Genomic DNA, 57,671 nt, shown 5'->3' on the forward strand with positions numbered 1-57,671 from the left:
ACTGATGAGACCAAGTTGTTTTTTAAATTTGCAATTTAACCATTGCCTTTTAAGCTTGCCGAATTGTTTTAAATTTGCTTATTGACTTCAATAAGCTTTCTCTCTTTTGAGGAGTCATCATGTCGCAGCGATCCCGAGTGCTGCCAGGTTTTGGTCTATCTCTAGGCTTCACCCTAGCGTATTTATCATTAATCGTGCTTATACCACTCTCTGCCGTATTCATAAAATCTTTAGGCGTGGGCTGGGATGGTTTATGGGAAATTTTAAGTTCTGAACGAATTATTAAATCCTTACAACTGAGTTTTTCCACCGCCCTTGTCGCAGCGTTGATCAATGTGGTCTTCGGCTTGTTATTGGCTTGGTGTTTAGTGCGTTATTCTTTTCCAGGTAAGCGTATTGTAGATGCTTTGGTCGATTTACCTTTTGCACTGCCGACAGCAGTTGCTGGTATTGCACTCACCTCACTCTACGCATCAACGGGGTGGATTGGTCAACTCCTAGAACCTTTAGGAATCAAAATTGCTTATACCTCTTTAGGTATTACCTTGGCGTTGATTTTTATTGGTATTCCATTTGTGGTACGCACTGTGCAACCGGTTTTAAGTGATCTTGAAACTGAGCTAGAAGAAGCCGCTTCTGCATTAGGTGCAAACCGTTTTCAGATCGTGACAAAAATTATTTTACCGATCTTATTCCCTGCCTTACTCACTGGTTTTGCTTTGGCATTTGCGCGTGGTGTAGGTGAATATGGTTCAGTGATCTTCATCGCAGGGAACATTCCTTACGAAACTGAAATCGCACCGTTGATGATTATTACCCGTCTTGAAGAATATGATTATGCAGGTGCAACAACCATCGCCGTGGTGATGTTGATTATCTCTTTCGCATTCCTCTTTGTCATTAACTTGATTCAAGCATGGGCAAGTCGCCGTACAGGGAGAACTGCACGATGAGCTTAAATACCAATAGCAATGAGTTAGCAATTAAATTGCAATCTCGTGATGCGACACGTGAACCGACTTGGGTACGTTACATCTTATTAATTATTGCCTTACTTTTCTTTTTAGGCTGTTTAATATTACCGTTAATCTTGATTTTTGTTGAAGCATTTAAACAAGGTTTTCAAGTTTATGTTGCCTCTCTGGTTGATCCATATACCTTATCAGCAGTCAAACTCACTTTACTGACAGCTGCGATTGCCGTGCCATTGAATGTCATCTTTGGTGTAACTGCGGCTTGGTGTGTGGCGAAGTTTAATTTCCGTGGTAAAGCGATTTTAACCACCATTATTGACTCACCATTTTCAGTCTCTCCTGTTGTTGCGGGTTTAATGTTGGTGTTGATTTTCGGTTCACAAGGTTGGATCGGCTCATGGCTGATTGAACATGATATTAAAATTTTATATGCAACGCCTGCGATCGTCCTTGCCACCGTCTTTATCACAGTGCCTTTTGTTGCACGTGAACTGATTCCGTTGATGGAAGCGCAAGGCTCTGAAGAAGAAGAAGCGGCAATTGTATTGGGTGCTTCAGGTTGGCAAACCTTTTGGAAAATTACTATTCCAAATATCAAATGGGGTTTGATCTATGGCGTGATTCTATGTAATGCACGTGCCATGGGTGAGTTCGGTGCAGTATCTGTGGTTTCAGGTCACATTCGTGGTGAAACCAATACTTTACCGCTGCATATTGAAATTTTATATAACGAACCAAATTCGATTAGTGCTGCTTTTGCTGTATCGACCTTGTTAGCGTTCTTAGCAATCATTACCCTTATTCTAAAAACATGGGTTGAGTATCGCCAAGAAAAACAAGATCGTGAAAGCAAAGAGTCAACCGTTTCTTAAGGAATTGCACAATGAGTATTCAAGTAAAAAATATTGAAAAAAACTTCGGTGCATTCCATGCACTCAAAAACATCTCTTTAGATTTTCCAGATGGTCAGTTGGTTGCCCTACTCGGTCCATCGGGCTGTGGCAAAACCACTTTACTCCGTATTATTGCAGGTCTGGAGTCTGCGGATAGTGGCAAAATTATCCTTGAAGGGACAGATGCAACCAAAGTGCATGTTCGTGAACGTCAAGTCGGTTTTGTATTCCAACACTATGCATTATTTCGCCACATGACTGTCTATGACAATGTTGCGTTTGGTCTACGTGTTCGCCCTAAAGCGACTCGCCCGAATGAGAATGAAATCAAAAAACGTGTCACACGTTTATTGGATTTAGTCCAACTTGGCTTTTTAGCAGATCGTTATCCTGCACAATTGTCGGGTGGTCAACGTCAACGTATTGCTTTGGCACGTGCTTTAGCGGTTGAACCTCGTGTATTGTTACTGGATGAACCTTTTGGTGCTTTGGATGCTAAAGTCCGTAAAGAACTGCGTCGTTGGTTACGTACACTACATGATGAATTACATATCACTTCAATTTTCGTAACCCATGACCAAGAAGAAGCCTTAGAAGTTGCCGATCAAATCGTCGTGATGAATAAAGGTGATATTGAACAAATTGGTTCACCACGTGAAGTTTATGAAAAGCCTGCAACACCGTTTGTTTTTGACTTCTTAGGTCAAGCCAATCGTTTTGAAGGTGAAAATCATCAAGGCATTATTCAAATCGGTGATGATCGTATCCAACTACCATCTGCACGTAATACTGCCGACGGTAAAGTCATTGCATTCGCGCGTCCAAATGAGTTAAAAATTCATGCGCAACCGACTGAGAATGCAATCCAAGCCACCTTCTTACGTGAATTGTGGATTGCTGGTAAGGTGATGGCAGAATTACAAGATCGTCAAGGGAACTTGATTGAAATTGCACTCAATCCAGAAGATGCAAAGTTACATCAATACAGACCAAATCAAACAGTTTGGGTAAGTGCTTCGACACTTCACCTATTTGAAAATCAAGTCGCATAATGGGCGACTGGGTGAGTCGTAACAGACTCATCCACAATTGAGGTATCGAAACAATGAACTTTCAACAATTACGAATTATCCGAGAAACAGTTCGTCAAAATTATAATTTAACTGAAGCTTCAGCAGCACTTTACACATCACAATCAGGTGTGAGTAAACACATTAAAGATCTTGAGGATGAACTCGGCGTACAATTATTTGTTCGCAAAGGTAAACGTCTTTTAGGTTTAACTGAACCTGGGCAAGCCCTACTCAGTATCGTTGAACGTATGTTAATCGATGCCGATAATATCAAACGCCTTGCTGATGATTTTAATAAAGTCGATGAAGGGACGCTGACCATTGCAACGACTCATACGCAAGCGCGTTATGTTCTACCACCAATTGTGAATTTGTTTAAAAAAGCGTTCCCAAAAGTACATTTGATTTTACAACAAGCCAGCCCTGTTGAAATTTCTGAAATGCTTCTACTCGGTCTTGCTGATATCGGTATTGCAACTGAATCATTGACCACAGAAGAAAACTTGGGCAGCGTGTCATTCTATAACTGGAAACATAGCATCATTACCCCGCAAGATCATCCTTTAACCAAGCTTGATCCTAAAGATATTACCTTAGAAAAATTAGCAGAATATCCGATTATCACCTATCACGGCGGTTTTACAGGCCGTTCTAAAATTGACAAAGCATTTGAAGATGCCAATTTAGATGTTGATATTGTCATGTCAGCTCTCGATGCCGATGTCATCAAAACCTATGTCGAGTTAGGCATGGGGGTTGGTATTGTCAATGATGTGGCGTATGACAATGAACGTGATCATCGTTTAAAACAAATTGATACTGATATTTTTGGTTTAAATACCACTTGGATTGCAGTGCGTAAAGGTCACTTACTTCGAGGTTATGGTTACGAGTTTATTTCTCTCTGCTCACCGGATGCGGACATCAAAGCATTGAAAAAAATAGCGTATCCGGACGATTAATTCAGAAAGCACTAACAAAAGATGGAGAGTTTAAACTCTCCTTTTTTATTGCTCTTTTTTTAATTCACGAATTTCAAATCATTAAAATATTAACAAACACTTTTTAGAATTTCTAAAATCATTGATTTTTATATTATTTTTACTTTCATGAAGATTTATAGTATAAAATTTAACCTTATTTTTTATTTATACATTATAAATAATTCGGGGTAGCAATGAACACAATCACATGGGGGCTTGCCTTAGGCACTTTTGTTCCTATTTTAAGTAGTGCTGCTGGAATAGAAACGTCTAATCAATCTATTCAATCATTTTTAGAGTCTGATCATTATGTCGAACTGTCCTATGCACAAATGCATGCCAATGTATCAGGTCAGCTTCCACAAACTGAAGCTTTAAAACAACAAGGCGTTGAGAATTTCTCCACTGGAAATTTAATCAATGATCAGTATTTTTTCAATGTCGCTGCAAAGCTACAACTTACTCCGCAGTTTTCCTTTGGTCTAATTTATGATCACCCCTATGGTATGGATATGGATTATCAATACCAACCACAATTACAAACTGGTGCACCGCTTTTAGAGTCTGGAAAATTAGATTTTTCGAGTGAAAACATTTCATTGTTATTCGGTTATCAACCCTCATCGCAATGGAATATCTATGCAGGTACTGCATATCAACAATTTCAGGGTGAACTTGAAGTGATGGGTGAAAACTATTCTACATTGAGTGGTTATCATGCAAAAATTAAAAAAAGTGCGGGACAAGGTTGGCTTGCGGGACTCAGTTATCAAATTCCTGAATATGCGTTTAAAACTGCGCTCACCTATCGTTCTAAAATCGAACATAAGGCAAGTATTACAGAAGACCTTTATGGTCAAAATTTAGAATTTGTTCCTTTTGCCAAAACAACAATCAATACACCACAATCGGTGAATTTAGATTTTCAAACAGGCTTAAGTCAACACAATTATCTCTACAGCACATTGCGATGGGTCAATTGGAAAGATTTTAAAATTCAACCCACTCAATTTGGTACAGTCATCGACTATTACGTTTCACTTTATCCTACGACAGCAAAGCCATTTAATTTAGTTGAATATAAAAGTGACCAATGGTCAGCAAAGCTTGGACTTGCACATAAGTTTAGCGAACACTGGATCGGTGCGGCTGAAATGCTATGGGATTCAGGCACTGACAATCCCGCAGGAACACTTAATCCATCTAATGGATATTATGGTTTAGGAATTGGAGCGGTATATAAACCAGATGAAAATTATTATCTCGCCTATGGGATCAATTATATTTACTTCAATAAAGCTGATCTCGACTCACTGAACCCCTTCAATTCAGTCACGCAAAATTCAACTTTATCTGGAGTTAATAACAATTACGCTTTTGTGCATGGAATTAAGTTTGGTTATCACTTTTGATTTATGTTTTAAAGGTATTATCAATATTCATTACGCATAAAAAAACGAGCCGAAGCTCGTTTTTGGATTCTAAAAAGAATCTAGATGCAATTACCAGTTAAAGCTTACACCAACTTTACCAACTGGCAACCATTCATATTTATCATCATTACGGATTTTGTTTTCTTCAGCTGCTAAATCACGATCAAAATCTGCACCATTTACATTAACAAAATTACCTTTTGATTGTAAATTCACATCAGGATTTCCAGTGTAGTACGCACCAACTTCACCAAATACACCAATATTTTTTGTGATTTTAGGTGCAAAACCAAACCCTACATATGGAGCTATATCATTTTTATAGTCCATTTTACCTGATACTTCACCATTAAAGTTATAGTTATTACCATTTACCTTAATTGTGCCATCACTAGAACGTTTTTTAAGGTCATATTCACTATCAACATAACCTACACCAGCAGCTACATATAGACCTTGTGCCCATACATTTTGGCTCGCACCCCATGGACGAATTTCAGCATTTAAATATGCTAATTTATTATCCATATCTGCATCATATTTAGTACCGTTGATTGATACATCATCAGTCCAAGAAATGTCGCCGCCATTATAACCAAGAGCCAAACCTACATAAGGATTTGCTGTCCAAAGTAAAGCACCACCATAACCAGTTGTACCTACTTCAACACGAGCACCTGTAGGAAGTAATTGATTTGCATTAAAAACATTACCTTGGTTTACAACAGCTTCATCAGCCATTGCAACGCCTGATGCCAATAATGCAGTTGCAACTGTTAGTACTTTTAACACTTTCATTTCTATCTCCTCAAATTAAACATGAGTTTGTTCTTTAATCGTTAATGTGTTTCGACTCAAACGCATAATATGTGATTTGATTGACGTAATTAAGGTGAAAATTGATTACTTTTTGTTAACTTTTGATACAATTTAACTTTAATATTTGTTTATAAACACTTTCTTTTTTAAGAAATAGTTGAGCTAAACAACTTTTTAAAGCAATTTTTAAATTTCATCGTGAGTTTTTTAAATTGAAGTTCGATTTTATATCTAAACCCAGTGCGATTTGGTGTAGAATCTTTAAAATTTTTTTGGAAAGAAGAACATGACTCAGCTTTCAACGATCATTGAAGAAGCGTTTGAAAATCGTGCTAACTTTACTGCTGCAGACTGTCCTGCTGAAGTACGCCAAGCTGTTGAACAAGCGATTGCTGGCTTAGATAACGGTAGCTTACGTGTCGCTGAAAAAATTGATGGTAAATGGATTGTTCATCAATGGTTGAAAAAAGCGGTTCTTTTATCATTTAAGCTCAATGATAATAAACCAATTGAATCATGTGATCTTCAATTCTATGACAAAGTAGATACTAAATTTACAGGTTGGACTGAAGCACAATTTAAAGCTGCTGGCGTACGTGTTGTACCGCCTGCTGTTGCACGTAAAGGCTCTTTCCAAGCAAAAAATGTGGTGTTGATGCCTTCTTATGTCAATATCGGTGCTTATGTTGATGAAGGCACAATGGTGGATACTTGGGCAACTGTAGGTTCATGTGCTCAAATCGGTAAAAATGTACATCTATCAGGTGGTGTTGGTATTGGTGGTGTTCTTGAACCACTTCAAGCAAACCCAACCATTATTGAAGATAACTGCTTCATTGGTGCACGTTCTGAAATCGTTGAAGGTGTAATCGTTGAAGAAGGTTCTGTGATTTCAATGGGTGTTTTCATTGGTCAATCGACTAAGATTTTTGACCGTGAAACTGGCGAAATCCACTATGGTCGCGTACCTGCGGGTTCTGTAGTCGTATCTGGTAGCCTTCCATCTAAAGATGGTACTTGCAACCTTTATGCTGCAATCATCGTAAAAAAAGTCGATGCTAAAACACGCGCTAAAACAAGCCTTAACGAATTACTTCGTGAAGACTAATTGATAATCACGAAATATCAATCGTTTTGCGGAACCTAATGTTCCTCGGAGTTTGAATCGCTCCTCATCTCTACGGTCAAATTTGATCGTAGAGATTTTTCATTTTGTAAGCTGTGGTAAATCTCATGAATGCTCTTCGTTCTTCAACTATTCCTGTTTCTGATCCGTCTGCGGGGTTACGTATTACGGAGATCTTTTATTCGTTACAAGGTGAAGCCAATGCCGCGGGTTTACCGACTGTTTTTATTCGTTTAACTGGTTGCCCTTTGCGTTGTACCTATTGTGATACAACCTATTCGTTTGAAGGTGGCGAACGTCAGTCACTTGACCAAATTATTCAAACCACATTAGATTTTAAAACACCATATATCTGTGTCACTGGTGGTGAGCCACTTGCTCAACCCAATGCTTTGCCTTTAATGCAACGTCTTGCAGATCTCGGTTGTGAAGTATCTTTAGAAACCAGTGGTGCCTTAGATGTATCTAAAGTTGACCCACGGGTTTCAAAAGTTTTAGATTTAAAAACACCTACTTCAGGTGAAGCTGCTCGAAATTTGATGAGTAATCTAGAACATCTTACTCAGCATGATCAGATTAAATTTGTGATCTGTAATCGAGAAGATTATGAATGGTCAAAGCAGCAAGTTGAACAGTTTTTGTTAAATGAAAAAGTCAGCACTGTGTGGTTCTCTCCTGCTTTTGCTGTTGAAAAAGGTGCTGTTCGTTTACCACAACTCGCACGTGATTTAGCTCAATGGATTTTAGAAGACCATCTCCCTGTTCGTTTCCAATTGCAATTACATAAATTGCTTTGGAATGACGAAACTGGTCGTTAATCCTTCGTCTTACTTATTTACCTTTTGTTATTTGTTTTAATTGATATTTTGGAGAATTGGATATGCGCCCTCGTGCCATAGTCTTACTATCTGGTGGTTTAGACTCAACAACTTGCTTAGCTTGGGCTCAAGCCAATTATGAATGCATCGCTTTAAGTTTTATGTATGGTCAGCGTTCAACCACTGAACTAGATGCTGCACGTGCTTTAGCGCAACGCGCGGGTGTAGAACATCGGGTCATCAATATTGATTTAGGCAATTTAGGTGGTTCAGCACTTACAGACCATAACATTGATATCCCTGATCATGAAACTGATGGTATTCCTGTAACTTATGTTCCAGCACGTAACACGATTTTCTTGTCTTATGCACTGGCAGCAGCAGAAGTTTTTGATGCACAAGCCATTGTGATTGGTATCAATGCTGTTGATTATTCAGGATATCCTGACTGTCGACCTGAATTTATTGACGCCTTTGCCAATATGGCGCGTTTGGCAACCAAAGTTGGTGTAGAAGGAAAACCTCTTAAATTTGAAACACCTCTGTTACATTTATCCAAAGCGAATATAATACGCTTAGGCATCGAACATGGCGTAGACTATAGTCAAACGGTTTCATGCTACCAAGCAGATGACCAAGGACGCGCTTGTGGTAAATGCGATAGCTGCCGACTTCGTAAACAAGGTTTTATGGATGCAGGTGTTGCAGATCCAACTCGCTATATACCGCAATAACAAGGTACATTTTATGAAAAACTTAAAATCAGGTCTTATTCTTTCAACTTTATTTTCAGCTTCGGCTTTAATGGGAACAGCTGCTTTTGCTGCTGAAGCAAATCCGCTTCAACAAGCTTATAAAAGCACCAATGTAAAATCAGCGCTTGTGAATGTATGTAAAACTGAAACAGCGAAAGGTGGAAAACTGACTTCTGCTGAAGTCAGCAAATTCTGTGGTTGCCAAATTGATGCTCAAGGTAAAGTGACTGAAGCTCAAAAATGGGAAATCCAAAGCGCTGTAAACCAAAAGAAAAACCCATCAAGTTTAGCTTTTGTACAGCAACAAAATAAAGAACTTAAAGCATGTTTCGGTCCTCAGTTAACCAGCAAGTTAGAAACTTTAACTGAAGCTGCGATCAAAGCTGCTCAAGCGAAAAAATAATACTGATTCAATCAAGCCTGCTTAATGCAGGCTTTTTTTCGCATTTGATTTATACACCAGCTTTAACAAAAGCATTACAAGCCTGCCCATGCAAAATTCAACTCACTCTTCCATTCAACCACGTAAATTCGTCGCATCTTATAGCGGTGGCAAAGACAGTAGCCTTGCCTTGTACTATGCAATGCAGCAAGGTCAAGCCGTTGCCTTAATCGTTACCTTAGATGAACATGGTATTCGCTCACGCTCACATGCGATGCCACTTGATATTATTGATGCACAAGCAGCAGCACTGGGACTGCCTATTCTCAAAACCACAACCACATGGGAAAGCTATGAATCTCAGTTTCTCAACGTCTTGGCAGAAGCTAAAGGCTATGGTGCTGAAGTTTTAGTTACAGGTGATATAGACTTAATCGGTCATGCAGAGTGGAATCAATCAGTTTCGGCACAACAACAACTTGAACTGTGGATGCCTTTGTGGCAAAAGCCACGTCTTGAAGTGGTCAATGAACTGATTCAACTGAAATTTATTTGTATTGTCGTGACAGTCAATCTTGACCTTGGAATGACCACGGAAGATTTAGGTCGTGTGATTGATCATGACTATGTCAATGAATTACTTGCACGTGGTATAGATCCATGTGGAGAATCTGGTGAGTTTCATACCACCGTAATTGATGCACCGATATTTAAAAATCCGCTTTCAGTGCATAAAGGTGCTATTCTTTATCATCAAAATTATGCCTTTTTAACGCTTGAATTAGAAGCTTCGTAAATTTAAGGAATGACAATGACTGAACAAATCCAACTGCCGAATCAAAGTTTTCCGACCACTACAGGTGAAATCAATCTAACTGAACTGAGTACAGAATGGTTAGTTTTATATTTTTATCCAAAAGACAATACGCCTGGTTGTACCACACAAGCTGTTGGTTTCTCATGTATTAAAGATCAATTTGACGCATTGAATGCTACCATCATTGGGGTATCTCGTGACTCAGTCAAAGCACATCAAAACTTTACGGAAAAGCAAGCTTTAACCATCAATTTGATTAGTGATAAAGAAGAAGTACTCTGCAAACATTTTGACGTGATTAAAGAAAAAAATATGTATGGTAAAAAAGTGATGGGGATTGAACGCTCAACCTTTATTTTCCATAAAGGTCAATTGGTTAAAGAATACCGTAAGGTTAAAGCTGCGGGGCATGCGGAACAAGTTTTAGAAGACTTAAAAGCATTACAAGCGGATTAATATTATTAATGGAAAGCCCCTTTCCTTGCGCCATATATGGCTCAGGGATGAGGCGCTTGCTCCGCAAGAGGATGAGGGAAATTTTAAATCACCAATGAAATCGCAATTCCCCACATCACCACTCCAATGATAAAATCTAATATTTTCCATGCTTTAGGATTTTGAAAAATAGGCAATAATAATCGCGCACCATAACCCAACGTAAAAAAGAATAGCCAAGATGCTGTGATTGCACCCATTGCAAAATACATTGCTGTCGTCTCAAACTTTGTCGAAATTGAACCAATCAACACCACGGTATCCAGATACACATGTGGATTCAGCCAAGTTAATGCCAAACAAATCAAAATCATTTTGAATAAATTTGATTCACTATTTTCACTCGGTAATAAACTGCTTGATGTTTTAAAGGCTTGAATAAAATGTTGCGCGCCGTAAAAAAATAGAAACGTCGCACCAAAATACTTCGCCCAATTTACAATTTCAGGATGACTTTGTACTACATGTGAAAAACCCAGTACGCCCAATAAGATCAAAATCGAATCTGAAGCTGCACAAATCACACACAGCCAAAAAACATATTGCTTTTTTAAGCCTTGCTTGAGGATAAATGCATTTTGCGCCCCAATCGCAATAATCAGACTGAATCCTACAGCCATCCCCTGTATATAACTCTGCAACATTTAACACTACACTTTTAACATTTCTATCAATCACGCTATTATCTTCACTTATGCTATAAAGTGAGTATTTCTAAATAAATATAATCATTACTGAGTTTTTCTTAGCTTTAATAACTATGCTATTTTTAGTCAGAGATCTTTAATTCTTCGATAAATTAATGATCTTTAGCAATTAATATATCCACCTTTGCAATAGAGTCGATTGGAAGATGTTACAAAGTAAACATAGTGAAGCTTTCTTGGCTGTCGCAGAAACAGGAAGTTTTGAACAGGCTGCACAGCGTCTAAACATCACAGCGTCTGCAGTGACATTACGCTTACAGAGCTTGGAAAAAAGTCTAGGGCATCTACTTATTGTTAGAGAACGCCCCTGCAAACCGACACAGGTTGGACAGTCACTGTTGCATTATTTACAACACAGCAAATTGCTTGAGCAGAACTTTTTGCAAAATTTGACAGGGCAAACAGCTTCTTCTTTTTATCAGGTCAATATCGCAACCAATGCTGATTCTTTAGCAACATGGCTATTGCCTGTTTTAAAATCGTGTCTGGTTGAAAATCAGATTGTGGTACATTTTCAGGTCGATGATCAGTCACAGACGCATCATTTACTTGAAGCCGGATTAGTCAATGCGTGTGTGACCACAGAAGCCCAAGCCATGAAAGGTTGCAGTGCAGCGTATATTGGCACTATGCATTATCATTTTGTCGCGACCTCTGCGTTTTGTCAGCAATGGTTTAAAAATGGTGTCAATCGTGAATCAATTCGGCTCGCACCTGCCCTTATTTTCAATCCCAAAGATGGTATGCATACTGATTATATACAAAAGAATTTTGGTTTAAATGTCGCACAATATCCACATCACTTTATTCCCTCATCACATGGTTTTGTCGATGCGATTGCTATGGGCTTAGGTTATGGCTGGTTACCTTATTATCAAGCCAAAGATTTTTTTACTAATGGTACTTTGATCGAAGTTTCTCCAGCACTTCAAATTGATTTACCACTCTATTGGCATCATTGGAAACAACAATCCAAGCAACTTGATCAAATTACCCAAGTGCTAAAAACAACGGCACAAAGTGTTTTGCAATAAGGATGTATAGGGGCAATAATGTATTAGAGTAGCAACATTCAGATTTATAAATCACATGCAACACAATGCTCTATTGTGCTTTCCATTGTCCATTCACTTGAATATTCACTTTTTCTCCGACACCACCCACAGCTTTTTTCATCCCAAAATCACTACGGTTAATCGTCGTAGATGAATTAAAATCCAAAAGTTTCGGATTACTCGTATTCGGTTTAATCGTCGCATCAAATATGACTGATTTAGTCACATTACGTAGCGTTAAATTGCCAATAATTTGATACTTATTGTTTGAAAGTGCTTTAAAACTTGTACTTTTAAAAGATACTGAAGGATACTTAGCCGCATAAAATAAATCCTCACCAAAGATCATATTCTTCAAGGAAGATTTATTGATGCTTAGGCTATTTACATCCATTACAAATTCAGTCGATGCTTTTTGTGGTGCTTTTACATCAAAGTTAAGTGAAGATTGCACACGCTTAAACTGCCCTTTGACAATGCTTATTCCCATTGAATCTATATTGAACCCAACCCGACTCGATGGCGTTAAAGTCCAGTTTGTGGCAAATGCGCTTGTACTCAATACAGCAGTCGAAAAAATAACAGCTTTGGCAATCTTTTGATTCAATCGTTTTTGATTCAATTGCATGATATATCCTTAACTTTGTTTTAGCCTTAGCAGTACAAGGTCTGGTTTACTGCCTGCAAAGCTTCATTCTATGCAATAAAGTTAGAGATTCGATTTGTCCTGAGTGTCGAATTTGTGTTGCAATTGTTGATACATATCACTTTTTTTAAAGTTTTGTAAAAATTCTATCGTTCCTTGTGGAAATTCCGTGTGTTTAATTTCACCTCGATAGTATGCTTCTCGTAATGGTGTAGCAGAAATTGAACCAACTAAGCTGTCTAATTCAACCATTTCCCATTCAGGAAATAATTTTAAATAATAAGATGAATCATCTTTGAAATGACCGATTAATCCGATTTTATCTTGAGGTTTGACGACTTCATTGACCAATGATTTTACCAATTTAACCCATTTCACATCATTATAAACATCAATCACATGCACGAATTTAATGCGTTTTTGATCGGCTTCAGAAAAATTCGATAAAATCATCTGTTCCCTTTCTTGGGCTAGAAAAGGATTTTTGGTATTTCGCTCATTCTGTGCTGAACCGAGTGCCAAAATCACGTATTGGCTTTGTTGTAATGCAATACTCACGGTTTGCATATGTGCCAAATGAAAAGGCTGAAAACGTCCAATATAGACAAGATCATCAAATTTATAAGTCATAAAAATCATTTTTTATGAACTCACCAGTTGCAACATATTTTCAAATATGCGACATAATGAGGGCATAAAATCCAATTAAATTTTAAAGCAAGGATAGTACGATGACATTTCGTTGTATTCAACAACCGCATCAACATTTAAACGCAAATTTAGAAAATGGTGTACTGACTTTATCAATTAACCGACCAGAAGCAAAAAATGCCTTGTACGGTGAATTGTATCTTTGGATTGCGTCAGCTTTAGATGAAGCAGATCAAGATAACAGTGTCCGTGTTGTGATTTTACGTGGTGCAGGTGCTGACTTTAGTGCTGGCAATGACATGAAAGACTTTCTACAGTCTTTACAGAATAAACAAGAAGGTAAAGAAGGTGATGGACCTCCTTTTGTGTTATTAAAATCAGCAGCACGTTTTTCTAAGCCTTTGATTTGTGCAGTGCGCGGTGTTGCAATTGGGATTGGTGTAACGATTCTTCTGCATGCAGATCTCGTCTATGCAGACAATACAGCCCTCTTCCAAATTCCATTTGTCAGCTTAGGACTTTCTCCTGAAGGTGCTTCGAGCAAACTGCTTATTCAACAAGCGGGCTATCATAAAGCGGCTGAATTGCTTTTAACCGCTCAGAAGTTTAACAGTGAAAAAGCTTTAAGTGCTGGTTTAATCAATAGTATTGAAGATGATGTCTATGGTCATGCTTTACACCAAGCCCAAACGCTTGCGGCATTGCCTTTGGCTTCAATTAAACAAACTAAAGCCTTGATGAAACACAATCTTGAAGAAATTATTCAATGTGTAGATGATGAAGCCGTGGTCTTTATGCAACGTGTAAAATCACCTGAAATGGCTGAAGCTGTTGCAGCATTTATGCAAAAGCGTAAACCTGATTTTGCTCAATTTAACTAACGTTACACAGTAACATAAAAGCAGTTTTTGCTTCTCGATCAATATGGATACGCGATAACGTCATCCGCAACGTGTTTGAGGCAGGACTACTTTTAATCAGATATGTTTCTGCGATGTATTCAATAGTTTGACGGAAGTGGACGAGTTTTGCGGATGACAATGGTTTTGCCTCCTTTTCCCGAAAGAAAAGGAGGTCGAGCCGAAGGCTAATCCCTAAATTAAAACTTTTGATGTAAGACTCCGTCAAAAACTACAAAACCATTTTAAATCTTCATAAAAAATTTCAATAAGGTTAAACCAATGCCACAAGACTCTACTGAAAAGAAGCGTTATTACGAACCTGCACCACAAGATATTGAAGAGATGGATCCGTAAATTTGAACAACTCCTATAAGTGATATTCTGCTCCTCAAATGATGTTATAAACATCAATATATGGAGTATTTTATGGCACGTAGACCAAGAAGAAATCATTCAAATGATTTTAAAGCTAAGGTAGCACTTGCTGCGATTAAAGCAGAAAAAACACTTGCTGAATTGAGTGCTGAGTTTGATGTTCATCAAAACCAAATTATTGACTGGAAAAATCAATTGATCTCAGCTTCCTCGCAAGCTTTCGATCAATCAAAAGCTCCAACAGAACCACCCATCGATCTAAAAAAACTACATGCAAAAATCGGTGAGCAGGCATTAGAAATTGATTTTTTAGAAGGTGTGTTGAAGAAACTGGGCCGCTTCAACCACAAAAGTTAATCGACGACTCACTTCAGATTTCAGTATCTAAGCAAGCTAAGCTGCTGAAAGTCTCCCGTGGTTGTTATTACTATCGCCCAAAACCTGTGAGTGCATCAGATCTGAAGCTGATGCGATGTATTGATGAATTACATATGCAATATCCTTTTGCAGGCAGTCGTATGATGCGTGATTTGTTGAATCGTCAAGGACATCATATAGGACGACGTCATACACGTACTTTAATGAAGAAAATGGGTATTCAGGCGTTATATTGCAAACCAAATTTAAGCCAGGCTAATCAAGCTCACCGTAAATATCCATATCTGCTCAAAGGGTTGGCTATTCAGCGCAGTAATCAAGTGTGGTCTACGGATATAACGTATATCCCTATGGCAAAAGGCTTTGTTTATTTATGTGCTGTGATTGATTGGCATAGCCGCAAGGTACTTGCGCATAGGGTATCGATTAGTATGGAGGTGGATTTTTGTATTTCGGCTTTAAATGAAGCGATTGAAAAATATGGTCGACCTGAAATATTTAATACAGACCAAGGCAGCCAGTTTACCAGTGATGCATTTATTGATGTATTGAAATCAAATGGCATTCAAATCAGTATGGATGGTAAAGGTCGATGGGTAGATAATGTGATGGTTGAACGATTATGGCGGAGCGTTAAATATGAAGAGGTGTATCTCAAAGCTTATAGCAGTGTCACAGATGCGAAAAAGCAATTAAGTGCATATTTTGAGTTTTATAATTTGAAACGACCTCATTCGAGTCTAGACAAAATGACACCAAATGAGTTTTACTATGATCAGCTACCCCAACAAAACAAGGTGGCTTAACTAGAGCGGAATATCACTTATAAATACGCTTTTAGTTGTTCAAACAAGTGGGACCACCTCTTTGATGTCAATAATTTCCGCAAGGTTGTAGAAAGTCGTCGTTCTGTACGTAAATTTACCGATAAAGCGATTCCTGCTGAAATTTTAGATGCATGTTTAGATCTGGCATTACTTGCTCCAAACTCTTCAAATCTACAACCTTGGACGTTTTATGTGGTTCAAAATCCTGCCAAGAAAAAGCAATTGGTCAAAGCGTGTATGAGTCAGTGGTCTGCACGTACCGCGGCTGAGTTAATTGTCTGTGTCGCTCGTACTGACCGTGTTGACGAAATGGCGAAAAAGAATATTTCTGAATTCCCTTTTCCAGAAATTCCACCTTTGGTCAAAAAATATTATAAATTTATTCCATACAATTATAAAACGGGCTATTTCAATGCATTGGGTAATTTCAAAAAAGTTGCCTTTAAAGTGGCACGAACTTTAGATAAACAAATGCCTGTGACCGCTTTTAATCAAGCTGATGCGGTATTGTGGGCAACTAAAACCACTGCCTTAGCCTGTGAAAATTTAGTCTTGGCTTTACGTGCTTATGGTTTTGATAGCTGTATGATGGAAGGATTTGACGAGCCTTTGGTACGTAAAATTCTCAATCTTGGTGATCTCGAATATCCTGTGATGGTGATTGGTGCAGGTGAACGTGCTGAAGATGGTGTGTTCTTTCCACAATATCGCTTTGATCGTGATTTGTTTATCCAGAGAGTTTAAGTCATTGTGAATATTTAAATTGATCATCATAGACAAGTAATAAGTTTTAACTTGTCTATGCGATTAGCTAATTTAAGCTTTGATTTTGGTAAGTTTATTTATGACTTATTTTTGGATTTAATCATTAAAAATTTGTTTGTAAATACTCAACATATTCATGCTTGGCAGATTCGGATAAAACCTGACGCTCCTCAAGTAAGATCACACAACGCAAAGCCAAATCATAAGAACGATAGGCATAATGAGCAATCACAGCCAATTGCTTAAGTTGTTCATTATTCATTAATTCAGGTTTTGAGAAGTCACGTACATAAACTAAATCTGCTTCCAAAAGCTGATTTAGTGGCTGTGCTGGATTCTGATTCAATACCATCGGAGATATAGGCCAATGTTTTACCGCAGCAAAACAATGTGGCACAAAACCTTGTGATCTCAACTCAATATCAATTTCCCCAAAGCCTGCTTGGTTTTGATACAACGTCATAAAAGACACTTCAGTTTGAATCGCGACTGCAGTTTTTAATTGTTGATGTCCATGCTTAAAAACATTGAGTTCACCACCTTGTATATCAATTTTTAAATAATCCACGTGCTGTATTTCATGAATATCATCAAATCGAATGGTTGGAACATTCACTCGCTCTAATACTTCACCAAGAGGTAAATAGAAATCAAATACTTGGAGTACCTCTGGATTGGGTTCAAATAAACTGGTCATCCCCGATGAGCGACAAATACGTAGCTGATGCTCTGCCCCATCCCCCACCACATAGGGCAAATAATTTTCCAGTTCGCTTTTTTGTTGATTTAATATTGCTAAAGCATGTGTTTGTGGTTCAAAACCCACCACTTCACAAATTTTCAGATCAAGCATTGTTTTATACGGTGGCTCTCCATCAATTGGATTTGCACCAATATCAACAACTTTAGTTCTATTTTTAGGTTTTAAAAGCTGATAAAAAAAATCCATTGCATCAATTTTTATAAAATATATTTTGTTAAATTCTCATTTTTAAACGCATAAAACAATGGTTTTTTCTCAATATTTTAGCTTACTCGATTTCAATCATCTGAATAAACTCAAAGGCAGGTTCTTCATAAGGATGGCTTGCCTTTAAAGCCTGTGCCACTAATTTTGCTTGATCCTCTGGAACAATGGTTTCCACACGCCATTCTGGAATTTGCTCCAAAGTATTCAATTCACCAATAAATGGCTTTGCATCTTTAACAGGTTTAAATTGCCCTGTGCCTAAAACTTGCCATGCACAGTGTTCATAATTTCCGATCCCACCTGCGCCTGCTGAAAATATTGCTACTTTTGTAGTTTCTAGGTGCGATTCAGGGACATAATAGATGAGTTTTAACATGATTATAATTCTCCCAAATACACTATTCTAAAGGCTTACTTAGATCATAACCTGTTCTGCTTTTTGATGGTTCAACTTGATTTTCGCGGTATAATCCATATAAACCAAGATCATGCCAATAAACATGCTTAGGCAATGATACTAACGCTTTAATTTGTTGAAATACATATATTTTAGTTCTAGATTCATGATCAAATTTTCGAGTAAAATAAACTTTAGCAACCTGATAAAAAACAGTAATTTGCATCAATACTATAGATACATATGTAAAAAATATAAAGTCGTCAAATAAAGCAAATACAAACCAAAATAAAAGTATAAATACACCAATAAAAATCATTGTAATAATGGCTTCAGTCCACCCAAATTTTTCACTGATCGTCGTGGGCTGATCTTCATCTAAGTACAAATATTTTTCACCATCGTACATATACCAAATGTAATAGCCTTTATCATCTGGAAATTGTGTCAATATAACATTAACTTCTTGCTTATTTTTTAAATGAAATTCATCAAAATAACCATAAATTGAGAGCCCATTCAGTGTTGCAGTGACCTCTGTAAATGGATCTGTATGAATATCATCTTTGGGTATTTGTATTTTTTTAATCTCTTGGATCATACCCTTTTGAAGTTGCAACTTAAATTTAAGCTCTTGAAACTCGGTTAAGCTTTCAGCATTTCTATTGCTACACATTCGGTCAACAATTTCTTTTGTTTGATTTGAACTATGTTTCTTAGCAATATTAATCACATGCTCCATAAAATATAAATTTGGAATAACCTCAAAATAAGAGTTTGTCATTCTTAGATATTTTAATTGTTCTTGCTCCATATTCGGAAGATTAAGCAGTTCGAATACTTTTTTTGAAAATCTATGCTTAGTTTTACTTAGATTTTTAAAACTAAAATAGAATGCGAGAAGCATTGAAAAAATCATGATAAATAAAGCATATTTAGCAATATCAAAATAATAGATCGTTCCATCCATAACCAATTGATAAAGTGCTAATTCTGCAATCAGAATCACGATTAATGCTGTCGTATAATATACAAGTTTACGCAATTTTTCTTTTAAAGAATTCGGATTCACTTCATAAATCAATGGATCTAAATACAAATAGCCATTTTCTAAATTCAGTACAGCATCAATTTGATCATGCTTTCCATGAAATATAATTTCAACTCTATCACCGAATTTAAAATAAACGTTATTTTTCAAATATAATGTATAATTAGTTTGATTGACAATAAGCGTAATTTTATAAGATCTTTCATTTAGGATGATTTTTTCTATTTTTCCTTCTATCATTCGAAGGTCTGATTCTACGAACATTTAATTCACCTTATTTTTCTTTTAAATCGTATCCTGTTCTGCTTTTTCTGCCTAGAAATTCATAATAAATTGAATATTTATTTAAATTTTTATGACCACCAAAAATTTTATATACTCCCAAATCTTTTAATTGCTGCTCAACAATATATTCAACATCAATTTTATCATAGAAAAATATATGGTAAATAAATACCGCCCAATATAAAATTGAAATAGGTATTATTAACATTAAAGATAATAAGTAAAAATACTTAAATTCAAAATCTATACCTGAATCATAACTTGAAGCAATAGATACTATGAACATTAAAACTAAAATAGAGACCAGTATAATAAAATATAAAACAAAATTATCTTTAAACTTTAAGTTCAATCCTCCTATGTATGGATGATCTTCATCTAAATATAAAATATGATGATCACATAAAATTGCCCAAATATAAAAACCATTAAGATCTGAATTTTTAGAAATTACAGCTTTAACCTTTTTACCATTTTTAATTTCAAACTCGTCAAAATATCCATAAACCTCCTTATCTTTTATCATTGCTTTCACTTCAATAAAAGGATTTGTATTATATTGATCCTTTTTTAATCGTATTTTTTGAACTCGCTTTATTATGCCTATAACTTCTTCGATTTCGAATTGTTGAGCATCCAACTCTGTCACATTAGTTTCATATTTCTTATTTATTTTTTCATCTAATTGCTTTTTCACAAGTTCTAAAGAATTATTATTTTTCAATTCTAATATTATTTTCGCATGATAAATATTTCTAATCTTTTCAAAATATGAATTTCGATATTGCAAACGTTTAAGGTGCTCTTTATCTAAATCAGGGAAATCGCTCAATTTAAATATATGTTTTAATTTTACTCGGCTTTGTTGCATAAACATTCAAAAGCTGAGTTTTCCCCAATCCATTCAAATTTAAGTGACAACTTGGGTGTGAGGTCTACCTAATTCCGTAAATCTATTCAGAACTGCCACACGCGCATGAATTTCATTGACCTGACTTTGAAAATGTCTTGCCGTCAGCTTATCTCCTAATAATTTGATGCAATGCATCTTGGTTTCCACCAAACTACGACGGTGATAACCCGACCATTTTTTCCATAGGGTTCTGCCTAAATGTTTAACCGTTTGAAGTAACTCATTTCGTTCTATTGAACTTATTTTAGAATCTTTCCAGGGCTTGGCATTCTTTCTGGGTGGAATTACTGCATGTGCTTGACGATCTGAAATCACTTTTCTGCAGCACTTCGTGTCGTACGCGCCATCGGTATAGACAGAATCTATTCGCTCATCTAGTGGAATTTGATCCAGTAAATCACCTAGTACTTGTGAATCACTGACATTATTTGTAGTAAGCTGAACGGCACGTATTTGCAGTGTTTCAGCATCTATACCAATATGCAGTTTACGCCATTGCCGACGGTATTCAGGCTGATGTTTTTTACGCTTCCATTCGCCTTCACCTAAAAACTTTAAACCCGTAGAGTCGACAAGTAGGTGTAACCCATCATGACTTTTCTGATAGCTTATCGCAATATCAATATGCTTTTGTCGTCTACAAAGGGTGGAGTAATCTGGTGCTGTCCAATTCAAGCCACAGAGTTTAATCAGGCTTTGAACAAAGCCAGTAACCATACGTAAAGAAAGACGGAATAGAGATTTGATCATTAAACAGCATTGAATCGCTGTATCGGAATAAGTTTGATTTCGTCCTTGCTTGCCTTGTGGTTGTGCATACCATTGCGTCTTAGGATCAAACCAGATTGAAATATTTCCTCGCTTGATTAAAGCTTGGTTATACGAGGACCAATTGGTTGTACGGTAAGTTTTAGGTGCAGGCTTCTTCATCTGGAAATTATATTGCTAAAGAAGCCCTCAAGAATAGCTTTGTGCAACAAAGCCATTACCAATAATAAAAGGGTGCCTAAGCGCCCTTTTATTATATATAAAAAACTGTCTATAACACTACTCGTCAGACTCATTATCCATAGAATCAGTGTCACCTTCTTCCATGATTGTTTCATCACCAACGAGCGTTTCATTATCCACTAAAGCTGCACCATCAACCACTTCAGGTGCATCTAAAACTTCATCTTCTTCAACGGCATCTACAGCCACAACACCAACTAAGATTTCTTCATTACCCAAACGGATCAAACGAACACCTTGTGCATTACGACCTGTTTGTGCAATTTCAGAAGCACGAGTACGGACTAAAGTACCACCATCAGAAATCAACATCACTTCTTTGGTCACATCAATCGCAACTGCACCAACCAATTCACCATTACGTTCAGAGGTCTTAATGGCGATGATGCCTTTACCACCACGTTTCTTGGTTGGGAAGTCATCCACAGGAGTACGTTTACCATAACCATTTGCAGAAGCACACAACACTTCACCAGTTTCAGGAACTACTACCAATGAAACGATACGACTGATAAAGTTCGAATCTGAAGAATCCTCATCATCTGAATCTACATCAGTTTCAGTTTCTTCATCCGCTTGAGCCGCAGCAAGTGTTACACGCATACCACGAACACCTTTCGCAGTACGACCCATCACACGCGCATCCGTTTCAGAGAAGCGAATTGCTTTACCTTCATTCGAGAACAACATGATTTGCTGCTCGCCATCGGTAATTGCAACACCAATCAAGGTATCTTCTTCTTTCAACTCAATTGCACGTAAACCATTTGAACGAACATTACTAAATTGTTCTAATTCAACACGTTTAACTGTACCTGAAGCTGTTGCCATGAAGACATAGAAGTTTTTACGAACATTTTCAGCACGTTCAGCAAACTCAGCAACCAGCTCGTCATCACAATCAGACGCTGTTAATTCTGCACTGAGCTCTTTTAACTGAACACGTAATGCAGGTGATAAATCATCTGGATTTTCACCCAATTCTGCAAATGCAGATTTTAGTGCTTCGTAATGACCATCTATGATTTCATTTTCACGAAGTTTAGCCACATTCGAACGCACAAAAGTTCTAAACTCAGTTAAACGTTCTGTAAATTTCTTCGGTGCATCAATCACAGGAAGAATCGCTGTAATCGTTTCAGTTGCATCCAATGGCAACAAGTTCACCATCGGACGACCTTTCGCACCACGCGATGCTTGTGGTACTTCAAACACTTTCAAGCGATAAACTTTACCGACATTGGTGAAGCAAAGTACGGTTGCATGGTTCGAAGTCACGATGAGATGTTGAATATAATCATCTTCTTTCATCGACGTTGCAGATTTACCACGTCCACCACGGCGTTGTGCGGCATAGTCAGACAATGGTTGAGTTTTTGCATAACCTGTTTTAGAAACAGTCAATACAACTTGCTCTTCTGGGATTAAATCTTCACGAGAGAAGTCGATACGTGATTCTACAATTTCCGTTTTACGCGCATCGCCATATTGTTGAAGAATCAATGCCAGTTCTTCTTTAATGACGCCCATCAATAAATTAAAGTCATTTAAAATCGCTGTAAGTTCAGCAATTTGACCTAAAATTTCAGAGTATTCCGCTTGTAATTTGTCTTGTTCAAGACCTGTCAAACGGTGTAGACGTAATTCTAAAATCGCACCGACTTGCGCAGGTGATAAACGATAAATATTGCCATCTAAACCAAATGGACGATTCGGGTCTTCGCCTTCAATCTCATCAGGGCGAACAGAAATTGCACCTGCTTTTTCAAGCAATGCAACAACACCACCGCCAGCCCACTCACCCGCTTGTAAACGCTCACGCGCTTCTTGTGGATTTGCAGACGTTTTGATGGTTTCAATAATTTCATCAATATTCGCTAAAGCAACGGTTAAACCTTCTAAGATATGACCACGCTCACGTGCTTTACGCAATTCAAACATCGTACGACGTGTGACCACTTCTTGACGATGACGAATAAACGCAGCAACAATATCTTTCAAATTCATTAACTTCGGCTGACCATTGTCTAGGCAAACCATGTTAATGCTGAACGAGTTTTCTAATTGAGTATTGAGGAATAGATTATTCACAATCACTTCAGCGTTTTCACCACGCTTCAAGTCAATTGCAATACGCATTCCTTCTTTATCAGACTCATCACGTAATTCTGAAATACCTTCGAGTTTTTTCTCTTTCACCAATTCAGCGATACGTTCAATGGTCTTCGCTTTGTTGACTTGATAAGGAATCTCAGTGAATACAATCGTATTACGACCTGTTTTTTGATCTTCTTCGATATGGTATTTACCACGAATATGCAAACGACCTTTACCTGTACGGTACGCGTCTACAATTCCTGATTTACCATAAATAATACCGCCTGTAGGGAAATCTGGACCAGATACGTGTTCCATCAACCCTTCAATTGAAATTTGTGGATTTTCAGCATAAGCCAAACATGCATTGATCACTTCAGTCATGTTGTGTGGCGCCATATTGGTCGCCATACCGACCGCAATACCTGTCACACCATTGATCAATAAGTTTGGAATACGGGTCGGCATCACTTGAGGAATGCGTTCAGAACCGTCGTAGTTATCTTCCCATTCGACTGTATCTTTTTCTAAATCAGCCAACATTTCATGGGTTAACTTACGCATACGGACTTCGGTATAACGCATTGCCGCCGCGCTATCACCATCGACAGAACCGAAGTTACCTTGACCATCAACCAATTGATAACGTAGGCTGAAATCTTGTGCCATACGAACAATCGTTTCGTATACAGCTAAATCACCATGTGGGTGATATTTACCGATCACATCCCCGACGACACGGGCAGATTTTTTATAAGCTTTGTTATAGTCGTTGCCCAACTCGTGCATAGCGAAAAGCACACGACGATGAACAGGTTTTAGACCATCTCTCACGTCTGGTAATGCACGAGATACAATCACACTCATGGCATAATCAAGATATGAGTTCTTGAGTTCATCCTCAATGGCAATCGGTCTAGTTTCCGATACGCTCATGCATACTCCTTATTTCAAACAGCGCAGACTGCAACTGCTGATTTATATGATCAAGCTAATCAAAATTTAGCTCAAAAAAAGTTGAGCCAAAATCTAAAATTCAGTCGCACAGTATAGCACAAATCCATTCGATTTTGTGCCAAACAGCATGCTTGAAAATGAGGATTTTTTGTCTTTATTTTGAACAAATTTAACGATTTATTTCCAATAAAAAACCTCCAACAATGGAGGCTAATTTTTTTATAAAATATTAGAAAATTAATGGGCATTTTTATAGTCAGAAAGCTCATTTGATTCCGCTTCTTGCGGTACGAGAATCGCCTTTTTTACATTTTTTTTATCTTGTTTCATCAGTAAATAAGTGACTTCGAATAAACCCCAAATCACTGGGAATTCATACATTTCTTCAATCAAATCTTTATACGCAAGATCATGCAAGAAAAGTGGCGCAATCATCCGACTATGTTCAACCGCATCTGAAATGATCAGTCCAATCACTGCCAATAAAAAGCTAAAAATAGGAAAGCTTATTGTTTTAAACTTTAGTGCAATTTCTTCACGCAGTTTTTTAGAAAATAGCATCAATACAACAGGTGCAATAAAGAAAATAGACAATATACGGAAGTAAATGTGCGGAACATCAGGGAAAAAATCACGCCCCCAACTAATACTGCGTCCAAACAATAAAATCCACCAAAACACCGCCCACAACCAAAACTGTTTCTTACCTTCTGGACAATCAAGCGGTCGCATATAGTAATAACTATAAACCACAAAGCTCAATAACATTAAAGCTTGAATATTCTCGATTGACAACACAACGAAGCCATCCATCAATGGTACGTGAGAGTTTGCAAGAAAAGGAATAAAAAAACACAGAACCACAAGCCCTATTGTAGGGCTTGTCAGCTTTTTGGAAATTAACATGTGGGAGAACTCCGCCCAAAAAATAGGCTATAAAATGGAATATTACCATAATATTACAATGAATATTCCTAAATAATTACACCTAAAAGTGACTGTGTATTTTATAAATTCAAAATTATTATTATATTTTTAAGGCTTAAGTTGATAACCAAGGCTAAATTTATATGTGATTATTCTTTAAAATTATCATGTAAATATAATGAGAAACCACTAAGAAATCACCTGTCAAAAATTCAACATGATCAGAAATCAACCCAATACATAAATAAAGTGAAATATTAACGAAAACTCCCATCGTCTAAGTTAGATATTTCCTGTTAGAAAAACTGAAGCCCAATCTGCAAAATTGGCAAATTATAAAAAGCAATCAAAATGGATGTGTAACGTTTTCACATCCATTGTGCTACTCGACAATTGGTGCTGTAGGCTCACTCGACTCTGGCTCGCATTCAGACATTTCCCCCTCAGAAATGCCAACTTTATAGCAAGACCATCCTATGATTTTCTTATTTTTTATTTCAGGTTTTAAATAAATATGTTCGTTCGGAAACGCTGCGAATGAACCAATAATCATACCATTCCGTATTTCAATTACATCATGAATGGATTGATCAAATTCTACTTGATCAAATTTTTCAATCTCTTGTAAATTCTCTGGTAGAACACGGGTTTCACCGAACACCCTTTCTATATTTTGCTGATAGGATCGCATCTCGGCATAACGTTGCTCATACTCGTTTGCATCAACTACAGCATCAGTTGTCACAATATCTTCCATAATCACATCTTCAACAGCAGCCTCATCATTTTCACTCTGAATGCGTAGATGCTCACGTATTTGATATTGAATTTCAGGAATAATCACACTTGTAATCAGCGTAATTACAGGTGATGCAAAAATGAATACCGCAATAATGATAAAAAACCATTTGTTATATTTCGGTTTTTTCTTTGGTTGATTTTGAGCATTTTCCCAAGCACCTTTTGCTTTGTCTTGCCACGAATCAAGTAGGATTCTCGCCTTATCTTCAATCTTTGTATTTTTATCTAAAATTGTATCCGTAATTGATTGATTTTGATTTGAATGACTATTCTGGCTTGGCTTGGTATTTGGCTGAATACTTGGATCTGGATTGAAAATATCCTGTTTGTTATTTTCACGGCGAATTGATGACTGAACATGTTGATTGCCCGTAAAGTCATCAGAACTCTTCGGATGCTTTAAACGCGCACCACATATTCCACATTTAACGGCTTCACTAATATTTTCAGCATGACACTTTTGGCATTTCATTTTAATTATTCAACTTGCTTGTTGTTATCATGTACTTCTATAGCATAGATCAAAAAACATAGCTACTTTTCACCAAAAGGGTGCTGATGACTAAACAAGCAATTTTTTAAATATTTATTCTCAATAATATTCACTGCAATACATTGCCATTCTAAATGTTGATCTCGGGTAATAATAGGATGATAGATCAACATTTTCTTAGGATCATCCGTGGGTTTCCCGATAATATTTCCATATTGGTCAAAGTAAATTTGGGTAAATGTTTTCTGGATTGTCACCTGTGTAGTCGCTAATTTTTGGTGTTGTTGAAAATATTGACTCGCTTGAATCATGGTCATTTGCATATTTAAAATGGATAAGGAGATTTGTCTTAATTCCCAATCATCCTGCACACGATTTGGATCACCTTGACTATTCTGATGTTTTATTTTGGGTAACTTACCTATTTTTTCCGCATAAGTTAATTTTTCTGCTTCATATTTAGGTTGAAGATAAAACTTTAACAGTAAGACAAGAAATAAACCCAGAAATGGCAGTACGCAAAGTATAATGATAGATACTTTAAATTTAAGCTCATTCATTTTTTTGATCGTACTAAAAACAGAATTTTTTGGCGTAGCGACAATATCTTCAACTTCAGTTCGGGCGATTTCCTTCTGCTCATTCTCTTGTATATCTAACTGAATAATTTTATTTTCAAAGTGCTGATCTTGATGTTTTTGAATAGGATTTAGCCGTGCACGACAGTTTAAACATCGCACAGCTTCTAGAATATTTTCTGCACCACACTTCTGACATTGCATTTTTATTTCTCACCTTTTCATTCTTCTTTTAATGCTCTTTTTATCCTTGATTAAATAGTGTTATTCCCTGCAACTTACTAAAATTTTAGTTTTTATAATTAGTTTTTATAAATAGACACACCTTTAATCGGAATATCTTGAATCTGGCTCATTTCAATACACCCTGTATCCGCTAGGCTCGAATCAAACCCCGAAAGATAACAATCCCATACCAATTGTTTATGCTGGTTCAAAAAAGGGACAAAAATCATCGTCATGGGTTGTGAACCTTGTATATCGGTAATCAAATAACCTTTGCCATTCATTGAAATTTGATCATTTTGCCAAGGCTTATTTTTTAGTTCACTTAGACTGCGTGGGTAACGATGATGTATAGCGTAATAACCTGCGATCTCACTCTTAATAGCAGTTAAGTCATGACGAGATTGTTCTATCAAATTCAAATCGTGTGGTACAGAGGCCGTATTTTTAGATGAACTCGAAGCTGTATGTTGTTCAAGTAAATAGGGTTTTGCAATAAAAGTAAAAAATGTCCCAATTAATGCAGGAACGAGAAACATTAAAGTACAGCCGATGATGATCCATAACTTCAATCCTTTTGGTCGGAGAATATTTCCAATAAAAGCTTTCAGCCATCGAATAAAAAAACTAGGTTCTGGCTTAACAGAACGCACTGTTATGATTTTTAGAGCGATCCCACAACTCGCACAGCGAATTGCCTCCTCAATATTCGGTGTATGACATTTTTGACAAATCATTTTTTTAATCGTTCATTATTATTTATCATTCATTATTATAACAAGTGTTTTTAGTAAAAATTAAAACTCTACAAAAAGCTAAAATTCGAACAAACTCAGTAACATAATTCCTATCATATCTATATCTTAGATCATTCATTAAAAAACGCCCCTAAAAAGGAGCGTTTTTTAAACTGAAATTACAAAATTAGATTTTAGAAACCAATTCTGGAACTACAGTATTCAAATCACCCACTAACCAGTAGTCAGCTACAGCATTGATTGGCGCTTCTTCATCTTTGTTGATCGCAACGATCACTTTAGAATCTTTCATACCCGCCAAGTGCTGAATCGCACCAGAAATACCGACAGCGATGTATAGATCAGGTGCAACAATTTTACCAGTTTGACCAACTTGCATATCGTTTGGAACGAAGCCAGCATCTACCGCAGCACGTGAAGCACCTTGAGCAGCACCAAGCTTGTCAGCAAGTGGATCAAGTACTTTATGGTAATTCTCACCAGAACCTACACCACGACCACCTGAAACAACAATACGCGCAGCAGTTAATTCTGGACGTTCAGATTTCACGATTTCTTCAGAAATGAACTTAGAAATACCAGCATCACCTGTAGAAGTCGCAGCTTCAACAGCAGCAGAACCACCTTCAGCAGCAACCGCATCAAATGCAGTACCACGAACAGTTGCAACAACAACTGATTCGCCAGATTCTACAGTTGCAATCGCGTTACCTGCATAGATTGGACGTTTGAAAGTTTTAGGACCTTCAACAGCAATGATGTCAGTGATCATGCTTACATCTAAAAGTGCAGCAGCGCGCGGTAAAATGTTTTTACCTGTAGTAGTAGAAGCAGCAAGGATGTGAGAATAACCCGCACCGATTGAAGCAACTAATTTTGCAACGTTTTCAGCCAATTGATTTGCATAAGCAGCATCATCAGCAAGTAATACTTTGCTTACACCAGCAACTTTAGCAGCTTGGTCAGCAACAGCCTGTGCACCAGAACCTGCAACCAATACAGTGATATCACCACCGATTTTTTGAGCCGCAGCAACAACGTTTAATGTTGCACCGTTAAGTGCTTTATTGTCGTGCTCAGCGATAACTAAAATACTCATGATTTTTATCCTTCTGTATTAGATCACTTTCGCTTCATTTTTAAGTTTTTCAACAAGCTCGTCTACAGACTTCACTTGTACGCCCGCTTTACGCTCAGCAGGTGGCTCAACTTTAACTGTTTTAAGTTTAGAAGTTGCAGTCACACCGTAGTCCACAGGAGATTTAGTATCAAGCGGTTTCTTACGTGCTTTCATGATGTTAGGCAATGCAGCATAACGTGGTTCATTCAAACGTAAGTCAGTTGTGATGATCGCTGGCGTGTTCAACTCAACAGTTTGTAAACCACCGTCAACTTCACGAGTCACTTGTACTTTGTCGCCATTTACAGTCACAACTGAAGCGAATGTACCTTGACCTGCGCCAAGCAAAGCACCAAGCATCTGACCAACTTGGTTAGAGTCGTCATCGATCGCTTGTTTACCTAAAAGTACAAGTTGTGGTTGTTCTTGTTCAACAACACCTTTCAGGATTTTAGCAACTTCTAAAGCACCCAGTTGGCTGTCATCAGCTTCAACTAAGATACCGCGATCTGCACCAAGCGCCATAGCAGAACGAATTTGTTCTTGGGCTTCTTTAGGACCAATAGAAACAACAACGATTTCTGAAACAGTTCCTTTTTCTTTTAAGCGAACCGCTTCTTCCACTGCGATTTCATCGAATGGGTTAATTGACATTTTAACGTTAGTAAGGTCTACCCCACTATTGTCCGGTTTAACGCGAACTTTAACGTTGGCATCAACCACACGTTTTACAGCAACAAGAGCCTTCATGTAATCCTCGGCTGTTTTAGCAAAAGTAAATGTTAAGAAGAGTTATAATAACGCTTCATTTAAAATTATTTAGGTGTCCTATCTTGCAATGTGTTTGGCATTTCGGTCAAGTCACAATTCACAAAACAGCAATAAAAGTTCTAAAAAAGCTTGAACGGACAGTTCACATTTTTTCTAAATATTTCTATCCAACGCTATAAGTTTACTATTTAAACAATATCTAAATATTGATAAATAACATTATTTATATAGCGCTTAGATATTTTTTCAATCGCTTTTAAAAATATTTTGAATCAATCAAAACAATTATACTATCCATAAAACGATGCTTGTAGAGTTTGTCAGTTTAGACAGAATAAGCAATTTTACTGAGTATGTTTATTGATAATTTTTGTGAATAATGCAGATCAAACTTGTAACAAAATAAAAAAGGAACTCATTTCAAGTTCCTTTATCTCTGTTTCTTTTATTTAGTTAGCCATAAGCCACGCGGCTGCAAGTGCTAATAATGCACCAGAACCGCCATCAATCCACTTTTGTTTACGTTCATCAATTTGTTTCTTCTGTGAAATTTTTGCCACAACTAAGCTTAAAGCACAGTAAACAATAAAAATTAAACCGATAAAAATAAATGACAATGCAAATCCTTGAGCAATCGTATTCCCAGTTTTATCAATAAACTGCGGCAAAATTGCAAAATAAATCAACATGCCTTTTGGATTCAATAAAGCTGTAAAAAACCCTTTACGGATTGGATGTGCCTCAGCATTTTTCTCAATATGTAAATTTTTAGTACTTAGCACAGATTTCAACAAATGAAATGCCAAATACAACAAATAAGTGATACCTAGATAGCGAATCGTTTCAAATAGAACAGGAAATGAAACAATAATCGCGGCAATTCCAAGTGCCACAAGAATAGAATGCACTAAATAACCAGAACATACGCCAAGCGTAGCCATCATGCCTGATTTCGCATCTTTACCCATCACTTGTGACAGGATAAATAACATATCTGGTCCTGGTGTGAAAATTAACGGCAATACCGTTAAGGCAAAAACAACGAATACAGACATCATCTTTCCTTTTTCTGTATGTTTAGAGAGTGAAAATAGTATCTGTGAAAATGTTTAAAATAGGATTGCAAATATTCTATAATAATGATTATTTTTCGAATTAAATTCTAATTTATGAAAATTTCATCAAAGACTATTCTAATAAAGTTAGATCGTATTGATAAAAATATCATTCGTGCCTTACAAGCCAATGGGCGTATTCAAAACAATGATCTAGCGCGTGAAATTGGTCTATCACCATCCTCATGTTTAAGACGGGTTAGGCTTTTAGAAGAAGCTGGCGTGATTCAAAACTACACCACCGTGGTTGATCCTCAGAAAATTGGCTTCCAGCTGATTTTATTTTCACGGATTTGGCTGTTAGGACAAGATGCGGAAACTATCGACTTATTTATTGAAGCAATGAAAGAACTTCCTCAAGTGATGGAATGCTATATTATTTTGGGTGAATGTGATGCAATGTTAAAAGTCGTCGTACCAGACTTAGAAAGTTACCGTAAATTTCAGTCAACTCATCTTACAAAGAAAAATGGCATCACCAGTGTAAAAACTGATGTACCAAGTCAGATCATTAAACAAAGTTTTCAGCTTCCTCTTGAAGATTTATAACGTGTAATGCGCATATATGGAGTTAAACGATGAAGCAATTCCACCCACCCATTCAATTAGAAACGGCTCGGTTAATTCTCAGACCATGGAAAGCATCTGATTTAGAACCCTTTGCACAGCTCAATGCTGATCATGATGTGATGCGCCACTTCCCTTCACCATTATCAAAAATTGAAAGTGATGCTTTAGCTGAACGTATTCAATCGTTTATTTCTAAAGATGGCTGGGGATTTTGGGCTGTTGAATTAAAACAAAATCAGCAATTTATTGGTTTTACAGGGTTACATCATCAGCCTGAACAATTTGATTTTTCACCCTGTACCGAAATCGGTTGGCGATATGCAAAACAGCATTGGCATCAAGGTTATGCAACAGAAGCTGCGCAAGCTTGCTTAGATTTTGCTTTTCAGCAATTGGATTTAAATGAGGTTGTCGCTTTTACAGCAACGACAAATACCCCTTCTGAAAAAGTCATGCAACGCATCGGGATGCATTATGTAAAAAATTTTATTCATCCAAAAGTTGATTCTGAACACCCTTTGGCAGAACACTTACTTTATAGTATCGAACGTCCTACTGAATAAAATTTGATCTTTTGACATCATTGAGCTACACATTCAAACGATATTTTCCAAGTTGAATGTGCATTAAAGGGATTGAAAACTAAAATGATTTACGAGTTATGTACTGAACGACTTTTACTTCGACAATGGAAAGATTCTGACTACGTCCCTTTTGCGCAAATCACTTCAAATCCTGAAGTGATGAAATATTTCCCCAAATTACTTGATGAATATGAAAGTAATGCTTTAGCAGAACAAATCAAATTTATCATTGATGTCAAGGGATGGGGTGTTTGGGCTGTAGAGTTATTGGAAACGCAAGAATTTATCGGTTGTATCGGCTTACATCCCCAACCTTCAAAGTTTGAGTTTTCGCCTTGCATCGAAATCGGTTGGCGCATTGATCCTAAATTTTGGAATCAAGGTTATGCCACTGAAGGCGCTGAAGCATGTTTAAGGTTTGCATTTGAAGAGTTGAAATTGGAAGAAATTGTCGCATTTACCGCGAAAGACAATCTCGTATCGCAAAAGGTCATGGAAAAAATTGGAATGACATTTTCACATGACTTTTTGCATCCAGATTTTGATGATGAACATCCCTTACGAGAGGAGAAATTGTATCGAATCAAAAAACAGGATTTTTCGTTTTAACCTGTAAATAAATCCGCTTATTCAGCAAAAGAAGCTAAAAAATCACGATGAATATGACTTAAATCAATCAAGTCTTGATGTTCTAAATCTAAACTTTTCCAAATTTCGATAAAGTCTTCTTTGGCATCAATATGATTTGAAACAGCTTTTGCCGCTTGCCATTGTTGATCAGAAATCCATAGATAAACTTGATTGGTATTGGTATTAATCGCTTGAACTTTACCCTCTGCATTAATACCCAGTATTTTACCTGCCTGCGGTAAAGTTGCCTCAATCTTCGGTAAGCTAAATTCAACAAAATGTTTAATTTGTCTTAAGCCATAGCCCTTAAAAATGTCTTTTTGGGCTTGCGTCAGTTGCTTATATTTTTGTTCAAGTTCAGGGATCATGGGAAGACCTAAAGTTTTGCAAAATTGAATCAATAAAAAGTATTGCACGAATACAGCGACTAGATATACAGCAGAGCACTACTAAAAACAATTATCCTTTCGGCTTTTTTATATGCAATTTATGTCTATTCTGTGAATAAAATGTTTAACTTAATGTGATTAAAATCTATTCAAAACGTACAAAAAATGGTCTTAATGCGTCGGACTAATGCTACTCATCATTTACTTTTGCACGTGATGCGCGAGGATGCGCACGATCATAGACTTGCGCCAATTGATCAAAATCGACATGAGTATAAATCTGCGTAGTGGTCAAATTACTATGCCCTAACATTTCTTGAACTGCACGTAAGTCACCACTATTAGACAACATATGGCTGGCAAAACAATGACGTAATAAGTGCGGATGCAAATCAACATTGACACCTGCACGAAGTGCCTGATATTTCACTCGATTTTCAATCTGACGCGGTGTAATACTCGTCCCACGTTGGGTAATAAAGACCAAAGATTCTGGGTTAAATTCCTCTTGCCAAATACGATAAATTTTCAACCATGCGATTAAACTTTCACGCGCTTTAGAACCAAAAGGTACGATACGTGTTTTATTCCCTTTACCTGTAATTCGTAATAAATGACGATTAAAATCAATATCTTTAATGGCTAAACCTTGAATCTCAGCCAATCGTAAACCACTGGAATATAAAAGTTCTAAAATCGCCTTATCACGAATCCATAGTTGTTTTTCCAATGGCTTTTCAGGCTCGGGCTGATCCATGATTTGATTCACGGTTTCAATATCGATCATACCTGGCAATGGACGTGCTTGTCTTTTTAGTTGAAAATCATCCGCAGCATTAATCTCTAAATAATGCCCCTCTTTCGCCCATTTCATAAACTGACGAATCGAGGTTAAGTGACGTTGTAAACTGCTGGTCGTCAGTTGATCATTTTCCACACGAAATGCAATGTATTCTCTTAAATCAGAGGCTTCCACTTCGGTTAATTCAATCTGTTTGGCATAACAAAAATCAATAAAATTCGAAACATCACGAAAATAAGCATCTAAAGTATGTTCAGATTGATTTTGTATTTTTCGATCTTTAATCCACATAGAGAGCAATTGCATTGCACCGTATTGCATACGCCCTCCTTGAGTTCACGTAAGCTTTAGTTAAACAGTGTAGCAAAGAATCCTTTTTTCTTGTCATCTTGTCGTAAATAAAAGGGTTGTGTTTGATGCAAGAGATATTGACCCAATGCAGTCTGATCATTCGCATCCACAAAGACCAATTCGACGGTTTTTTTCTGCAATAATGAATCAGTTGCTGTTTGCTTCACTTGCCGATACAGCTGTTGCTTTTCATGCTCTGTGAGCACTTGCGACAATTGCAAACCAATCACCAAAGAAGATTTTGTTGCATGCTTTTCATCCATGACTTGTGCTAAATAAGCAAAAGAAACTGCATGATTGACCTGTAATAAAATTTTAATTTGTTCAACCATATTGATTGGATACGGGCTAGGATGACTCAATTGTGTATTTGGGTCGATAGATAGCTCCTCAGCATCAGGTCTTAAACCAAAATCTCCATTCAATAATCCAGCGATTTCAGCAGGTAGAAATTCCTTACCTATTTCAGAATAAGGATTTAAAACAACATGCGAGCCAAATGTTAACTCAAAAAAACTTCGCGTATTGATTCGTAAATAGTTTTCATTATTGCGGATTGTCTTTTGTAATCTTTCCAATGACGTAAAAAACGGGAAAAAAAATGTCCCATCTTTCTTTTGCCATTGTTTGATTTGAACTTCACTTCCCTCTTTCAAGGTATGTTCAATATGTTCACTAATGCTTTCTGCACTTGTTCCTAGAATATAAATGTAGGAATCCAAGAGTTGTTGTAAAAATTGACGACGATAAGTCACCTGTTCAAATGCTTTCTCTAAAAGTTCTTCCAATGTAATTTCTAATGATTTGTTATACATTTAACACCCCCCACATTTGCTTTTAATTAAAGCCTTCCTCTATCCATAGAATAAGATTAAACAGAGTGCCACGATCATCCATGATCTTGCCTGTTTTACTGTTTAATAAATGAATGATCTACTTGAATGATCAATTGTTTATACATGATAGATTTTATTTGCAACATACATAAAAATAGGGATATTTTATACAAATTATTTCAACAATTAGTGTGTTAACTTCGACTACATATTTTATTTTTTTAAAATGGTATAAACCACTCCATTGACGACATCTGCCATTTTATTTAAGTTGAGTTTTTCTATCGTATCTTCAGCCGTGTGATAATGCTTATTTCTAAAAAAAGCAGTATCTGTGATCATGATTGCAGGAATATCAAGGTTCCAATAATTCAAATGATCAGAAAAATCGACACCTTGAATAAATGAAGGTGCAATCAGACGCTGACAATCCAAACGATTCATCGCTTTCATTGCATCACAATAGTTTTCACCCAAAGCACGCGAACTAAAATTACTCACAGCACCAATAAAATTGCCATGTTTGGGATAAAACAAACCAAGTCCAGTCGGATAATCTTGCACATTTTTATGGTCAAAATATCCGATCATTTCTAGAATATATACCGCTTGAATTTGATCTTTCTGTTTTGCCACCGATTGTGCGTGGACATAGCTTCCCATATGTTCAGTACGGAAATATGGGGGTTCTTCTAAAGTATAAAAAACCAACTCAACATTATGTTTTAAATCAGTTTTATTGTTTGCAAGTATTCTTGCTGTTTCAATCAACCCAACTACACCCGAAGCATTGTCATCTGCACCTTGAAAATCTCCATAGACATCATAATGCGCACCAATTATGACTTTCTTCGCATTGCCTGTTTGAATACGACACACCACATTTTTATAGTTTTTCCCATCTATAGGATAACTCTGGTATTCACATGGGATGGAAAATGATTCAACTTGCTTTTTAAGATACGTCGCTACACGGTCGAGTTCTTGAATATTTTCATAATTTCTAAAAGCTGTTGGCTGAATGACATTATTTAAATATTCCTTTAACCGATCAGGTTCTGCTTGTCGATACAAGTTAGTATCCGAAGCAATACCCAGCATCGGAAAGTTTAAAGCAAGGGTGAATAAGAGAACATGTGGCATTTTTTTTAAAAATTGTACGGAGCGCATATTTATCCTAATTTTGGTTTTATCCTACTGCGTGCTGTAAAAAATCAGCAGTTAAAAATTCAATTGTTGTTCTAGGACTGAGAATAACCAATAACACGTTATAATAGTTCAATTACCACGTTTGAAATTGTTAATATGAAAATCCGCATTCTGACCATCGGTCAAAAAATGCCTGCATGGGTGCTGACTGGCTTTGAAGATTATTTCAAAAGAATTCAACCCTTTGTTCAAACTCAAATCATTGAGCTTCCAATGGCGAAACGTGGCAAAAATGATTCTGAAGCAGACATTTTAAAATATCGCCAAATTGAAGGTGATAGTATTTTGGCGCAACTCAAACAAAATGAAGTGTTGATTGCCCTAGAGGTCGGTGGGCGTGAGTTTAGTACTGAAAAACTTGCTGAAACCATGAAAGGGTGGATGTTGGAAGGCAATGATGTGGCTTTAGCCATCGGTGGACCTGATGGGCATTCTGAAGCGGTACGTAAAGCTGCAGCTTGGCATTGGTCATTGTCAAAACTTACCCTACCACATCCAATGGTACGTGTAATGTTAATCGAACAGCTCTACCGAGCCATGACCATTAACCATAATCATCCTTATCACCGTGCAGGCTAACTGCCTCAGATTAATTTGAAAAGCACGGCTTTCCCACCAATGACTATTTAGGCAAAAGGTATGAATTTACAAACACTTCCAGGACTCTTTATTTCACATGGTTCCCCCATGCTTGCACTAGATCCTGAGCAAGTGGGCCCTGCTCTACAACGCTTAGGTCATAACTTGCCCCGACCTCAAGCCATCGTTGTTATGTCTGCACATTGGGAAAGTAATGCATTGGAAGTGAATACTGGGGTACGTCCTGAAACTTGGCATGATTTTCGTGGTTTCCCTAAAGAACTCTATGAAATCCGTTACCCTGCTCCTGGAAGCCCTGAACTGGCTGAAGAAATTCTCCAGCTTTTAGCCGAAGCCCAACTCACTGCTCACGCCAATAGTACTCGTCCTCGTGATCATGGTGTTTGGATGCCTTTATTACACATGTATCCAGAAGCTGATATTGCTGTTATTGAAATTTCTCTGCCTATGAATATGAATGCCGATCAAATCTATAAAATCGGTCAGACACTTGCGCCATTACGTGATAGACAAATTTTGCTCATTGGCTCAGGTAGTATTACTCATAATTTAAAAGAACTTTCTTGGAATAACCAAAATAATCAAGTCCCTGAATGGGCTTCATCATTTAGAAACTATGTTGTAAGCAAACTCACGCATAGCAATTATGATGCAATATTGGACTGGGATAGCATTCCGTTTCTCAATAAAAATCATCCGACACTTGAACATTTTGCACCAATTTTCTTTGCTATGGGCACAGGACAACGCTTTAGCCTTGTACATAGTAGTTTTTCGATGGGTGCATTAGGAATGGATATTTATCGTTTTGACTAAAATATAGTCCTAAACAGTTTTACTGCCCCCAACTTTCCTTCACATTTCACACAACTTATAACAAATTGTTAAGCAATATTTAAGTTTTGGTTATATTGATACATAATGATACGTAAATGATAAATTGCGTCCATAGTTTTTGTACACCAATCCAGTATCCTATAGCTATTCCTCCAAAAGTGAATAAAACATGAAATTCAAATATTTAGCTTTATCTCTACTTCCATTAGCCCTTGCAGCTTGCCAAACAAGTGATGTTCAAAAATTGGGGGATACTGCTGTGAAAGTTTTACAACAACAAGGTAATGCTGAACAAACATTGAATGCTTATCAATGGTCATATCAGCCAGCGGGTACAAAACAGCCGATTGTTCTTAGTTTTAAAGATCAAAAGATGAGCATTGAAACGGGTTGTAATAATATGTTTGGTGCTGTAACGATTGCAAATAGTACTATTACTACAGGTAATTTAGCAGCGACCAATATGATGTGTACGCCTGAACTCATGAAGCAAGAAGCTTTTGCAGGTTCATTATTCCAAGGTGGTAAAACAGCATTTGTTTTAGATACTGCCAATACTGAAGCGCCGACATTAACATTGATTAGCCCGACTGCAGGTAAAGTTGTATTTACAGGTAAAATGACACCTGAAACAAAATACAATACTCAAGGCGAAACCATCTTTTTAGAAATCAGCCCTGAAACCAAACAATGTACTGGTGTAGGTCCACAAACTTGTTTGCAAGTTCGTGAGATTAAATATGCTGAAAATGGTGTGAAAACCCAAGTCGATAAAGATTGGACTTTGTTCTATGACAATATTGATGGCTTTAAGCACACAGCAAATGAGCGTCAAGTGGTTCGCATCAAACGCTACGAAATTAAAAATCCTGCGGCAGATCAATCTAAATATGCCTATGTTCAAGACATGATCATTGAACGTGAAGCGATCAAAGGCTCATTGTAATTTTAAAATGCGAATAGCTTTAAATTGCGAATAGTTTTGAGAAGAACCGATGTTTAGGCATCGGTTTTTTTAGTACTCTATTTTGATCATACAAAAAGTGAAATCACATTATGTAAACGAATATTCTCAAGTGACTCTTCTAAAAGAAGACCTTAAATTACCCTGATACTTGATCAAAATACACAATTGTAACGCCTAAAATTTTATAAACTTCTTTGCCCCAACCAATAACCTGCTTTTTTCAAAGCGGTTTTACTTTCAGGAACAAAAGGCACAACTGTCCATGCATGCCACATGCCTGTCCAAATATCGAGTTGCACATCAACACCTTGTAGCTTGGCTTTACGGGCAAACTCACGGCTGTCATCCAACAAAACTTCCTTTGAACCCACTTGCACATAAAAAGGTGGCAAACCTGTAAAATCGGCAAACAAAGGCGAAATTTGAGGATTTTTACGATCTTGCTCCTGTACATAATGTCGTACAAAATCTCTTTCCAAGAAATATGTCCCTAAAAATGGATCACGATGATCTTGTTTCTTATGACTTGGCAAAGTCAGGGTTAAATCCAACCACGGTGACAACAGATAAACACGCTGTGGCAAAGCAACACCTGCATCACGTGCTCGAACACACAAAGCGAGTGCTAAGTTTCCACCCGCCGAATCACCACCTAAGACAATTTCATAACCTTGATATTTTTCAATAATGCCTTGCCATGCTGCAAATACATCATCAATTGCAGCAGGAAATCGTGCCTCAGGTGCTAACCGATAATCAGGTAAATAAGCAAAACTCGCTTGCGCCAACTGACATAGACTTGCCACATAACCCTTATAACTTTTCGGGCTACCCACGACAAAACCACCGCCATGAATATAGACCAAGATTCGTTTTGGATTTTTATTGGGGCGCAGGTTTTCAATTTGCATGGTAGGAACATTGCCAAACTGCACTTTTTTAGCCTTAAAAAACGCCGGCAATGGCGCAAGTTGTGTACCTTTCTCAAAAAAACTACGTAAAAATTGAGTATTATTTTTATGCAAAAGCAACATTCTTTTTTGTTGCTTAAATAACAACATCGCAATGTGAGATTGATAGCTGGACACTTTATTTTTTCCTTTTTGTTGTCACTCTACCTTAATCACATTCTGCATAAATCGAATTGGCTGATATTTTTTAAAATCATTGAAATGGGTAAATAGTCCGTTCAACCCTAAACTTAAATACCAGACATAAAAAACCGATGCAAAAGCATCGGTTCTCAATGATTCTAAATTAAACCTTAGAATACACCTTGCGCTAACATTGCATCAGCTACTTTTACGAAACCTGCAATATTTGCACCATTTACATAGTTCACAGTACCATCTTCTTCAGTACCGTATTTCACACAGTTACGGTGAATTTCTTTCATGATCGCATGTAAGCGCTCATCCACTTCTTCAAATGTCCAACCCAAACGGATTGAGTTTTGTGACATTTCAAGACCTGAAGTTGCTACACCACCTGCATTTGACGCTTTACCTGGTGCATAAAGGATTTTCGCTTCAACGAATTTCTCAACAGCTTCAAGTGTAGAAGGCATATTTGCACCTTCAGCCACACAGATCACGCCGTTTGCAAGTAATGCAACCGCATCTTCTTCTGTTAACTCATTTTGAGTTGCACATGGAAGCGCGATGTCACACTTGATACCCCAAGGGCGTTTGCCTTCACGATATTCAAAACCGTGTTTAGACGCGAACTCAGAAATACGACCACGTTTTACGTTTTTAAGTTCCATCACTTCACAAAGAAGTTCAGTCGTGAAACCATCTTTCACGTAAACAGTACCGTTTGAGTCAGAAAGTGAAACCACTTTCGCACCCAAATACATTGCTTTTTCAGCAGCATATTGTGCAACGTTACCAGAACCTGAAATTGTTACAACTTTATCTTTAAAGCTGTCACTGCGAGTTTTTAGCATTTCTTCAGCGAAATACACAGTACCGAAACCAGTCGCTTCAGGACGAGCCAAAGAACCACCGAAAGATAGACCTTTACCTGTGAATACGCATGAAGTGTCATTGCTGAGCTTCTTCATCATACCTGCCATGTAGCCGACTTCACGACCACCAACACCGATATCGCCCGCAGGAATATCTGTGTTAGAACCAAGGTGACGATATAACTCAACCATCAAGGCTTGACAGAAACGCATGATTTCGCCTTCTGACTTACCTTTCGGGTTAAAGTCAGAACCACCTTTACCACCACCCATAGGAAGTGTTGTTAAGGCATTTTTAAATGTTTGTTCGAAACCTAAGAATTTTAAAATCGAAAGGTTTACAGATGGATGGAAACGCATACCGCCCTTGAATGGACCAATCGCAGAGTTGTATTGGACACGGAAAGCACGGTTAACTTGAGTTTGACCTTGGTCATCTAACCAAGAAACGCGAAATTGAATAGCACGTTCAGGCTCTACAAGACGCTCAAGCAAACCATAATCTGCATATTGTGGATTTTTTTCAATAAATGGCCATAAGCTGGTCATTACTTCTTCTACAGCTTGCAGAAATTCAGGTTGATTTGGATCACGTGCTTTTACGTAATTTAAGAAGTCATTCAGGCTAGTATATTTCAACGTTCATTCCTCAGCAGAAAATGATTCAAAATGGTTCAAATAGTTCAATTAATGAATTATTTTGGCGCAAAGTATTTAAGCCCTTTTATTTCAAATCCACAACATTTTTTTTCATTATTTTAATTTTATACTTTTATTCAATAATATAATTAAAACAACCTATAACTTATTATTTTATAAATTATTAATATTATTTATCAATTATTGTTAAATTTGACTTAATTTAAGGCATAATTAGCACAATATTAGAGCAGAAATAGTGCAGAAATGGAGCAAAGATTTTATTGATAATTCATGATAAAATCCCCCTCTCATTTCATTTTTGAAATGCGTTTTTATTTCTTTGAAGTTGTTTCACATGAATTCGTCCCTCTCTCTCATCCAGCAAATTGACGCAATTTTGCCTCAAACCCAATGTGGACTCTGTGGTCATCGTGATGGGTGCTTACCTTATGCAAAATCAATTGTTGAAGGCGAGGATGCCAATAAATGTGTACCTGGCGGGCAACCTGTAGCAGATGCTTTAGCAGAGTTATTGGCACGTCCAAAATTAACTGCTGAACCGAGTGTATGGGATATTCAAAGTGATGGTCGTCCACAACGGATGAAAGCCATCATTCGTGAAGATGAATGTATTGGCTGTACCAAATGTATCAGTGCCTGCCCTGTCGATGCCATTATCGGCTCAGGTAAATTGATGCATACAATTTTGACCGATTTATGTACAGGGTGCGAACTGTGTATTCCACCTTGTCCTGTAGATTGCATTGATTTAGTTGAAGATATTCAACCGATTCCAAATGATGAGCAACGAATTTCAGAGCAAGAGGATCTACGTAATCGTTATTACGCACATATTCAACGTGAGGAAAAACGACGTATTCACCGTAAAGGCCCTGTCGTCCGTGCAGAAATTGATACTGAATTATTTGCGCAAATCACCCAACAATCTCAAGCTTTGCCTACCATTGAAGTTGTAGAAACTCCTATCAAAAACCCTGTGATTCATGATGCAAAAACCACCATTGAATTGGCAAAAATCCGTACACAAATTAAAAAATTAGAAAAACAACTCAGCGTTCGAGCTGATCAAAACAAACAAAACCAATTGAATGAGTTACAAAAAAAATTGTCTGTTTTACAAGGAGATGCTGAATAATGGCAGTAGAAAAACCGACAAAAAACATGACCAAAAAACAAATTCAAATTTTCTTTGAAAGATTACGTGAACAACGTCCGCATCCTGAAACTGAGCTGAATTATTCAAATCCTTTTGAGCTTTTAATTGCAGTGACTTTATCTGCGCAAGCGACTGACGTCAGTGTGAATAAGGCAACCGATAAACTTTTCCCGATTGCCCATACGCCTGAAGCGATTTATGCACTCGGTGTCGATGGCTTGAAGGAATATATTAAGACCATCGGCTTATATAATTCTAAGGCTGAAAATGTCATTAAAGCCTGCAAAATGCTGATCGAGCTGCATAACAGCCAAGTTCCTGACAATCGTAAGGATTTGGAAGCTTTACCTGGTGTGGGACGTAAAACAGCTAATGTGGTACTCAATACTGCCTTCGGGCAGCCGACAATGGCAGTAGATACGCATATTTTCCGCTTGGGGAACCGTACAGGCTTGGCTGTTGGTAAAGATGTGCTTGAAGTGGAACAACGCTTAATTAAAGTGATTCCTAAAGAATTTATTATTGACTCACATCATTGGCTTATTTTACACGGACGTTATTGCTGTATTGCGCGCAAACCTAAATGTGGTGAATGTATCGTGTCCGATGTATGTAATTGGAATGATAAATATGAGTTTGGTGCTGTTAGAGAAATTAAAGTGAAAAATGTAGAATCGTAGACTAAAATCGGAGAAATTTTGTTCTATATACTCGACTTTTATAGATACAAAGATAAGTATTGAAATAAAATTTCATTGAGTATCATAATCCAGTTCAATAATAAATTACTAAAAATGACTGAAATTATAATTCGACAGCTGAGTATCGATGATGTACATGACTTCAGAACCATCCGTTTGTCTGCACTCAAAAATTCACCTGAAATGTTTGGTGCAATCTATGCGATTGAAATTGAACGACCATTGAGTGTCTTTTCAGAAGCTATTTCCAACAATAATATTTTTGCGGCTTATTCACAAAAACAAATTATTGGCGTACTAATATTTCATATAGACGATGATTTAGGAGCGAAGCCTCAAGCGCACTTATATGGATTCTATGTCGAAACCGCATTTAGACATCAAGGCATTGCTACACAGCTTCTACACGCAGCTATTCAGTATGGTCAGCAGTATGTAGATAAAATTGTACTCTCTGTGATTGCAGTAAATGCTTCTGCTATTCAGCTCTATAAAAAATTAGGCTTTCAAATCGACATAGATACAATAGAAAACAATGAAATTGGCATGTTTTTCATTTATTCCCGCCCTCATATGACAAGTGATCTACATAAGAACTGAACTTAATACACATCATCTCTATTTATTCTGATGTTCTTTATTTTTATTCTCTAAATCTTTTTTTAACTGATCTAAGCGTTTTAACTCTTCAGCCACTTGCGGATGCACTTGATAATTGCCAGATTTACGCATTTCTTTACGCACAGCAGACTCTTCTTTTTGTGTTTTACGTAACAACTTGAAACTCATAAACAATAAACCAAGCAAAACAATTACGCTTAAAATAACCAACCCAATAAGTGCAATTTTCATCGTCTATCGCCCATAAAAAAAGAGACCTAATATGGATCAGGTCTCTTTTTTTGTCAAAGTTTAAAAACTTTGAGTTCGATCTTATTTATCTAAAATAGCAAATAAGTCTTTTTGAACTTCTTCGATTGGACGTAAACCGTTCAATTTGTCATAGGTAGGTGCATTTTCACCAGAAGCTGCACGACCTTGATAGAAACCTACAAGTTGCTCAGTTTCAGTATGATAAGAACCTAAACGTTTACGAATGGTTGCTTCTAAATCATCTGGACGTTGAACAAGGTCTTCACCAGTTTCATCATCTTTACCTTCCACTTTCGGTGGATTGTAGATCGTATGATAAATACGACCAGATGCAGGGTGCTGACGGCGACCAGAAAGACGTTTTACGATTTCTTCGTCAGGTACATCAATTTCGATCACGTGATCAATTGTAATCCCTTCGTTCTCTAGAGCTTCAGCTTGAGGAATGGTACGTGGAAAACCATCAAAGATACATCCATTGACACAATCAGGTTGTGCAATACGTTCTTTCACTAAACCAATGATCAGCTCATCAGAGACTAAGCCACCTGACTCCATCACGCTTTTAGCTTTAAGACCTAATTCAGTACCTTCACGAATCGCAGCACGGAGCATATCACCGGTTGAAATTTGTGGGACATTGTAGCGCTTACAGATCAACTGAGCTTGTGTACCTTTACCTGCTCCAGGTGGTCCGAGTAATATAATGCGCATAAAAAAACATCCTCATTTAAAACTATGTATTTGATACCTTGTATTTGTCAGCTAGACCACTGGCACTGCGTTGGTATCTATTCTATAAAAACCAAAAATAAATGTATTAAACCAGCAAAAAAGCCCGTGACACCACCCAGCACAATCAGAATCCATTCGTCTTCCTGAAACGCAGGACGTAATAAGTTCTGAAACTCTTTAGGTGTTAATTCGCGAATACGCTCTTTGAACATAGAAAAGATTTTCTGCGCTCGACTTGCGTTAAAAGCAGGGTCGCTTACTGGCACCATCGTAATTTCAATCGACCGATCAATCAAGTCTGTCTTGAGTTTTGCATACTCTTTTGGACCTAACGACAATTGTAAAGAAGTACGAACCAATGGAGTTTCCATTATTTCATTCACATGACGTTTTACAATACGGCGGGTTTTGTCTTTCTTTGGACCATACATCATTTCGGTCATGATGGATTTTAACGTAATTAGGTCTTCAGTGACTACACTCGCAAAAACTTCAGAGACTTCTTCTTGGCGTTTCATAAACGCGCCTTGCACATTATAAGTCCCTATGCGCGGAATAACAGGCTTAATCCACGGAAATTTTCGATCTTTTGTCAATTCAAAGAATTGCGGATAACGGACATAATGTGGTTCAACAGGATTGAATACCATCCAAATAGCAATCCAGTTGGTTAAAAAGCCCCAAATCGCTGCAAAGAATGGTACTGTCCAATGTTGTGGGATGAAAACATACACAAACATTTGAATAATACCGAAAAATATTCCGATTAATGCACTAATATGCCAAATAAAATTGATCTCTTTTTGACCAACTTTCAAAAACATGCGCACCATCAAACGGCGGTCACCTTCCATTTGGTTCACGACCATATCACGCATATTTACAAGTGACTCGACGTTCATGGTCAGTTCGGTCACAAGTTCCTTTAAAGTACCCGGCAATTGTTTGTGCGCTTGCCCATAAATACGACGCTTAATCGAATAAGGTAGGTTTTCCCATAACACCGCATTACGATCTAACATGACTTCATCTATGAGGTGCTCAAGTTCAAAACCAACTTGTTCACCGATGATACGCGCCATATCTTCAGGATCCATTGCATCAAGGAATTCACGCAAAGAACCGAGTTTAGACAATGTATTATCTGTGATAATGCCTGAGATTCGCCCTGCTTTACGCGGCACGATACCCTGCCATCCCACAGGCAATGGACCGATATGAAAACCCCAAAACGTAAGTGGATAGAACACCATTTTGAGTGCCATCCATACATGCGCCCATGTAACGAACGCAGTCACCGGGACAATACTCAATATCGCGAGATGATCGGGGCGATCAAAAAAAGCGTGCCACAAACCAATAACGTATTCCAACATGCATGACTCTCGTAATTATTTCTATTCGCGGTCGAAAAATGTGTATAAATATAAATTCATCATCATAGTATTTTAGAAGCCTACACTTAAGGTATAGGAAATCTGTATCTGTGGTCGTGTTTCAAGCACCATATTGCCATTTTTATCATGCAATTCACTACCCGCGCCCATACCCACACTAAAAGTACTAATTCGCTCTTTGTCTAATAAAACATAGGCTAAGTCTGCACCTGCACCGTATTGAACCTCATCTTTACCGTCGATGACTCGGCTTTTTAGTGATCCACCATAGACACCTAAGTAGAAACCATTTTTGTCTTTTCCATTCAATGCAACAGGTATTCTATAACCGACTTGCCCTGCAAATGAATGATCACCATTGTAGAAAGCACCTAATTTCGCATAGGCAATTCCATAAGGATTGACCCATTCAGCATTACCATGAACCATTTGTTGGGTAACACCTGCACCAAAGTTCAACTTAGAAGCATCTTCAGGTTTAAATTTCGCTTCTGGTAAAATTCCCTTTAAATCTGGTAAATAATCTTTAACGTCAGCATGTGCAACATTCCCAATTGCAACTAACATTAATAAGGGAAAGATTGTTTTCATTATTTTCTCCATTACCCCTAAAGTTTGACTTAGGTCGAATTTATTTATCCTTAAAGTCCGACTTTAACAGAATTATTTTTTCACTCATATACAAATCACTATAAATTTATTGTCGCTATGGTCAAATTTGGTCAACGAGTTACAACATATTTAAGTGATATTTTTGGTTAGAATATATTTTGAGAGGTTATTTATGTTTTTTAATATTTAACTTCAAATCTAGGTTAAAATATTTCGCCTTAAATTCAGCAATCTTTAAGTTTTAAAAGCCGACCACGTATGAAGCAGCAGTTTCCTCTTAAAAATGTTCAACAAGAAAAACGCATCTTTCGTAGTCGTGTCTTTTTTGCTATCGGTATTGTTTCATTTTTTATGTGCTTATTGATTGCACGCTATGCCTATTTGCAAATTTTTCATCACCAAGAGTTTAGTGAAGCTTCTGATAAAAACCGTATACGCTTACAACCCATTGCACCTGCTCGCGGTTATATTTATGACCGCAATGGGATTTTACTAGCCGATAATTACCCTGTCTTTACAGCAACATTAAGTAAAGCCGATGTTGAAGATATCGATGGGACAGTACAACGTTTAGTTCCGATCTTAAGTCTAAACCAAGAAGATATTGATCGTTTTAATAGCCGAATCAAAACTTCTAAAAAAACGGAACGTGTGACCTTAAAGCTGAATTTGACCGAACAAGATATTGCTCGTTTTAGTGAAGTGAAGTTTCAATTTCCTGGGGTTGATATTGAAACGCAGATGACCCGTTATTATCCACATGGTGAATTATTTGCCCATGTTATTGGCTATGTAGGACGTATTAATGATAAAGAACTCAAAGAAATTGATAAAGACAGTTACGCAGGAACCAACTTAATCGGGAAAATCGGTGTAGAAAAATCTTATGAAGATTTGCTACATGGCGTTCCGGGTTATGAGTCAATCGAAGCGGATGCACATGGTAATGTATTGCGTCATCTTGGTCGTAAGGAAGCCATTCGCGGTAATGATCTTTATTTATCATTAGATTTTGGCTTACAAACTGTTGCTGCTGAACAGTTAATTGGTCGTCGTGGTGCTGTTGTTGCCATAGACCCTCGTACAGGTGAAATCTTGGCATTGGTTTCAAGTCCAAGTTTTAACCCGAATTTATTTGTTACAGGCATCAGTTCAAAGGATTATAGTGGTTTAAGGGACAATTTAGATCAGCCCTTATATAACCGCGCTGTGCAAGGTACATATCCACCTGGCTCTACTATTAAACCAATGTTTGGTATGGGTGGAATTCATTACAAAACAGTAGATTGGAATACTGCAATCTCTGACCCAGGTTATTTTCACTTACCTGGTGACTCACACAAATTCCGTGACCATAAAAAAACTGGGCACGGTTCTGTCAATATGCACAAAGCACAGATTGTATCCTGTGATACTTATTTCTATATCCTGTCTTATCAAATGGGTATTGATAAAATGAACGCTTGGATGCGTCAGTTTGGCTTTGGTGAAAAAACAGGTGTGGATTTGCCAAGTGAAAGTACAGGTTTATATCCAAGCCCTGAATGGAAAATGCGTACTCGAAAATCCAAATGGCTGAAAGGTGAAACCATTTCAGTGAGTATTGGTCAGGGGGCATTTACCGCAACACCTCTGCAACTCGCGATGGCAACTGCGATTACAGCCAATCATGGTGCGCATGTTATCCCGCATGTATTACGTGAATCCAAAGGTGCAAAACACCATCCTGTATTGAATGCACCAACAGGTAAAATTCAATTTAATGGCACGGATGAAGACTGGGTCAAAATGAAGGATGCCATGGTAGATGTAATTCAAAGTGGTACAGGTCGTGGTATTCGTACCAATGCCTATAAAATTGCAGGTAAAACAGGTACAGCACAGGTTAAAAGTATTGCCCAAGGCAAGCGCTATAATGAAGCCTTGCTCACAGACCGTCAGCTCGATCATGGTTTATTCGTCGGGTTTGCACCCGCTGATAATCCAGAAATAGCCATTGCTGTGATTTGGGAAAATGGTAAGCATGGTGGCTCGGCAGCGCAGATTGCCCGTCCAGTATTTGATTACTGGATGTTAACACGTAAGAAAAAACCAATTGTTCCACAAAACCATCACTTAAGCGGTGGTCTAATGACAGCAGGTATTAAACCTGGTGAATTACCAAGTGGTGATATATCACTTTCAGCAGATCCAAATGCCATGCCTAAACCGAAGCCAAATGCGCAAGGTTCTCAACCGACTGCGAACAATCAACGCAATACGACCACAAATCGTCCTGCACCACAAACCCATACAGCCCCAGCAACACAGGCAGACATCAGTGAATAATAGAGGAAAAAATCAATTACGTATTATTGGTGGAGAATGGAAACGTCGCATGCTTCCCTTTGCAGATATTGAAGGGTTACGCCCTACCCCTGACCGTGTACGTGAAACTTTATTTAACTGGTTAATGTGGGATGTGCAAAATGCGAAAGTGCTAGACTTATGTGCTGGTTCCGGCGCCTTAAGCTTTGAAGCACTTTCTCGTGGCGCTCGTCATGTGGTGATGATTGAACCCAATGCAACTCAGGCTAAATTTTTAAAAGACAATATCACTTTACTCAAAGCTGAAAATTGTCAGTTAAAAGTTCAAACTGCACAACAAGCATTATCTAGTTTGAATGAACAATTTGATTTAGTATTTTTAGATCCACCATATAGTTTAAATCTGTGGAATGAATTGGCTGAAAAAGTTGATCCTTTGTTGGCAAATGATGCTTTGATTTATGTTGAAGCAGATTGCCCCTTACATCAGTTAAAGCTACCTACGACATGGCAATTGCAAAAACAAACCAAAGCTGGTGTTGTACAAGCAGGCTTATTTAAAAAAATCTAAGAAGATCTTAACTGAATCACTCACTGTAAAAAAATAGGCTGAACTCATTCAGCCTATTTTGATTTTCAGCATCGCAATATTATCAACGACCATTCCAATTCCAATCTGGTCGATTCCGTCGATCATCTTGATTATTTTGATTTCCTTGACGCTTATCCCAACGATGATAGTCACCGCGTTTATCATCACGACGTTGATCCCAACGTCTATCAGAATCATGACGGTGTCCATAACCGCCGCGATCATAGCCATCATCATACGGTGCAACAATACACCCTGTAAGGGATACACCAAGAACACCTAATAAAAGAATTTTCTGTAACATGTTCATCACCATTTTTTATCTCATTGCGATAAACATATCGATTTAATATGTGTTTTGACGTCAGGTCATGTTTCAAGTTGTATTTATTTCAACATTATTTATTCTTTTTTGATCGCTGTTCATCATCATTTAATTATAATCAATACTTTAATCGTCTCGCCCAAAAAAAACGAATAATCTGCCCACGATCATAGGGAAATGAGGAGAGGTATTCATAACCAATTCTGTTGTCATCATTGATTTTAAACTCCATACCATAACCAAATGAAATATAAAACTCATTTGAGCCTGAGCCAGCTACAGTAGGATTTACTAAAGAGCTCTTTAATTGTTCAACATTATAAGCAGTGTAGTTAAAAATGCGGAAACGATCATTTTGATAAAAGTTATTATTTAAAATTGAATAATCCGTTGCCTGCTGTTCATGCTCTACAGCAATTTTCTTTTGGATGTCTTCTTGTGTCTCAAAAACTTGTGTTTGCAGATCTTCAACTTCTGGTATATTTTGATTTTCAGGCTCTATTTGAAAAATAGGCTCAGGCTCAAGAATCTCTTGTGCTAAATTCTCGACAGAATCTTCTGCTTGGTTTTCTATTTGGTTTTCATCAATACGCACATCTTCTGACGATGAATCCGAAGATCCTGTTTGCCGTTCTAATTGCATCAGCGCCACTGGAATAGATGAATCAGCATAGCTCATCACGCTCAATAATAAGCTTAGTCCACTCAAAATGCATAATGTGATGCTTGGTTGTCTCATTCAAAAATTTTACTTTATTTTTACGATTTTCTTCACACAAAATATAGCATAACCATGCGTTAAAATATTACTCACTTAGAATGACTAAGTTTCGTATTTCACGCCTAGTATCAGTTAAAAAATACACAAAGTCGCAAACATAGAAGAATTGTCAACAGACCCTATTAAACCCTTCCAATTTATCATTCAACTTAAGAATAATGCTACTATCTTCAATCATTCAAATTTAGGCATAAACCATGGAAATACGTGATCAAATTGTCTTAGTTACAGGTGGGGCTAGAGGCTTAGGTCTGGCGATTACACACGCCTTAATTCGTGAAGGCGCACGTGTCGTGGTGAATTATTTCAGTAGTGAAGCGTCTGCTCAACAGCTTATGCAAAAATATGCTGATCAAGTTTTTATCTATAAAGCCGATATTACTGATGCTGAACAAGTCAAGACCATGTTCACTCAAGCCAAAACACACTTTGGTCATGCAATTACATCTGTGATCAACAATGCTCTATTGTCTTTTCAATTTAATGGTGATGCTCGCCCTAAAGTTGAAACTTTGAGTTGGAATACGATGCAACAGCAATTGGACAGTGCTGTTAAAGCTGCACTAAATACTACACAAGCAGCTTTAGACGATATGAAAGCAGCGTATTTTGGGCGCATAGTAAATATTGGAACCAATTTAGTCCAAAATCCTGTCGTACCTTATCATGACTATACAGCTGCCAAAGCGGCTCTTTTGGCTTTTACACGCACTACATCTCATGACTTGGGACAATACGGTATCAATGTCAATATGCTGTCTGGTGGTTTACTACGTAAAACTGATGCCAGCAGTGCAACTCCAGATCAAGTCTTTGATTTGATTGCAGCGTCTACACCACTCCAAGAAGTGACTACACCTGAACAATTTGCAGATGCAATTTTAATGTTCTTATCACCATGGTCACGTGCCGTGACAGGACAAAATTTGATTGTTGATGGAGGATTAGTTAAAGGCTAATCATTTATTTTTCATCAATTAACGATCATAAAAAATGGGCATTTTATAATGCCCATTTTTCAACTCAGTTAAGCTATTTAGATAAAGTTATTTGAATTAAATTATTCAAAATCAATTCAAAATCAATTCAAAATTAAGCCAAACCTTGCTTTTTCAAAACTTCTAACATGGTAGAACCCAATTCTGCTGGGCTACGTGTATATGCCATACCCGCTTTTTCAAATGCCGCAAATTTTTCTTCTGCTGTACCTTTACCACCAGAAATAATTGCACCTGCGTGACCCATACGTTTACCTTTCGGCGCAGTCACACCTGCGATATAACCCACAACTGGCTTCGTTACATTCGATTGAATATATTCAGCTGCTTCTTCTTCCGCAGTACCGCCAATTTCACCAATCATAATGATCGCTTCAGTTTGTGGATCTTCTTGGAACAATTTCAAGCAGTCAATTTGGTTCATCCCTGGAATTGGGTCACCACCGATCCCGATACAAGTTGACTGACCTAAACCAAGCTTAGTCGTTTGCGCAACCGCTTCATAAGTCAGTGTACCTGAACGTGAAATAATCCCGATTTTACCAGGTTGGTGAATATGACCAGGCATGATCCCGATCTTACATTCACCTGGTGTGATAATCCCTGGACAGTTCGGACCAATTAAACGTGCGCCATTACCATAAGTTTCAAGGTAACGTTTTGCTTTCAGCATGTCTAAAGTAGGTACACCTTCAGTGATCACCACAATCAGTTCAATACCTGAATCAATCGATTCAATAATTGAATCTAAAACAAATGGTGCAGGCACGTAAATCGAAGTTGCATTTGCACCTGTCTCTTTTACAGCTTCACGCATGGTGTTAAATACAGGTAAACCAATATGTGTTTGACCGCCTTTGCCTGGTGTTACACCACCCACCACTTTCGTACCATAGGCAATTGATTGCTCAGAATGAAAAGTACCATTTTTACCTGTAAAACCTTGTACCAATACTTTTGTGTCTTTATTTACTAATACGCTCATGATTGATACTCCTTACGCTTTCACTGCAGCAACAACTTTTTCTGCGGCATCAGCTAAACCGTTCGCAGAAATTAATTTTAAACCTGATTCATCAAGTAATTTTGCACCTAATTCTGCATTGTTCCCTTCTAAGCGAACAACTACAGGTACAGTTACATTTACTTCTTGAACCGCTGCAATAATTGCTTCAGCAATCATGTCACAACGTACGATTCCACCGAAAATATTGATCAAAACACCTTGCACAGACGAGTCTGAAAGAATAATTTTGAATGCTTCAATCACGCGATCTTTGGTTGCACCACCACCAACATCGAGGAAGTTGGCAGGTTGACCACCATACAGTTTGATAATGTCCATGGTTGCCATTGCAAGACCAGCACCATTCACCATACAGCCAATGTTACCTTCAAGTGCAACATAGTTTAGATCAAATTCAGATGCTTTCAACTCACGTTCATTTTCCTGAGATTTATCACGCATCGCCGAAATTTCAGGAAGACGGTATAACGCATTTGAGTCAATACCAATTTTGGCATCGACACATAAAATTTCACCATTTTCACGAACAGATAATGGGTTAATTTCGAATAAGGCAAAATCATTTTCTACAAATGCTTGATAAGCACCTGTCATAATCGTCACGAATTGAGCAATCTGCTTATCTTTCAAGCCCAATTGGAATGCCACATCACGCGCTTGGAATGGCAATAAACCGACTAATGGGTCTACTTCAACTTTGATAATTTTTTCAGGGGTTTCTTCTGCAACTTTCTCAATTTCAACACCGCCTTCAGTCGATGCCATGAAAGTTACACGACGACTTGAACGATCAACCACAGCACCCAAATAAAGCTCACGCTCTACAGGATAGACATCTTCACAAACAAGAATACTATTTACAGGTTGACCATTCGCATCGGTTTGATAGGTCACTAAATTCGTGCCCAATAGATTTTTTGCATATTCTGCTGCTTCTTCGGCAGATTTAACAACTTTAACGCCACCTGCTTTACCACGTCCACCTGCGTGAACCTGAGCTTTCATGACTGCAAATTTGCCACCAATTTGGGCAAATGCTTTAGAAGCTTCATCAGGAGTTGTAATTAAGATGCCTTCTTGAACTGGCATACCATATTTTTTTAACAGCGCTTTCGATTGATACTCATGTAGATTCATTTTTTACCTTTTACTACTTTTCACGTTGTTATGACACACTAATAGTTAAACTTCCATCGCAATAACTATTGGCATTTATTAAATTTGTTCTTTTATTTTTAGATGATTATTCACTTAAAAACAACCACCAAATGTAAAAAGAGCGGTCGAAACCGCTCTTTTTTGTGTTATTTACGTTTACGCTGAATCGCGTGAATCGCACGCCCATCGACTGCAAGTGCAGCTTCATGAACCACTTCTGAATAGGTTGGGTGACCAAAAGTCATCAACTGTAAGTCTTCAACAGAAGATACAAACTCAAGAGCAATCATACCTTGGTGAACGATGTCAGAAGCACCAGGACCAATGATATGCATACCCAATAAACGATCAGTTTTCGCATCAGCAACAAACTTCACGAAACCAGCAGATTCATTAGCAGCTAAAGCACGACCATTCACCGCAAATGGGAATTGACCAGTTTTAACTTCATGACCTTTTTCTTTAGCTTGTTCTTCAGTCAAACCTACCCACGCCGCTTCTGGGTGTGTGTAAATTACACTGATGATCGTGTCGTAATTGATTTGAGCCGCATGACCATGCATACGCTCAACAGCCATTACACCTTCTTCCATTGCTTTATGTGCAAGCATTGGACCACGAACCAAGTCACCAATTGCATATACGCCTTCAACAGAAGTTGCACACCAATCGTTGACTTCAACAAGACCACGTTCAGTGAGTTTAATGCCTGAATCTTCAGCCAATAAACCTTCTGCATACGCTTTACGACCTACACAAACAATCAATTTATCGAAAGTTTGAGTTTTGTCTTCGCCGCCTTGAGTATATTGAACAGTCACTTCACGACCGTTAATCTCAGTACCCGCAACTTTAGCGCCTACACGAATGTCTAAACCTTGTTTAGTCAAAAGTTTTTGGTAGTCTTTAGCCAAAGCTTTGTCTGCCATTGGTAAGAATGCATCTAATGCTTCAAACACAACAACTTCAGAACCTAGACGACGCCATACTGAACCAAGTTCAAGACCAATAACACCCGCACCGATTACGCCAAGACGTTTAGGTACTTCTTGGAATTCCAACGCACCAGTTGAATCAACAATTAAGTCTTCATCAACTTTTGCTACAGGAATGTTTACAGGTACAGAACCCGTCGCAAGGATGACAAATTTAGGTTCTAAAACTTGAACATCATCGCCTTCTAATGGTGTGAATTCAACTTTTTTACCAGCAAGTAATTTACCAGTACCTTGTAACCATTCAATGCCGTTGCCTTTTAATAATTGAGCAACACCACCAGTCAGGTTATCAACAACTTTATCTTTACGCGCAAGAAGCTTTTGAAGGTCTAGTTGAACATTTTCAACAGAGATCCCGTGTACATCTAAGCCATGAAGCGTATCTTCATAGTGATGTGAAGAATCTAAAAGTGCTTTAGATGGGATACAACCCACGTTTAAGCAAGTACCACCCAAAGATGGCTTACCTTTGTGTACACGTTTTTCGATACACGCAACTTTGAAACCAAGCTGTGCAGCACGAATCGCTGCTTCATAACCACCTGGTCCACCGCCGATTACAACTAAATCAAACTGAGACATGTTATCTCCAAAAACGAGCTTAGAGGATCACCCTAAGCTCGTATTGTTATTCTTAAGAATTAAAGATCAAGGATTAAACGTGCTGGCTCTTCAAGCAATTCTTTAATTGCTACAAGGAAACCTACAGCTTCTTTACCATCGATTAAACGGTGATCATAAGAAAGAGCCAAATACATCATTGGCAAAATTTCTACTTGACCATTTACAGCCATTGGACGCTCTTGGATTTTATGCATACCCAAAATTGCAGTCTGTGGTGTATTTAAAATAGGTGTAGAAAGTAATGAACCGAAAGTACCACCATTAGTAATAGTGAACGTACCGCCAGTCATATCTTCAATACCAAGTTTACCGTCACGCGCTTTACCAGCATATGCACGGATACCATTTTCAACTTCAGCATAGTTCATGCGGTCTGTATCACGGAGTACAGGAACAACCAAGCCACGCTCAGAAGAAACAGCTACACCGATGTCATAGTAACCGTGATAAACAATATCATCACCATCAATTGACGCATTTACAGCTGGGTAGCGTTTAAGCGCTTCAGTAGCCGCTTTAACAAAGAAAGACATAAAGCCTAAACGAGCACCATGACGTTTTTCGAACGCATCTTTGTATTGCGCACGCATTTCCATGATTGGCTTCATGTTGACTTCGTTGAACGTTGTTAACATTGCAGTGCTTTGAGTCGCAGCAAGTAAACGTTCAGCAACACGTTTACGAAGACGAGTCATAGGAACACGTTTTTCGATACGTTCACCAACAGCAACGCTCAATGGAGTTGCAGAAGCAGCTGGTTTAGCTTGATGATTTGCAACATCTTCTTTAGTGATACGACCACCGCGACCAGTACCATCTACATCAGATGCAGCAATACCAGTTTCAGTTAACGCTTTACGAACTGCAGGCGCTTGATCAGCAACTTGAACGCGTTCAACTACAGGCGCATTACCTGCTTGAGTTTGTGAAGCAGCTTGTTCAACTTTCTCTTCTGATTGAACTGCTTCAGTTTGAGCAGCGCCAGAAACAGCACCTTCTTCAAACGTTGCAATCACTTCAGCAGAAAGAACTGTATCGCCTTCATTTTTAACGATAGATGCAATTGTACCGTCAGCAGGAGCAACAACTTCTAAAACAACTTTATCCGTTTCAATATCACAAATCACTTCATCACGTGATACTGCTTCACCTGGTTGTTTGTGCCAAGTTGCAACTGTTCCGTCAGCAACTGACTCTGGGAACACCGGTGCTTTAATTTCGGTTGCCATTATTTAGATTCTCCTGATTGTTCAGCGACGATCGCTAAAGCGTCATTTACGAGCTGAGCTTGTTGTTTTGCATGCAAATAAGGTGAGCCACATGCAGGTGCAGCTGAAGCTTCACGTCCTGCGTAGCTGATTTGAACTTGTTGACCAGACTTCATCACGCCTTCGTATAAACGTGGAGCGATGAATAACCAAGCGCCTTGGTTCTTCGGTTCTTCTTGACACCAAACGAGTTCTTTCACGTTTGGATATGCTGCAAGAACTTCTGCAAGGCGTTGTTCTGGGTATGGATACAATTGTTCAACACGCACGATTGCGATGTTCAAGTTCTCTTCACGACGTTTTTCAAGTAAGTCGTAATAAACTTTACCACCACAAAGCACAACACGTGTTACATCTTGTTTGTTGATG

The 57,671-nt window shown here is 37.7% G+C and carries 62 protein-coding genes (2 of these 62 running past the window's edge); 28 read left to right on the forward strand and 34 right to left on the reverse strand.

From position 1 onward, the window contains the following. The 6 genes from BEN71_RS13335 to BEN71_RS13360 all read left to right on the forward strand — a co-directional run. On the forward strand, positions 1–39 hold the 3' end of the coding sequence (locus BEN71_RS13335) for an RBBP9/YdeN family alpha/beta hydrolase (protein ID WP_068974748.1). It extends 567 nt beyond the left edge of the window; 39 of the gene's 606 nt are visible here — the last part of the coding sequence; its start codon lies beyond the left edge, outside the window; its stop codon occupies positions 37–39. Positions 40–119: 80 nt separating this feature from the next. After that, positions 120–953, forward strand: coding sequence for a sulfate ABC transporter permease subunit CysT (gene cysT, locus BEN71_RS13340; RefSeq protein ID WP_068974749.1), 834 nt, complete (start codon positions 120–122; stop codon positions 951–953). Next, positions 950–1,846 carry a sulfate ABC transporter permease subunit CysW gene (cysW, locus tag BEN71_RS13345; RefSeq protein ID WP_068974750.1) on the forward strand — a complete coding sequence of 299 codons (897 nt, stop codon included), beginning with the start codon at positions 950–952 and terminating at the stop codon, positions 1,844–1,846. The genes cysT and cysW overlap by 4 nt, the downstream gene beginning before the upstream one ends. An 11-nt stretch (positions 1,847–1,857) precedes the next feature. Further along, complete coding sequence (locus BEN71_RS13350; protein WP_068974751.1) at positions 1,858–2,919, forward strand: sulfate/molybdate ABC transporter ATP-binding protein; 1,062 nt, start codon at positions 1,858–1,860, stop codon at positions 2,917–2,919. A 53-nt stretch (positions 2,920–2,972) separates the two neighbouring features. Beyond that, complete coding sequence (locus BEN71_RS13355; protein ID WP_068974752.1) at positions 2,973–3,902, forward strand: CysB family HTH-type transcriptional regulator; 930 nt, start codon at positions 2,973–2,975, stop codon at positions 3,900–3,902. 215 nt (positions 3,903–4,117) lie between these two features. Further along, positions 4,118–5,335 (forward strand): OmpP1/FadL family transporter, encoded by a 1,218-nt coding sequence (locus BEN71_RS13360; protein WP_068974753.1) that lies wholly within the window; start codon positions 4,118–4,120, stop codon positions 5,333–5,335. Between the two features lie 90 nt (positions 5,336–5,425). Here the strand turns inward: BEN71_RS13360 and carO are convergent, their stop codons facing one another. Continuing rightward, positions 5,426–6,154 (reverse strand): ornithine uptake porin CarO, encoded by a 729-nt coding sequence (gene carO / locus BEN71_RS13365; RefSeq protein ID WP_068974754.1) that lies wholly within the window; start codon positions 6,152–6,154, stop codon positions 5,426–5,428. A 307-nt stretch (positions 6,155–6,461) separates the two neighbouring features. Between carO and dapD the strand changes: the two genes are divergently transcribed. The 6 genes from dapD to BEN71_RS13395 all read left to right on the forward strand — a co-directional run bounded on the left by dapD (position 6,462) and on the right by BEN71_RS13395 (position 10,529). Further along, positions 6,462–7,283 carry a 2,3,4,5-tetrahydropyridine-2,6-dicarboxylate N-succinyltransferase gene (gene dapD / locus BEN71_RS13370; RefSeq protein WP_068974755.1) on the forward strand — a complete coding sequence of 274 codons (822 nt, stop codon included), beginning with the start codon at positions 6,462–6,464 and terminating at the stop codon, positions 7,281–7,283. Positions 7,284–7,408: 125 nt separating this feature from the next. Then, a complete protein-coding gene (gene queE, locus BEN71_RS13375; RefSeq protein WP_068974756.1) occupies positions 7,409–8,119 on the forward strand; it encodes a 7-carboxy-7-deazaguanine synthase QueE in 711 nt (236 codons plus the stop codon). Between the two features lie 62 nt (positions 8,120–8,181). After that, positions 8,182–8,853 (forward strand): 7-cyano-7-deazaguanine synthase QueC, encoded by a 672-nt coding sequence (queC, locus tag BEN71_RS13380; RefSeq protein ID WP_068974757.1) that lies wholly within the window; start codon positions 8,182–8,184, stop codon positions 8,851–8,853. Between the two features lie 13 nt (positions 8,854–8,866). Then, positions 8,867–9,277, forward strand: coding sequence for a hypothetical protein (locus BEN71_RS13385; RefSeq protein WP_068974758.1), 411 nt, complete (start codon positions 8,867–8,869; stop codon positions 9,275–9,277). An 88-nt stretch (positions 9,278–9,365) separates the two neighbouring features. Beyond that, a complete protein-coding gene (locus BEN71_RS13390; protein ID WP_068974759.1) occupies positions 9,366–10,052 on the forward strand; it encodes a Dph6-related ATP pyrophosphatase in 687 nt (228 codons plus the stop codon). A gap of 15 nt (positions 10,053–10,067) precedes the next feature. Continuing rightward, entirely contained in the window at positions 10,068–10,529 is a 462-nt protein-coding gene (locus BEN71_RS13395) for a peroxiredoxin (protein ID WP_068974760.1), read from the forward strand. 83 nt (positions 10,530–10,612) lie between these two features. Here the strand turns inward: BEN71_RS13395 and BEN71_RS13400 are convergent, their stop codons facing one another. Beyond that, positions 10,613–11,212, reverse strand: a complete 600-nt coding sequence (locus tag BEN71_RS13400) for a LysE/ArgO family amino acid transporter (RefSeq protein WP_068974761.1) — start codon at positions 11,210–11,212, stop codon at positions 10,613–10,615. Between the two features lie 209 nt (positions 11,213–11,421). Between BEN71_RS13400 and BEN71_RS13405 the strand changes: the two genes are divergently transcribed. Next, positions 11,422–12,309: a LysR family transcriptional regulator ArgP gene (locus BEN71_RS13405; protein ID WP_068974762.1), complete on the forward strand. Its 888-nt coding sequence runs from the start codon at positions 11,422–11,424 to the stop codon at positions 12,307–12,309. A gap of 70 nt (positions 12,310–12,379) precedes the next feature. Here the strand turns inward: BEN71_RS13405 and BEN71_RS13410 are convergent, their stop codons facing one another. Together BEN71_RS13410 and BEN71_RS13415 are read right to left on the reverse strand one after the other, a co-directional pair. Beyond that, the gene (locus BEN71_RS13410) at positions 12,380–12,958 is read right to left on the reverse strand and encodes a YceI family protein (protein WP_068974763.1); all 579 of its coding nucleotides are present in this window, start codon (positions 12,956–12,958) and stop codon (positions 12,380–12,382) included. Positions 12,959–13,039: 81 nt separating this feature from the next. Then, a complete protein-coding gene (locus BEN71_RS13415; protein ID WP_068974764.1) occupies positions 13,040–13,606 on the reverse strand; it encodes a nicotinate-nicotinamide nucleotide adenylyltransferase in 567 nt (188 codons plus the stop codon). Between the two features lie 101 nt (positions 13,607–13,707). Between BEN71_RS13415 and BEN71_RS13420 the strand changes: the two genes are divergently transcribed. From BEN71_RS13420 to BEN71_RS13430, 3 genes are all read left to right on the forward strand, one after another. After that, complete coding sequence (locus BEN71_RS13420; protein WP_068974765.1) at positions 13,708–14,508, forward strand: enoyl-CoA hydratase; 801 nt, start codon at positions 13,708–13,710, stop codon at positions 14,506–14,508. A 447-nt stretch (positions 14,509–14,955) separates the two neighbouring features. Continuing rightward, a protein-coding gene (locus tag BEN71_RS13425; protein ID WP_223155595.1) for an IS3-like element ISAba14 family transposase occupies positions 14,956–16,088 on the forward strand; the annotation gives its coding sequence in 2 pieces (ribosomal slippage) (positions 14,956–15,208 and positions 15,208–16,088; 1,134 coding nt in all). 12 nt (positions 16,089–16,100) lie between these two features. Further along, positions 16,101–16,853 (forward strand): nitroreductase family protein, encoded by a 753-nt coding sequence (locus BEN71_RS13430; protein WP_068975742.1) that lies wholly within the window; start codon positions 16,101–16,103, stop codon positions 16,851–16,853. A 124-nt stretch (positions 16,854–16,977) separates the two neighbouring features. Here the strand turns inward: BEN71_RS13430 and BEN71_RS13435 are convergent, their stop codons facing one another. The 13 genes from BEN71_RS13435 to BEN71_RS13495 form a co-directional block, all read right to left on the reverse strand. Then, positions 16,978–17,823, reverse strand: a complete 846-nt coding sequence (locus tag BEN71_RS13435) for an FkbM family methyltransferase (protein WP_068975741.1) — start codon at positions 17,821–17,823, stop codon at positions 16,978–16,980. Between the two features lie 82 nt (positions 17,824–17,905). Next, complete coding sequence (locus BEN71_RS13440; protein ID WP_068975740.1) at positions 17,906–18,220, reverse strand: NGG1p interacting factor NIF3; 315 nt, start codon at positions 18,218–18,220, stop codon at positions 17,906–17,908. Between the two features lie 22 nt (positions 18,221–18,242). Next, positions 18,243–19,556 (reverse strand): hypothetical protein, encoded by a 1,314-nt coding sequence (locus tag BEN71_RS13445; protein ID WP_068975739.1) that lies wholly within the window; start codon positions 19,554–19,556, stop codon positions 18,243–18,245. 10 nt (positions 19,557–19,566) lie between these two features. Beyond that, entirely contained in the window at positions 19,567–20,448 is an 882-nt protein-coding gene (locus tag BEN71_RS13450) for a hypothetical protein (RefSeq protein ID WP_100249710.1), read from the reverse strand. Positions 20,449–20,487: 39 nt separating this feature from the next. Beyond that, on the reverse strand, positions 20,488–21,420 hold the full coding sequence (locus BEN71_RS13455) for an IS5-like element ISAha3 family transposase (RefSeq protein WP_039251835.1): 933 nt from the start codon (positions 21,418–21,420) through the stop codon (positions 20,488–20,490). A 117-nt stretch (positions 21,421–21,537) separates the two neighbouring features. After that, positions 21,538–24,534 carry a DNA gyrase subunit A gene (gene gyrA / locus BEN71_RS13460; protein ID WP_068973549.1) on the reverse strand — a complete coding sequence of 999 codons (2,997 nt, stop codon included), beginning with the start codon at positions 24,532–24,534 and terminating at the stop codon, positions 21,538–21,540. A 258-nt stretch (positions 24,535–24,792) separates the two neighbouring features. Then, positions 24,793–25,461, reverse strand: a complete 669-nt coding sequence (locus tag BEN71_RS13465) for a hypothetical protein (RefSeq protein ID WP_068973548.1) — start codon at positions 25,459–25,461, stop codon at positions 24,793–24,795. Positions 25,462–25,864: 403 nt separating this feature from the next. Further along, the gene (locus BEN71_RS13470) at positions 25,865–26,755 is read right to left on the reverse strand and encodes a zinc ribbon domain-containing protein (RefSeq protein ID WP_068973547.1); all 891 of its coding nucleotides are present in this window, start codon (positions 26,753–26,755) and stop codon (positions 25,865–25,867) included. 62 nt (positions 26,756–26,817) lie between these two features. After that, positions 26,818–27,558, reverse strand: a complete 741-nt coding sequence (locus BEN71_RS13475; RefSeq protein ID WP_068973546.1) for a hypothetical protein — start codon at positions 27,556–27,558, stop codon at positions 26,818–26,820. A gap of 98 nt (positions 27,559–27,656) precedes the next feature. Next, entirely contained in the window at positions 27,657–28,316 is a 660-nt protein-coding gene (locus BEN71_RS13480) for a hypothetical protein (RefSeq protein ID WP_068973545.1), read from the reverse strand. Positions 28,317–28,503: 187 nt separating this feature from the next. After that, positions 28,504–29,436, reverse strand: a complete 933-nt coding sequence (locus BEN71_RS13485; protein WP_068973544.1) for an FAD-binding protein — start codon at positions 29,434–29,436, stop codon at positions 28,504–28,506. Positions 29,437–29,454: 18 nt separating this feature from the next. Continuing rightward, positions 29,455–30,207 (reverse strand): electron transfer flavoprotein subunit beta/FixA family protein, encoded by a 753-nt coding sequence (locus tag BEN71_RS13490; protein WP_068973543.1) that lies wholly within the window; start codon positions 30,205–30,207, stop codon positions 29,455–29,457. Between the two features lie 470 nt (positions 30,208–30,677). Further along, on the reverse strand, positions 30,678–31,283 hold the full coding sequence (locus BEN71_RS13495) for a LysE family translocator (RefSeq protein ID WP_068973542.1): 606 nt from the start codon (positions 31,281–31,283) through the stop codon (positions 30,678–30,680). 114 nt (positions 31,284–31,397) lie between these two features. Here BEN71_RS13495 and BEN71_RS13500 point away from each other — a divergent pair, with 114 nt between their 5' ends. The 3 genes from BEN71_RS13500 (at position 31,398) to BEN71_RS13510 (ending at position 33,106) form a co-directional block, all read left to right on the forward strand. Further along, positions 31,398–31,892, forward strand: a complete 495-nt coding sequence (locus BEN71_RS13500; RefSeq protein WP_068973541.1) for an Lrp/AsnC family transcriptional regulator — start codon at positions 31,398–31,400, stop codon at positions 31,890–31,892. A 29-nt stretch (positions 31,893–31,921) separates the two neighbouring features. After that, positions 31,922–32,476 (forward strand): GNAT family N-acetyltransferase, encoded by a 555-nt coding sequence (locus BEN71_RS13505; RefSeq protein ID WP_068973540.1) that lies wholly within the window; start codon positions 31,922–31,924, stop codon positions 32,474–32,476. A gap of 84 nt (positions 32,477–32,560) precedes the next feature. Continuing rightward, entirely contained in the window at positions 32,561–33,106 is a 546-nt protein-coding gene (locus BEN71_RS13510) for a GNAT family N-acetyltransferase (RefSeq protein ID WP_068973539.1), read from the forward strand. A gap of 17 nt (positions 33,107–33,123) precedes the next feature. On the opposite strand, the gene BEN71_RS13515 is transcribed toward BEN71_RS13510, so the two are convergent. From BEN71_RS13515 to BEN71_RS13530, 4 genes are all read right to left on the reverse strand, one after another. Then, the gene (locus BEN71_RS13515) at positions 33,124–33,495 is read right to left on the reverse strand and encodes a hypothetical protein (protein ID WP_068973538.1); all 372 of its coding nucleotides are present in this window, start codon (positions 33,493–33,495) and stop codon (positions 33,124–33,126) included. Positions 33,496–33,706: 211 nt separating this feature from the next. Beyond that, positions 33,707–34,609: a tyrosine recombinase XerC gene (locus BEN71_RS13520; protein WP_167443689.1), complete on the reverse strand. Its 903-nt coding sequence runs from the start codon at positions 34,607–34,609 to the stop codon at positions 33,707–33,709. A gap of 56 nt (positions 34,610–34,665) precedes the next feature. Next, positions 34,666–35,484, reverse strand: a complete 819-nt coding sequence (locus tag BEN71_RS13525) for an enhanced serine sensitivity protein SseB C-terminal domain-containing protein (protein ID WP_068973536.1) — start codon at positions 35,482–35,484, stop codon at positions 34,666–34,668. Positions 35,485–35,718: 234 nt separating this feature from the next. After that, positions 35,719–36,606, reverse strand: coding sequence for a M20/M25/M40 family metallo-hydrolase (locus BEN71_RS13530; protein ID WP_227542686.1), 888 nt, complete (start codon positions 36,604–36,606; stop codon positions 35,719–35,721). Positions 36,607–36,810: 204 nt separating this feature from the next. On the opposite strand from BEN71_RS13530, the gene rlmH reads away from it, so the two are divergent. The 3 genes from rlmH (at position 36,811) to BEN71_RS13545 (ending at position 39,097) form a co-directional block, all read left to right on the forward strand. Beyond that, on the forward strand, positions 36,811–37,293 hold the full coding sequence (rlmH, locus tag BEN71_RS13535; protein ID WP_068973534.1) for a 23S rRNA (pseudouridine(1915)-N(3))-methyltransferase RlmH: 483 nt from the start codon (positions 36,811–36,813) through the stop codon (positions 37,291–37,293). 60 nt (positions 37,294–37,353) lie between these two features. After that, positions 37,354–38,130, forward strand: a complete 777-nt coding sequence (locus BEN71_RS13540; protein ID WP_068973533.1) for a DODA-type extradiol aromatic ring-opening family dioxygenase — start codon at positions 37,354–37,356, stop codon at positions 38,128–38,130. A 190-nt stretch (positions 38,131–38,320) separates the two neighbouring features. Further along, positions 38,321–39,097 carry an META and DUF4377 domain-containing protein gene (locus BEN71_RS13545; RefSeq protein WP_068973532.1) on the forward strand — a complete coding sequence of 259 codons (777 nt, stop codon included), beginning with the start codon at positions 38,321–38,323 and terminating at the stop codon, positions 39,095–39,097. 203 nt (positions 39,098–39,300) lie between these two features. On the opposite strand, the gene BEN71_RS13550 is transcribed toward BEN71_RS13545, so the two are convergent. Both BEN71_RS13550 and gdhA read right to left on the reverse strand, forming a co-directional pair. Next, on the reverse strand, positions 39,301–40,206 hold the full coding sequence (locus tag BEN71_RS13550) for an alpha/beta hydrolase (RefSeq protein WP_068973531.1): 906 nt from the start codon (positions 40,204–40,206) through the stop codon (positions 39,301–39,303). A 176-nt stretch (positions 40,207–40,382) separates the two neighbouring features. Then, positions 40,383–41,726 (reverse strand): NADP-specific glutamate dehydrogenase, encoded by a 1,344-nt coding sequence (gdhA, locus tag BEN71_RS13555; protein WP_068973530.1) that lies wholly within the window; start codon positions 41,724–41,726, stop codon positions 40,383–40,385. A gap of 358 nt (positions 41,727–42,084) precedes the next feature. Here gdhA and BEN71_RS13560 point away from each other — a divergent pair, with 358 nt between their 5' ends. The 3 genes from BEN71_RS13560 to BEN71_RS13570 all read left to right on the forward strand — a co-directional run bounded on the left by BEN71_RS13560 (position 42,085) and on the right by BEN71_RS13570 (position 44,207). After that, on the forward strand, positions 42,085–42,885 hold the full coding sequence (locus BEN71_RS13560; protein WP_068973529.1) for an RnfABCDGE type electron transport complex subunit B: 801 nt from the start codon (positions 42,085–42,087) through the stop codon (positions 42,883–42,885). Then, positions 42,885–43,586 (forward strand): endonuclease III, encoded by a 702-nt coding sequence (gene nth, locus BEN71_RS13565; protein WP_068973528.1) that lies wholly within the window; start codon positions 42,885–42,887, stop codon positions 43,584–43,586. The genes BEN71_RS13560 and nth overlap by 1 nt, the downstream gene beginning before the upstream one ends. 114 nt (positions 43,587–43,700) lie before the next feature. Then, positions 43,701–44,207: a GNAT family N-acetyltransferase gene (locus tag BEN71_RS13570; protein ID WP_068973527.1), complete on the forward strand. Its 507-nt coding sequence runs from the start codon at positions 43,701–43,703 to the stop codon at positions 44,205–44,207. 18 nt (positions 44,208–44,225) lie between these two features. Here BEN71_RS13570 and BEN71_RS13575 read toward each other — a convergent pair whose 3' ends face one another. The 4 genes from BEN71_RS13575 to BEN71_RS13590 all read right to left on the reverse strand — a co-directional run bounded on the left by BEN71_RS13575 (position 44,226) and on the right by BEN71_RS13590 (position 47,203). After that, a complete protein-coding gene (locus tag BEN71_RS13575; protein WP_068973526.1) occupies positions 44,226–44,459 on the reverse strand; it encodes a hypothetical protein in 234 nt (77 codons plus the stop codon). Positions 44,460–44,540: 81 nt separating this feature from the next. Next, positions 44,541–45,194, reverse strand: a complete 654-nt coding sequence (gene adk / locus BEN71_RS13580; protein WP_068973525.1) for an adenylate kinase — start codon at positions 45,192–45,194, stop codon at positions 44,541–44,543. Positions 45,195–45,271: 77 nt separating this feature from the next. Beyond that, on the reverse strand, positions 45,272–46,591 hold the full coding sequence (locus tag BEN71_RS13585) for a hypothetical protein (RefSeq protein ID WP_068973524.1): 1,320 nt from the start codon (positions 46,589–46,591) through the stop codon (positions 45,272–45,274). A gap of 72 nt (positions 46,592–46,663) precedes the next feature. Further along, positions 46,664–47,203, reverse strand: coding sequence for a hypothetical protein (locus tag BEN71_RS13590; RefSeq protein ID WP_068973523.1), 540 nt, complete (start codon positions 47,201–47,203; stop codon positions 46,664–46,666). A 279-nt stretch (positions 47,204–47,482) separates the two neighbouring features. Between BEN71_RS13590 and mrdA the strand changes: the two genes are divergently transcribed. Both mrdA and rsmD read left to right on the forward strand, forming a co-directional pair. Then, the gene (gene mrdA, locus BEN71_RS13595) at positions 47,483–49,552 is read left to right on the forward strand and encodes a penicillin-binding protein 2 (protein WP_068973522.1); all 2,070 of its coding nucleotides are present in this window, start codon (positions 47,483–47,485) and stop codon (positions 49,550–49,552) included. 49 nt (positions 49,553–49,601) lie between these two features. After that, a complete protein-coding gene (gene rsmD / locus BEN71_RS13600) occupies positions 49,602–50,102 on the forward strand; it encodes a 16S rRNA (guanine(966)-N(2))-methyltransferase RsmD (RefSeq protein ID WP_068973556.1) in 501 nt (166 codons plus the stop codon). An 82-nt stretch (positions 50,103–50,184) separates the two neighbouring features. On the opposite strand, the gene BEN71_RS13605 is transcribed toward rsmD, so the two are convergent. Continuing rightward, positions 50,185–50,427, reverse strand: coding sequence for a hypothetical protein (locus BEN71_RS13605; protein WP_068973555.1), 243 nt, complete (start codon positions 50,425–50,427; stop codon positions 50,185–50,187). A gap of 139 nt (positions 50,428–50,566) precedes the next feature. After that, positions 50,567–51,127 carry a hypothetical protein gene (locus tag BEN71_RS19395; protein ID WP_086322754.1) on the reverse strand — a complete coding sequence of 187 codons (561 nt, stop codon included), beginning with the start codon at positions 51,125–51,127 and terminating at the stop codon, positions 50,567–50,569. Positions 51,128–51,426: 299 nt separating this feature from the next. Here BEN71_RS19395 and BEN71_RS13615 point away from each other — a divergent pair, with 299 nt between their 5' ends. Continuing rightward, on the forward strand, positions 51,427–52,188 hold the full coding sequence (locus tag BEN71_RS13615) for a 3-oxoacyl-ACP reductase (protein WP_068973521.1): 762 nt from the start codon (positions 51,427–51,429) through the stop codon (positions 52,186–52,188). Positions 52,189–52,321: 133 nt separating this feature from the next. Here BEN71_RS13615 and sucD read toward each other — a convergent pair whose 3' ends face one another. The 5 genes from sucD to BEN71_RS13640 all read right to left on the reverse strand — a co-directional run. Further along, positions 52,322–53,212 (reverse strand): succinate--CoA ligase subunit alpha, encoded by an 891-nt coding sequence (gene sucD, locus BEN71_RS13620; RefSeq protein WP_068973520.1) that lies wholly within the window; start codon positions 53,210–53,212, stop codon positions 52,322–52,324. A gap of 12 nt (positions 53,213–53,224) precedes the next feature. Beyond that, positions 53,225–54,391, reverse strand: coding sequence for an ADP-forming succinate--CoA ligase subunit beta (gene sucC, locus BEN71_RS13625; RefSeq protein WP_068973519.1), 1,167 nt, complete (start codon positions 54,389–54,391; stop codon positions 53,225–53,227). A gap of 167 nt (positions 54,392–54,558) precedes the next feature. After that, a complete protein-coding gene (lpdA, locus tag BEN71_RS13630; protein ID WP_068973518.1) occupies positions 54,559–55,992 on the reverse strand; it encodes a dihydrolipoyl dehydrogenase in 1,434 nt (477 codons plus the stop codon). Positions 55,993–56,051: 59 nt separating this feature from the next. Then, complete coding sequence (odhB, locus tag BEN71_RS13635; RefSeq protein ID WP_068973517.1) at positions 56,052–57,263, reverse strand: 2-oxoglutarate dehydrogenase complex dihydrolipoyllysine-residue succinyltransferase; 1,212 nt, start codon at positions 57,261–57,263, stop codon at positions 56,052–56,054. Next, on the reverse strand, positions 57,263–57,671 hold the 3' end of the coding sequence (locus tag BEN71_RS13640) for a 2-oxoglutarate dehydrogenase E1 component (RefSeq protein ID WP_068973553.1). It continues 2,429 nt past the right edge of the window; only the last 409 of its 2,838 coding nucleotides appear in the window; its start codon lies off the right edge, out of view — the gene reads right to left on this strand; it ends in the stop codon at positions 57,263–57,265. Before BEN71_RS13640 ends, odhB begins: the two co-directional genes overlap by 1 nt.

It is taken from the genome of Acinetobacter wuhouensis, from assembly GCF_001696605.3.
GTDB lineage: Bacteria > Pseudomonadota > Gammaproteobacteria > Pseudomonadales > Moraxellaceae > Acinetobacter > Acinetobacter wuhouensis.

What these genes read in the sequence shown, in the direction of transcription:
- BEN71_RS13470 (WP_068973547.1), bottom strand. Translation starts at nt 26,755, where the DNA reads ATGAAATGCCAAAAGTGTCATGCTGAAAATATTAGTGAAGCCGTTAAA.
- BEN71_RS13385 (WP_068974758.1), top strand. Translation starts at nt 8,867, where the DNA reads ATGAAAAACTTAAAATCAGGTCTTATTCTTTCAACTTTATTTTCAGCT.
- BEN71_RS13360 (WP_068974753.1), top strand. Translation starts at nt 4,118, where the DNA reads ATGAACACAATCACATGGGGGCTTGCCTTAGGCACTTTTGTTCCTATT.
- BEN71_RS13560 (WP_068973529.1), top strand. Translation starts at nt 42,085, where the DNA reads ATGAATTCGTCCCTCTCTCTCATCCAGCAAATTGACGCAATTTTGCCT.
- nth (WP_068973528.1), top strand. Translation starts at nt 42,885, where the DNA reads ATGGCAGTAGAAAAACCGACAAAAAACATGACCAAAAAACAAATTCAA.
- BEN71_RS13585 (WP_068973524.1), bottom strand. Translation starts at nt 46,591, where the DNA reads ATGTTGGAATACGTTATTGGTTTGTGGCACGCTTTTTTTGATCGCCCC.
- adk (WP_068973525.1), bottom strand. Translation starts at nt 45,194, where the DNA reads ATGCGCATTATATTACTCGGACCACCTGGAGCAGGTAAAGGTACACAA.
- BEN71_RS13505 (WP_068973540.1), top strand. Translation starts at nt 31,922, where the DNA reads ATGAAGCAATTCCACCCACCCATTCAATTAGAAACGGCTCGGTTAATT.
- cysT (WP_068974749.1), top strand. Translation starts at nt 120, where the DNA reads ATGTCGCAGCGATCCCGAGTGCTGCCAGGTTTTGGTCTATCTCTAGGC.
- BEN71_RS13520 (WP_167443689.1), bottom strand. Translation starts at nt 34,609, where the DNA reads ATGTGGATTAAAGATCGAAAAATACAAAATCAATCTGAACATACTTTA.
- BEN71_RS13475 (WP_068973546.1), bottom strand. Translation starts at nt 27,558, where the DNA reads ATGCAATGTCAGAAGTGTGGTGCAGAAAATATTCTAGAAGCTGTGCGA.
- BEN71_RS13440 (WP_068975740.1), bottom strand. Translation starts at nt 18,220, where the DNA reads ATGTTAAAACTCATCTATTATGTCCCTGAATCGCACCTAGAAACTACA.
- sucD (WP_068973520.1), bottom strand. Translation starts at nt 53,212, where the DNA reads ATGAGCGTATTAGTAAATAAAGACACAAAAGTATTGGTACAAGGTTTT.
- queE (WP_068974756.1), top strand. Translation starts at nt 7,409, where the DNA reads ATGAATGCTCTTCGTTCTTCAACTATTCCTGTTTCTGATCCGTCTGCG.
- rlmH (WP_068973534.1), top strand. Translation starts at nt 36,811, where the DNA reads ATGAAAATCCGCATTCTGACCATCGGTCAAAAAATGCCTGCATGGGTG.
- BEN71_RS13510 (WP_068973539.1), top strand. Translation starts at nt 32,561, where the DNA reads ATGATTTACGAGTTATGTACTGAACGACTTTTACTTCGACAATGGAAA.
- BEN71_RS13390 (WP_068974759.1), top strand. Translation starts at nt 9,366, where the DNA reads ATGCAAAATTCAACTCACTCTTCCATTCAACCACGTAAATTCGTCGCA.
- BEN71_RS13350 (WP_068974751.1), top strand. Translation starts at nt 1,858, where the DNA reads ATGAGTATTCAAGTAAAAAATATTGAAAAAAACTTCGGTGCATTCCAT.
- BEN71_RS13575 (WP_068973526.1), bottom strand. Translation starts at nt 44,459, where the DNA reads ATGAAAATTGCACTTATTGGGTTGGTTATTTTAAGCGTAATTGTTTTG.
- BEN71_RS13435 (WP_068975741.1), bottom strand. Translation starts at nt 17,823, where the DNA reads ATGGATTTTTTTTATCAGCTTTTAAAACCTAAAAATAGAACTAAAGTT.
- BEN71_RS13605 (WP_068973555.1), bottom strand. Translation starts at nt 50,427, where the DNA reads ATGTTACAGAAAATTCTTTTATTAGGTGTTCTTGGTGTATCCCTTACA.
- BEN71_RS13515 (WP_068973538.1), bottom strand. Translation starts at nt 33,495, where the DNA reads ATGATCCCTGAACTTGAACAAAAATATAAGCAACTGACGCAAGCCCAA.
- BEN71_RS19395 (WP_086322754.1), bottom strand. Translation starts at nt 51,127, where the DNA reads ATGAGCTATGCTGATTCATCTATTCCAGTGGCGCTGATGCAATTAGAA.
- BEN71_RS13455 (WP_039251835.1), bottom strand. Translation starts at nt 21,420, where the DNA reads ATGAAGAAGCCTGCACCTAAAACTTACCGTACAACCAATTGGTCCTCG.
- BEN71_RS13570 (WP_068973527.1), top strand. Translation starts at nt 43,701, where the DNA reads ATGACTGAAATTATAATTCGACAGCTGAGTATCGATGATGTACATGAC.
- BEN71_RS13450 (WP_100249710.1), bottom strand. Translation starts at nt 20,448, where the DNA reads ATGCAACAAAGCCGAGTAAAATTAAAACATATATTTAAATTGAGCGAT.
- queC (WP_068974757.1), top strand. Translation starts at nt 8,182, where the DNA reads ATGCGCCCTCGTGCCATAGTCTTACTATCTGGTGGTTTAGACTCAACA.
- BEN71_RS13530 (WP_227542686.1), bottom strand. Translation starts at nt 36,606, where the DNA reads ATGCTGGGTATTGCTTCGGATACTAACTTGTATCGACAAGCAGAACCT.
- BEN71_RS13615 (WP_068973521.1), top strand. Translation starts at nt 51,427, where the DNA reads ATGGAAATACGTGATCAAATTGTCTTAGTTACAGGTGGGGCTAGAGGC.
- BEN71_RS13485 (WP_068973544.1), bottom strand. Translation starts at nt 29,436, where the DNA reads ATGAGTATTTTAGTTATCGCTGAGCACGACAATAAAGCACTTAACGGT.
- BEN71_RS13500 (WP_068973541.1), top strand. Translation starts at nt 31,398, where the DNA reads ATGAAAATTTCATCAAAGACTATTCTAATAAAGTTAGATCGTATTGAT.
- BEN71_RS13495 (WP_068973542.1), bottom strand. Translation starts at nt 31,283, where the DNA reads ATGTCTGTATTCGTTGTTTTTGCCTTAACGGTATTGCCGTTAATTTTC.
- BEN71_RS13540 (WP_068973533.1), top strand. Translation starts at nt 37,354, where the DNA reads ATGAATTTACAAACACTTCCAGGACTCTTTATTTCACATGGTTCCCCC.
- BEN71_RS13525 (WP_068973536.1), bottom strand. Translation starts at nt 35,484, where the DNA reads ATGTATAACAAATCATTAGAAATTACATTGGAAGAACTTTTAGAGAAA.
- BEN71_RS13480 (WP_068973545.1), bottom strand. Translation starts at nt 28,316, where the DNA reads ATGATTTGTCAAAAATGTCATACACCGAATATTGAGGAGGCAATTCGC.
- BEN71_RS13590 (WP_068973523.1), bottom strand. Translation starts at nt 47,203, where the DNA reads ATGAAAACAATCTTTCCCTTATTAATGTTAGTTGCAATTGGGAATGTT.
- BEN71_RS13405 (WP_068974762.1), top strand. Translation starts at nt 11,422, where the DNA reads ATGTTACAAAGTAAACATAGTGAAGCTTTCTTGGCTGTCGCAGAAACA.
- BEN71_RS13415 (WP_068974764.1), bottom strand. Translation starts at nt 13,606, where the DNA reads ATGACTTATAAATTTGATGATCTTGTCTATATTGGACGTTTTCAGCCT.
- cysW (WP_068974750.1), top strand. Translation starts at nt 950, where the DNA reads ATGAGCTTAAATACCAATAGCAATGAGTTAGCAATTAAATTGCAATCT.
- BEN71_RS13410 (WP_068974763.1), bottom strand. Translation starts at nt 12,958, where the DNA reads ATGCAATTGAATCAAAAACGATTGAATCAAAAGATTGCCAAAGCTGTT.
- mrdA (WP_068973522.1), top strand. Translation starts at nt 47,483, where the DNA reads ATGAAGCAGCAGTTTCCTCTTAAAAATGTTCAACAAGAAAAACGCATC.
- BEN71_RS13490 (WP_068973543.1), bottom strand. Translation starts at nt 30,207, where the DNA reads ATGAAGGCTCTTGTTGCTGTAAAACGTGTGGTTGATGCCAACGTTAAA.
- BEN71_RS13545 (WP_068973532.1), top strand. Translation starts at nt 38,321, where the DNA reads ATGAAATTCAAATATTTAGCTTTATCTCTACTTCCATTAGCCCTTGCA.
- BEN71_RS13445 (WP_068975739.1), bottom strand. Translation starts at nt 19,556, where the DNA reads ATGTTCGTAGAATCAGACCTTCGAATGATAGAAGGAAAAATAGAAAAA.
- odhB (WP_068973517.1), bottom strand. Translation starts at nt 57,263, where the DNA reads ATGGCAACCGAAATTAAAGCACCGGTGTTCCCAGAGTCAGTTGCTGAC.
- BEN71_RS13355 (WP_068974752.1), top strand. Translation starts at nt 2,973, where the DNA reads ATGAACTTTCAACAATTACGAATTATCCGAGAAACAGTTCGTCAAAAT.
- sucC (WP_068973519.1), bottom strand. Translation starts at nt 54,391, where the DNA reads ATGAATCTACATGAGTATCAATCGAAAGCGCTGTTAAAAAAATATGGT.
- dapD (WP_068974755.1), top strand. Translation starts at nt 6,462, where the DNA reads ATGACTCAGCTTTCAACGATCATTGAAGAAGCGTTTGAAAATCGTGCT.
- lpdA (WP_068973518.1), bottom strand. Translation starts at nt 55,992, where the DNA reads ATGTCTCAGTTTGATTTAGTTGTAATCGGCGGTGGACCAGGTGGTTAT.
- BEN71_RS13465 (WP_068973548.1), bottom strand. Translation starts at nt 25,461, where the DNA reads ATGTTAATTTCCAAAAAGCTGACAAGCCCTACAATAGGGCTTGTGGTT.
- rsmD (WP_068973556.1), top strand. Translation starts at nt 49,602, where the DNA reads ATGCTTCCCTTTGCAGATATTGAAGGGTTACGCCCTACCCCTGACCGT.
- BEN71_RS13420 (WP_068974765.1), top strand. Translation starts at nt 13,708, where the DNA reads ATGACATTTCGTTGTATTCAACAACCGCATCAACATTTAAACGCAAAT.
- BEN71_RS13395 (WP_068974760.1), top strand. Translation starts at nt 10,068, where the DNA reads ATGACTGAACAAATCCAACTGCCGAATCAAAGTTTTCCGACCACTACA.
- BEN71_RS13400 (WP_068974761.1), bottom strand. Translation starts at nt 11,212, where the DNA reads ATGTTGCAGAGTTATATACAGGGGATGGCTGTAGGATTCAGTCTGATT.
- carO (WP_068974754.1), bottom strand. Translation starts at nt 6,154, where the DNA reads ATGAAAGTGTTAAAAGTACTAACAGTTGCAACTGCATTATTGGCATCA.
- gyrA (WP_068973549.1), bottom strand. Translation starts at nt 24,534, where the DNA reads ATGAGCGTATCGGAAACTAGACCGATTGCCATTGAGGATGAACTCAAG.